The sequence below is a fragment of the Aeromonas sp. s4 genome (assembly GCF_040907855.1).
Lineage (GTDB): Bacteria > Pseudomonadota > Gammaproteobacteria > Enterobacterales > Aeromonadaceae > Aeromonas > Aeromonas caviae.
Window position 1 is genome coordinate 1 of the sequence record NZ_JBFOCP010000046.1, and the last position, 56,452, is coordinate 56,452.

The 56,452-nt window shown below is 61.1% G+C and carries 47 protein-coding genes, 1 tRNA gene and 4 pseudogenes (1 of these 52 cut by a window edge); 25 read left to right on the top strand and 27 right to left on the bottom strand.

Translation table 11 applies throughout. From position 1 onward, the window contains the following. Positions 1-57 precede the first annotated feature (57 nt). Positions 58-1,743, bottom strand: a complete 1,686-nt coding sequence (locus tag AB5Y89_RS15250; RefSeq protein ID WP_368224091.1) for an aspartate:alanine antiporter — start codon at positions 1,741-1,743, stop codon at positions 58-60. Between the two features lie 771 nt (positions 1,744-2,514). Beyond that, positions 2,515-2,590: transfer RNA gene (locus AB5Y89_RS15255), tRNA-Asn, on the bottom strand. A 132-nt stretch (positions 2,591-2,722) separates the two neighbouring features. Here AB5Y89_RS15255 and uvrB point away from each other — a divergent pair. The 3 genes from uvrB to AB5Y89_RS15270 all read left to right on the top strand — a co-directional run bounded on the left by uvrB (position 2,723) and on the right by AB5Y89_RS15270 (position 5,799). After that, a complete protein-coding gene (gene uvrB, locus AB5Y89_RS15260) occupies positions 2,723-4,735 on the top strand; it encodes an excinuclease ABC subunit UvrB (protein WP_010674911.1) in 2,013 nt (670 codons plus the stop codon). Beyond that, positions 4,732-4,989 (top strand): DUF1232 domain-containing protein, encoded by a 258-nt coding sequence (locus tag AB5Y89_RS15265; RefSeq protein ID WP_010674910.1) that lies wholly within the window; start codon positions 4,732-4,734, stop codon positions 4,987-4,989. The genes uvrB and AB5Y89_RS15265 overlap by 4 nt, the downstream gene beginning before the upstream one ends. A gap of 147 nt (positions 4,990-5,136) precedes the next feature. Continuing rightward, positions 5,137-5,799, top strand: a complete 663-nt coding sequence (locus tag AB5Y89_RS15270) for a DedA family protein (protein WP_010674909.1) — start codon at positions 5,137-5,139, stop codon at positions 5,797-5,799. Between the two features lie 245 nt (positions 5,800-6,044). Here AB5Y89_RS15270 and dsbB read toward each other — a convergent pair whose 3' ends face one another. Both dsbB and nhaB read right to left on the bottom strand, forming a co-directional pair. Then, a complete protein-coding gene (dsbB, locus tag AB5Y89_RS15275; protein ID WP_010674908.1) occupies positions 6,045-6,566 on the bottom strand; it encodes a disulfide bond formation protein DsbB in 522 nt (173 codons plus the stop codon). A gap of 86 nt (positions 6,567-6,652) precedes the next feature. After that, positions 6,653-8,227 (bottom strand): Na(+)/H(+) antiporter NhaB, encoded by a 1,575-nt coding sequence (gene nhaB / locus AB5Y89_RS15280; protein ID WP_045524552.1) that lies wholly within the window; start codon positions 8,225-8,227, stop codon positions 6,653-6,655. A gap of 333 nt (positions 8,228-8,560) precedes the next feature. Here nhaB and fadR point away from each other — a divergent pair, with 333 nt between their 5' ends. Next, a complete protein-coding gene (gene fadR, locus AB5Y89_RS15285; protein WP_010674906.1) occupies positions 8,561-9,274 on the top strand; it encodes a fatty acid metabolism transcriptional regulator FadR in 714 nt (237 codons plus the stop codon). Between the two features lie 59 nt (positions 9,275-9,333). On the opposite strand, the gene AB5Y89_RS15290 is transcribed toward fadR, so the two are convergent. The 4 genes from AB5Y89_RS15290 to AB5Y89_RS15305 form a co-directional block, all read right to left on the bottom strand. After that, positions 9,334-10,854 carry a SpoVR family protein gene (locus AB5Y89_RS15290; protein WP_039040868.1) on the bottom strand — a complete coding sequence of 507 codons (1,521 nt, stop codon included), beginning with the start codon at positions 10,852-10,854 and terminating at the stop codon, positions 9,334-9,336. Positions 10,855-10,864: 10 nt separating this feature from the next. Further along, a complete protein-coding gene (locus tag AB5Y89_RS15295; RefSeq protein ID WP_010674904.1) occupies positions 10,865-12,136 on the bottom strand; it encodes a YeaH/YhbH family protein in 1,272 nt (423 codons plus the stop codon). 24 nt (positions 12,137-12,160) lie between these two features. Beyond that, a complete protein-coding gene (locus AB5Y89_RS15300; RefSeq protein WP_010674903.1) occupies positions 12,161-14,083 on the bottom strand; it encodes a PrkA family serine protein kinase in 1,923 nt (640 codons plus the stop codon). A 573-nt stretch (positions 14,084-14,656) separates the two neighbouring features. After that, positions 14,657-16,579, bottom strand: a complete 1,923-nt coding sequence (locus AB5Y89_RS15305; RefSeq protein ID WP_336583056.1) for a RecQ family ATP-dependent DNA helicase — start codon at positions 16,577-16,579, stop codon at positions 14,657-14,659. A 332-nt stretch (positions 16,580-16,911) separates the two neighbouring features. Here AB5Y89_RS15305 and sstT point away from each other — a divergent pair, with 332 nt between their 5' ends. Beyond that, on the top strand, positions 16,912-18,162 hold the full coding sequence (sstT, locus tag AB5Y89_RS15310) for a serine/threonine transporter SstT (protein ID WP_139737961.1): 1,251 nt from the start codon (positions 16,912-16,914) through the stop codon (positions 18,160-18,162). 733 nt (positions 18,163-18,895) lie between these two features. Here sstT and AB5Y89_RS15315 read toward each other — a convergent pair. From AB5Y89_RS15315 to pabB, 3 genes are all read right to left on the bottom strand, one after another. Then, complete coding sequence (locus tag AB5Y89_RS15315; protein ID WP_029314600.1) at positions 18,896-20,194, bottom strand: serine/threonine transporter; 1,299 nt, start codon at positions 20,192-20,194, stop codon at positions 18,896-18,898. Positions 20,195-20,409: 215 nt separating this feature from the next. Next, positions 20,410-20,976: a CoA pyrophosphatase gene (locus tag AB5Y89_RS15320; protein WP_029314598.1), complete on the bottom strand. Its 567-nt coding sequence runs from the start codon at positions 20,974-20,976 to the stop codon at positions 20,410-20,412. Positions 20,977-21,019: 43 nt separating this feature from the next. Continuing rightward, positions 21,020-22,390 (bottom strand): aminodeoxychorismate synthase component I, encoded by a 1,371-nt coding sequence (pabB, locus tag AB5Y89_RS15325; protein ID WP_323934851.1) that lies wholly within the window; start codon positions 22,388-22,390, stop codon positions 21,020-21,022. Between the two features lie 210 nt (positions 22,391-22,600). Between pabB and AB5Y89_RS15330 the strand changes: the two genes are divergently transcribed. Next, positions 22,601-24,124 (top strand): fumarate hydratase, encoded by a 1,524-nt coding sequence (locus tag AB5Y89_RS15330; protein WP_010674897.1) that lies wholly within the window; start codon positions 22,601-22,603, stop codon positions 24,122-24,124. A gap of 257 nt (positions 24,125-24,381) precedes the next feature. Here AB5Y89_RS15330 and AB5Y89_RS15335 read toward each other — a convergent pair whose 3' ends face one another. Further along, complete coding sequence (locus AB5Y89_RS15335; protein ID WP_201888295.1) at positions 24,382-24,861, bottom strand: cell division inhibitor; 480 nt, start codon at positions 24,859-24,861, stop codon at positions 24,382-24,384. Positions 24,862-25,095: 234 nt separating this feature from the next. On the opposite strand from AB5Y89_RS15335, the gene AB5Y89_RS15340 reads away from it, so the two are divergent. Both AB5Y89_RS15340 and AB5Y89_RS15345 read left to right on the top strand, forming a co-directional pair. Further along, positions 25,096-25,293: a DUF4250 domain-containing protein gene (locus tag AB5Y89_RS15340; protein WP_368224093.1), complete on the top strand. Its 198-nt coding sequence runs from the start codon at positions 25,096-25,098 to the stop codon at positions 25,291-25,293. 393 nt (positions 25,294-25,686) lie between these two features. After that, positions 25,687-28,161, top strand: coding sequence for a glycogen/starch/alpha-glucan phosphorylase (locus AB5Y89_RS15345; RefSeq protein ID WP_039040874.1), 2,475 nt, complete (start codon positions 25,687-25,689; stop codon positions 28,159-28,161). Between the two features lie 64 nt (positions 28,162-28,225). Here AB5Y89_RS15345 and AB5Y89_RS15350 read toward each other — a convergent pair whose 3' ends face one another. From AB5Y89_RS15350 to trxC, 3 genes are all read right to left on the bottom strand, one after another. Continuing rightward, complete coding sequence (locus AB5Y89_RS15350; protein ID WP_151027674.1) at positions 28,226-28,792, bottom strand: cytochrome b/b6 domain-containing protein; 567 nt, start codon at positions 28,790-28,792, stop codon at positions 28,226-28,228. A gap of 203 nt (positions 28,793-28,995) precedes the next feature. Beyond that, positions 28,996-30,384, bottom strand: coding sequence for a DASS family sodium-coupled anion symporter (locus AB5Y89_RS15355; RefSeq protein ID WP_319911952.1), 1,389 nt, complete (start codon positions 30,382-30,384; stop codon positions 28,996-28,998). A gap of 154 nt (positions 30,385-30,538) precedes the next feature. Beyond that, complete coding sequence (trxC, locus tag AB5Y89_RS15360) at positions 30,539-30,979, bottom strand: thioredoxin TrxC (RefSeq protein WP_368224095.1); 441 nt, start codon at positions 30,977-30,979, stop codon at positions 30,539-30,541. A 153-nt stretch (positions 30,980-31,132) separates the two neighbouring features. Here trxC and AB5Y89_RS15365 point away from each other — a divergent pair, with 153 nt between their 5' ends. The 3 genes from AB5Y89_RS15365 to AB5Y89_RS15375 all read left to right on the top strand — a co-directional run bounded on the left by AB5Y89_RS15365 (position 31,133) and on the right by AB5Y89_RS15375 (position 37,668). Continuing rightward, positions 31,133-33,931: a response regulator gene (locus tag AB5Y89_RS15365; protein WP_368224097.1), complete on the top strand. Its 2,799-nt coding sequence runs from the start codon at positions 31,133-31,135 to the stop codon at positions 33,929-33,931. Between the two features lie 139 nt (positions 33,932-34,070). Continuing rightward, positions 34,071-35,807, top strand: a complete 1,737-nt coding sequence (locus tag AB5Y89_RS15370; protein ID WP_041211502.1) for an ABC transporter transmembrane domain-containing protein — start codon at positions 34,071-34,073, stop codon at positions 35,805-35,807. A gap of 109 nt (positions 35,808-35,916) precedes the next feature. After that, positions 35,917-37,668, top strand: a complete 1,752-nt coding sequence (locus AB5Y89_RS15375; protein ID WP_368224098.1) for an ABC transporter transmembrane domain-containing protein — start codon at positions 35,917-35,919, stop codon at positions 37,666-37,668. 54 nt (positions 37,669-37,722) lie between these two features. Here AB5Y89_RS15375 and AB5Y89_RS15380 read toward each other — a convergent pair whose 3' ends face one another. After that, positions 37,723-38,904, bottom strand: coding sequence for a hypothetical protein (locus AB5Y89_RS15380; RefSeq protein WP_201890043.1), 1,182 nt, complete (start codon positions 38,902-38,904; stop codon positions 37,723-37,725). Between the two features lie 429 nt (positions 38,905-39,333). Here AB5Y89_RS15380 and AB5Y89_RS15385 point away from each other — a divergent pair, with 429 nt between their 5' ends. Beyond that, positions 39,334-39,807 (top strand): DUF4442 domain-containing protein, encoded by a 474-nt coding sequence (locus AB5Y89_RS15385; protein ID WP_010674883.1) that lies wholly within the window; start codon positions 39,334-39,336, stop codon positions 39,805-39,807. A gap of 38 nt (positions 39,808-39,845) precedes the next feature. Here the strand turns inward: AB5Y89_RS15385 and AB5Y89_RS15390 are convergent. Beyond that, positions 39,846-39,920 (bottom strand): annotated as a pseudogene (locus tag AB5Y89_RS15390) (ribosome-associated protein); the annotation flags it as partial. Between AB5Y89_RS15390 and AB5Y89_RS15395 the strand changes: the two are divergent. Next, on the top strand, positions 39,889-40,050 hold the full coding sequence (locus AB5Y89_RS15395; RefSeq protein ID WP_368224100.1) for a hypothetical protein: 162 nt from the start codon (positions 39,889-39,891) through the stop codon (positions 40,048-40,050). The pseudogene AB5Y89_RS15390 and the gene AB5Y89_RS15395 sit on opposite strands and share 32 nt — an antisense overlap. Before the next feature lie 24 nt (positions 40,051-40,074). Here the strand turns inward: AB5Y89_RS15395 and ybcJ are convergent, their stop codons facing one another. The 4 genes from ybcJ to AB5Y89_RS15415 all read right to left on the bottom strand — a co-directional run bounded on the left by ybcJ (position 40,075) and on the right by AB5Y89_RS15415 (position 43,108). Next, entirely contained in the window at positions 40,075-40,308 is a 234-nt protein-coding gene (gene ybcJ, locus AB5Y89_RS15400; protein WP_010674882.1) for a ribosome-associated protein YbcJ, read from the bottom strand. Positions 40,309-40,473: 165 nt separating this feature from the next. Further along, positions 40,474-40,878 carry a MaoC family dehydratase gene (locus AB5Y89_RS15405; RefSeq protein WP_253584997.1) on the bottom strand — a complete coding sequence of 135 codons (405 nt, stop codon included), beginning with the start codon at positions 40,876-40,878 and terminating at the stop codon, positions 40,474-40,476. After that, positions 40,875-42,662: a class I poly(R)-hydroxyalkanoic acid synthase gene (locus tag AB5Y89_RS15410; protein WP_368224101.1), complete on the bottom strand. Its 1,788-nt coding sequence runs from the start codon at positions 42,660-42,662 to the stop codon at positions 40,875-40,877. The genes AB5Y89_RS15405 and AB5Y89_RS15410 overlap by 4 nt, the downstream gene beginning before the upstream one ends. A gap of 95 nt (positions 42,663-42,757) precedes the next feature. Beyond that, the gene (locus AB5Y89_RS15415) at positions 42,758-43,108 is read right to left on the bottom strand and encodes a phasin family protein (RefSeq protein ID WP_039040883.1); all 351 of its coding nucleotides are present in this window, start codon (positions 43,106-43,108) and stop codon (positions 42,758-42,760) included. A 303-nt stretch (positions 43,109-43,411) separates the two neighbouring features. Between AB5Y89_RS15415 and AB5Y89_RS15420 the strand changes: the two genes are divergently transcribed. From AB5Y89_RS15420 to pdxY, 3 genes are all read left to right on the top strand, one after another. Then, on the top strand, positions 43,412-43,975 hold the full coding sequence (locus AB5Y89_RS15420) for a hypothetical protein (protein WP_010674879.1): 564 nt from the start codon (positions 43,412-43,414) through the stop codon (positions 43,973-43,975). A gap of 77 nt (positions 43,976-44,052) precedes the next feature. After that, positions 44,053-44,808 carry a DUF429 domain-containing protein gene (locus tag AB5Y89_RS15425; protein WP_368224102.1) on the top strand — a complete coding sequence of 252 codons (756 nt, stop codon included), beginning with the start codon at positions 44,053-44,055 and terminating at the stop codon, positions 44,806-44,808. Positions 44,809-45,272: 464 nt separating this feature from the next. Beyond that, entirely contained in the window at positions 45,273-46,136 is an 864-nt protein-coding gene (pdxY, locus tag AB5Y89_RS15430) for a pyridoxal kinase PdxY (RefSeq protein ID WP_124244946.1), read from the top strand. 40 nt (positions 46,137-46,176) lie between these two features. Here the strand turns inward: pdxY and AB5Y89_RS15435 are convergent, their stop codons facing one another. The 4 genes from AB5Y89_RS15435 to AB5Y89_RS15450 form a co-directional block, all read right to left on the bottom strand. Beyond that, positions 46,177-46,485 carry an antibiotic biosynthesis monooxygenase gene (locus tag AB5Y89_RS15435; protein WP_124244947.1) on the bottom strand — a complete coding sequence of 103 codons (309 nt, stop codon included), beginning with the start codon at positions 46,483-46,485 and terminating at the stop codon, positions 46,177-46,179. Between the two features lie 104 nt (positions 46,486-46,589). Then, positions 46,590-47,096: a GNAT family N-acetyltransferase gene (locus tag AB5Y89_RS15440; protein ID WP_010674875.1), complete on the bottom strand. Its 507-nt coding sequence runs from the start codon at positions 47,094-47,096 to the stop codon at positions 46,590-46,592. Positions 47,097-47,197: 101 nt separating this feature from the next. Next, the gene (locus AB5Y89_RS15445) at positions 47,198-47,590 is read right to left on the bottom strand and encodes an NUDIX domain-containing protein (RefSeq protein WP_368224104.1); all 393 of its coding nucleotides are present in this window, start codon (positions 47,588-47,590) and stop codon (positions 47,198-47,200) included. 26 nt (positions 47,591-47,616) lie between these two features. Then, positions 47,617-48,168, bottom strand: a complete 552-nt coding sequence (locus tag AB5Y89_RS15450) for a class IV adenylate cyclase (protein WP_368224105.1) — start codon at positions 48,166-48,168, stop codon at positions 47,617-47,619. A 267-nt stretch (positions 48,169-48,435) separates the two neighbouring features. On the opposite strand from AB5Y89_RS15450, the gene AB5Y89_RS15455 reads away from it, so the two are divergent. The 3 genes and pseudogenes from AB5Y89_RS15455 (at position 48,436) to AB5Y89_RS15465 (ending at position 50,357) form a co-directional block, all read left to right on the top strand. Further along, entirely contained in the window at positions 48,436-49,281 is an 846-nt protein-coding gene (locus AB5Y89_RS15455; protein ID WP_319891556.1) for a DUF5718 family protein, read from the top strand. 117 nt (positions 49,282-49,398) lie between these two features. After that, positions 49,399-49,883, top strand: a pseudogene (locus AB5Y89_RS15460) (GNAT family N-acetyltransferase). Positions 49,884-49,919: 36 nt separating this feature from the next. Next, positions 49,920-50,357: an acetyltransferase gene (locus AB5Y89_RS15465; RefSeq protein WP_319891555.1), complete on the top strand. Its 438-nt coding sequence runs from the start codon at positions 49,920-49,922 to the stop codon at positions 50,355-50,357. Positions 50,358-50,427: 70 nt separating this feature from the next. On the opposite strand, the gene AB5Y89_RS15470 is transcribed toward AB5Y89_RS15465, so the two are convergent. Next, the gene (locus AB5Y89_RS15470; protein WP_104452968.1) at positions 50,428-51,816 is read right to left on the bottom strand and encodes a DEAD/DEAH box helicase; all 1,389 of its coding nucleotides are present in this window, start codon (positions 51,814-51,816) and stop codon (positions 50,428-50,430) included. Between the two features lie 196 nt (positions 51,817-52,012). Beyond that, a complete protein-coding gene (locus AB5Y89_RS15475) occupies positions 52,013-52,489 on the bottom strand; it encodes a glutathione peroxidase (RefSeq protein ID WP_039038588.1) in 477 nt (158 codons plus the stop codon). Positions 52,490-52,698: 209 nt separating this feature from the next. Here AB5Y89_RS15475 and AB5Y89_RS15480 point away from each other — a divergent pair, with 209 nt between their 5' ends. From AB5Y89_RS15480 to AB5Y89_RS15505, 6 genes and pseudogenes are all read left to right on the top strand, one after another. Then, on the top strand, positions 52,699-53,307 hold the full coding sequence (locus tag AB5Y89_RS15480; protein WP_041211488.1) for a 2OG-Fe(II) oxygenase: 609 nt from the start codon (positions 52,699-52,701) through the stop codon (positions 53,305-53,307). A 200-nt stretch (positions 53,308-53,507) separates the two neighbouring features. Continuing rightward, on the top strand, positions 53,508-54,497 hold the full coding sequence (locus tag AB5Y89_RS15485) for a D-alanine--D-alanine ligase (protein ID WP_041215087.1): 990 nt from the start codon (positions 53,508-53,510) through the stop codon (positions 54,495-54,497). Positions 54,498-54,687: 190 nt separating this feature from the next. Further along, entirely contained in the window at positions 54,688-55,437 is a 750-nt protein-coding gene (locus tag AB5Y89_RS15490) for a tRNA-uridine aminocarboxypropyltransferase (RefSeq protein WP_041211486.1), read from the top strand. A 2-nt stretch (positions 55,438-55,439) separates the two neighbouring features. After that, a pseudogene (locus AB5Y89_RS15495) lies at positions 55,440-55,553 on the top strand (DTW domain-containing protein); the annotation flags it as partial. Positions 55,554-55,555: 2 nt separating this feature from the next. Further along, positions 55,556-55,669 (top strand): annotated as a pseudogene (locus tag AB5Y89_RS15500) (DTW domain-containing protein); the annotation flags it as partial. 367 nt (positions 55,670-56,036) lie between these two features. Beyond that, a protein-coding gene (locus AB5Y89_RS15505) for a TSUP family transporter (RefSeq protein ID WP_010674863.1) crosses the window boundary here: on the top strand, positions 56,037-56,452 show its 5' portion. 364 nt of this gene lie beyond the right edge of the window; only the first 416 of its 780 coding nucleotides appear in the window; the start codon lies at positions 56,037-56,039; its stop codon lies off the right edge, out of view.

Below are 56,452 nucleotides of genomic sequence, written 5' to 3' on the forward strand. Positions count from 1 at the left end.
CATGAAAAAAGGAGCCTCGAGGCTCCCTTTTTTCATGGGCGGGCAGGTACTCTGCGGCTAGAACCAGAAGCCGATGATGAAGGAGCCCGCCAGGGTCAGCATGACGTTGGCCACCGCATAGGTGCCGGCGTAGCCGAGCGCCGGGATGGAGCTGTTGGCCGCCTCGTTCACCACGTCCATGGCCGGGGCGCAGGTACGGGCCCCGGTGATGGCGCCGAGCAGCAGGGCCGGGTTCATTTTCAGCACCCAGACACCGAACAGGTAGCCTACCAGCACTGGCAAGGTGGTCACCAGCATGCCGGAGAAGAGTACCACCATCCCCACTTCGCTCAGGTGATCGAGGATGCCGCCCCCGGCCTTGAGGCCGGTACTCACCATGAAGACGGCGAGTCCGAGATCCTTGGCAAGGCGCAGGGCGCCTGGTGGCACATAGCCCACCGTGGGGTGGTTGGCACGCAGGTAGCCCATCAGGATCCCCGCCAGCAGCAGGCCGACGGCATTGCCGAGGCCGAACTCTATCTGGCCGAACACCAGGGAGACGGAGCCGATGAGCAGGCCCAGCACGAAGAAGGTGGCGAAGGCCACCAGATCCGTGGTCTGGCTGTGGATGCTGATGAAGCCTATCTTGTTGGCCAGCAGCTTGACCCGCTGCTTCTCGCCGCTGATCTGCAGCACGTCGCCCTTTTGCAGCATGATGTTGCGATCGAACGGCATCTCTATCTGGGAGCGCACCACCCGGTTGAGGAAGCATCCCTTCTCGGTGAGGTTGAGCTCCACCAGATGGCGACCCACCACGGCATCATTTTTCACCACGATCTCTTCGGTGACGATCTGCAGGTCAAGGAGGTTGCGATCGAACACCTCCTTGCCGTTGCGGTAGTTGACGTCGAGCTTCTCGTGGCTCTCGGGATAGCCCACCAGGGCGATCTCGTCTCCTTCCTGAATGACGGCGTCACCATCGGGGCTGGCCAGAATGCCGTTGCGGCGAATGCGCTCCACATAGCAGCCTGTGTGGGGATAAATGCCGGTTTCGCGCAGGGTACGACCGCCGATCCAGGCGGCGAGCTCCGGGCCGACCCGATAGGCGCGGATGATGGGCAGATAGGTCTTGCGGCTCTCGCTGTCGGAGAGCCCCCGCTCGCGGGCGATCTTCTGGGCCTCGGTGTTGAGATCCAGCCTGGCCAGGGAAGGAAGGTAGCGCACCACCAGCATCAGGCCCACCAGGCCCACCAGATAGGTCAGGGCGTAGCCTATCCCCATGTTGTCGAGCACCGACTGCATGTCGGTCTGGTGGGGCAGGTTGAGCAATCCGTTTCGCAGGGCGTCCTGGGCCCCCACCAGGGCCGGCGTGGAGGTGAGAGAACCTGCCAGAATGCCGGCGGCCATGCCGGGCCCCAGATTGAAGAACTTGGCGAGCCCCACGGTCAGCAGCAGGGCCGACAGCAGGATCACCAGGGTCAGGGTGATGTAGTGGATGCCGTCGCGAAGGAAGACGCTGAAAAAGTGCGGCCCCGCTTCAATCCCCACGCAGAAGATGAACAGCATGAAGCCGACGTTTTCAGTGGAGGTGGAAAACTGGAATCCCATCTGGCCAAACAGCAGGGCGGTGAAGAGCACGCCTATGGTGTTGCCTATCTGGAAGTTGCCGATGCGTACCTTGCCCAGCAGCAGCCCGAAGGCCAGTACCACGAACAGCAGCAGGGAGTCGCTTTGATGTAGCAGTGTCACGAAATCTATGGTCATGCCCGGAAAAACCGAGGAAAAAAGTGGGGCCGATATTGTGCCGGATCCTGTATCAAGAAAGAAGCGCCAAAGCGGATTAACAGCCAGTTAAGTGCTGGTCTCTTCGGTGAAGATAGGGATGCGAGGGAGGGCTGGGGAAAACACCTCTATTTTACGCTGCAAGGCCCGCTGTCAATGAGTGAAATATGCTGTCGAGCAGAGAGGGGATGACGCTCCTGTGGACAATTTATTACCTGCTGCATGGGGAGCAAACGGGCATGTTTTTCAGCATTTTCCACTGAGGAAATTGAAGGGTTACAAAAGAGACTTATGACTCATCCGGCGAGGGCTGACCCGCAGGACGCGGCATAGCGAAAAAAAATCCCCCACAGGCAGCACCGCGAGTCGATTCATCCCATTTAGGGGGGAAGGGAAAAACAGCAGAAAATGGGGAAGAGCGGGGGCAGCCATCGCAAACCGGGGACAATGGCTGCCAGCCCAGATGAACCGTGGCTTTGGTCAAGTTACCCACAGAAACTGTGGATAACCCTGTTCATGAAACTTGGCGATCAGGCTGAAAGCCGCGCCAATACTGGGCTGTAAGGACTGTTCAAAAAATACCTGCAATAAATTGTTTCTATAAAAATCAAATAGTTATGCGCAGCAGAACAAAACGCTGCTGGTCAGTAACGGGAGATCAAAAGGGAGTCAGGCCGCAGGGAAGGGCTTGTGCATTAAAATTGGAAGAGGAAAGCACTAAAGTGGATAACTTGCACCGAGATGGTGAGGAATTGGCTCCCCCGACTGGACTTGAACCAGTGACATACGGATTAACAGTCCGCCGTTCTACCGACTGAACTACGGGGGAACATCAGGCAAGGAGGTGCATCATACAGAGGTCGTATTTCGGGGTCAATAGCCATCAGGGAGGGTGAGCGGATACCCAGCTCCTTCAACTCGGGGTACACTGCTCCCTTGCCGTTTTTTGCCGGGAGTCGTCATGAGCAAGTTATTCCAGTTGGCCAGCCAGTTTCAACCCGCCGGGGATCAGCCGAGGGCCATCGCCCAGCTGCTTGATGGCATCGAGTCGGGACTGGCCCATCAGACCCTGCTCGGGGTGACCGGTTCGGGCAAGACCTTTACCATGGCCAACGTCATCGCGACCCTCAATCGTCCCACCATGATCCTGGCCCCCAACAAGACCCTGGCGGCTCAGCTTTACGGGGAGATGAAGGAGTTCTTCCCCGACAACGCGGTGGAGTATTTCGTCTCTTATTACGACTACTACCAGCCCGAAGCCTATGTGCCGACCACGGACACCTTCATCGAGAAGGATGCCTCCATCAACGATCACATCGAGCAGATGCGGCTGTCAGCCACCAAGGCGCTGCTGGAGCGGCGTGACGTGGTGATCGTCGCCTCAGTGTCGGCCATCTATGGTCTGGGGGATCCCCAGGCCTACCTCAGCATGATGCTGCACCTCAAAGTGGGGGACGTGATCAATCAGCGGGATATCCTGCGCCGCCTCGCCGAACTGCAGTACACCCGCAACGACATGGCCTTCCAGCGCGGCACCTTCCGGGTGCGGGGGGAGGTGATCGACATCTACCCCGCCGAGTCTGACAAGCTGGCCCTGCGGGTGGAGCTGTTTGATGAAGAGGTAGAACGCCTCTCCCTGTTCGATCCCCTGACCGGTGCCATCGAGCAGACGGTGGTGCGCTACACCATCTACCCCAAGACCCACTACGCCACCCCGCGGGAGACCATCCTGGGGGCTATCGAGCACATCAAGGAGGAGCTCAAGGGGCGGCGCGAGCAGCTGATGAGCCTCAACAAGCTGGTGGAGGAGCAGCGCATCAGCCAGCGCACCCAGTTCGACATGGAGATGATGCAGGAGCTGGGCTACTGCTCCGGTATCGAGAACTACAGCCGCTACCTCTCCGGTCGCGCGCCGGGTGAGCCGCCGCCCACCCTGTTTGACTACCTGCCGGGGGACGGCCTGCTCATCATCGACGAATCCCACGTCACGGTGCCGCAGATCGGCGCCATGTTCAAAGGGGACAGATCCCGCAAGGAGACCCTGGTGGAGTACGGCTTCCGGCTTCCCTCGGCGCTGGACAACCGGCCCCTCAAGTTCGACGAGTTCGAGGCGCTGATGCCCCAGACGGTGTTCGTCTCGGCGACCCCGGGCCCCTACGAGCTGGAAAAGTCCGGCGGTGACGTGGTGCAGCAGGTGGTGCGTCCCACCGGCCTGCTCGATCCCGAGGTGGAAGTGCGGCCGGTCAGCACCCAGGTGGACGATCTGCTCTCCGAGATCCGCAAGCGGGTCGCCGTGGAGGAGCGGGTGCTGGTCACGACACTGACCAAGCGGATGGCGGAGGACTTGACCGAATACCTGGCAGATCACGAGGTACGGGTGCGCTATCTGCACTCGGACATTGATACCGTGGAGCGGGTGGAGATCATCCGCGACCTGCGCCTTGGCAAGTTCGATGTCCTGGTGGGCATCAACCTGCTGCGCGAAGGCCTCGACATGCCGGAAGTCTCCCTGGTGGCCATTCTGGATGCGGATAAAGAGGGCTTCCTGCGCTCCACCCGCTCCCTCATTCAGACCATCGGCCGGGCGGCACGTAACCTCAACGGCAAGGTGATCCTTTACGGCGATACCATCACCAACTCCATGAAGGTCGCGATTGAAGAGACCGAGCGGCGCCGCGCCCTGCAACACGCCCACAACCTGGAACACGGCATCGTGCCGAAGGGGCTCAACAAGGCTATCGGCGATGTGATGGACATGGGGGGCAGCCGCACGGCGGGCAAGGCCGGCAAGGGGAGTCGCAAGGCTGCCGAACCGCAAGGGGAGTACCATGCCCGCTCTGCCAGCGAGATCAGCAAGGAGATCAAGCGGATGGAAGAGCAGATGTTCCAGCATGCGCGGGATCTGGAGTTCGAACAGGCGGCGGCGCTGCGGGATCAGATCCAGCGGCTGCGCGGCGAGCTGATCGAGTCATGAGCGCCAGACGCTGGCTCATCTGGCGGCGTTTGCGCCGCCTCTATCAGGGCTTTCGCCACCCAGGCACACCCTGGTGGGCGAAGGGGCTGGTGATCCTTATCCTGCTCTATGGCATCAGCCCGGTGGACGTTGTCCCCGATGTGGTGCCTCTCCTTGGCTGGCTCGACGACGCGACCCTGTTGCTGCTCCTCTTGTGGGGCTGGGAGAAATGCCTGCCCGGCGAGGTGCTGGCCGCTCTGGACAAGGCCGAGTGAGCAGAAGCCTACGTTCAGGGAAAGGGGAAAAGAAGGGGGGATTGAATGACTCCCTTCATGGGGTTCGAAAAAGGGGACCATGGGGAGATTGTGAGCCAGGTCTCATTGGCGTAGACTCCACGCCGTTCACTTCATGGGTACCAAAAAATGGATCTGATCCTCTTTGCCATCGACTTTATTCTGCACGTTGACGTGCATCTGAAAGAGCTGTTCGAGAATTATGGCGTCTGGGTATACGCCATCCTGTTTCTCATCATCTTCTGTGAAACCGGGCTGGTGGTGACTCCCTTCCTGCCGGGGGACTCCCTGCTTTTTGCTGCAGGTGCCCTCACAGTGGGCAGCGTGCTGGACGTGCACACCCTGGCCGCCGTGCTGATCATCGCCGCGGTGCTCGGCAACGTGGTGAACTACACCATAGGCCACTTCTTCGGTGAGCAGCTGTTTCGCAACCCCGATTCCAAAATCTTTCGTCGGGACTATCTGGTCAAGACCCATGCTTTTTATGCCAAGCATGGCGGCAAGACCATCATCATCACCCGTTTCCTGCCCATAGTGCGGACCTTCGCCCCCTTCGTGGCGGGCATGGGGGCCATGACCTATCCCCGCTTCCTGGCGTTCAACCTGGTGGGGGGGCTCTTGTGGGTGCTCTCCTTCGTCTATGCCGGCCACTTCTTTGGCAATCTGCCGGTAGTGCGCCACAACTTTACCCTGCTCATCTTCGGCATCATCGCGGTCTCCTTGTTGCCCATGGTGATCGGCATGGTGAAGGCCAGGAGAAGTGCCAGCAAGGCTACCTCCGAAGGCGCGTGACATCGCCGTGCACGACATGAAAGAAGGGAGCCTATGGCTCCCTTCTTGTTGGTTGGCTGAGTGGCAGGTCGCCGCTGCGCCCTTTGACCCGCATGTGGCCTGTTACGATGATGCACACCCGCAGGCAGCCACTTCATTGGCAGAACAGGGAGAAGGGGAGCCGGCCCCCTGGGCATGGGGTCGTGAGGCGATAAGAGGAGATAAAAAGGGAGCCACGGGCTCCCTTCTTAGGGTCGAGTGAACGACTAGTTGCAGCAGCGCCCTTTTATCAGGTTGCCAGCAGCCACGATGACGAACACCAGCAGGTAGGCGGCAAAGATGACCACGAGCCACTGCGGCATGGAGAAACCGAGGAACTGCCAGCTGATCTCGCTGCAGTCGCCGTCCGGGTAGAACATCCAGGGAACCCATTTATCCAGTGGTGCCCAGGCAGGGAAGTCAACAAACCCTTCGCATACGTTGAAGGGGGAGGGGTTCATCTGGTAATCCACGTGCTTGAGCGCCAGTTTCAGGCCCCAGAAGGCGCTGTAACCCCACAGGAGCATGGCACTCCAGCGCAGGTACCAGCGCTCTGGCGCGACCATGCCGAGGAGCCCGGCGGTGAGCACGCCGAGGAGGGCGATACGTTCATAGATGCACATCACGCAAGGGTGCAAACCCAGCACGTGCTGGAAGAAGAGGGCGCAGAGTTCCAGCGCGAAAGCGGAGGCTGCCAGCAATCCCCAGGCCAGGCGATGACTGGCAATGCGGCGAAGATACTCGATCATCTGATTGATCTCTCAGAGAAAAATAGTGGCTGAATTAGAGCAGAGCCCCATCTGAAAAGAAAGGGGCCGAACAGCCCCTTTCATGATCAGTGTGTGGACGGGGTGGGCAGTGGCAGTGCCCCATGATCCAGCAACCACCCTGCCTGATAGAACCATTCGGTTACAGGACCGAGGAGCAGTTCCACGGAGAAAAAGCCGACAAGCCCCAGCACCAGGGTATAGGGCAGCGCCATCCAGACCATGCGGCCATAAGAGAGGCGCAGCAGGGGAGCGAGGGCCGAGGTGAGCATGAACAGGAATGCGGCCTGGCCATTGGGGGTGGCGACCGATGGCAGGTTGGTGCCGGTATTGATGGCCACGGCCAGCAGATCAAAATGCTCCCGGCTGATGGCGCCGTTGATCAGGGCGGTCTTCACCTCGTTGATGTAGACGGTGCCGACGAAGACGTTGTCACTGACCATGGAGAGCAGACCGTTTGCCAGGTAGAAGAGGGCAAGCTGATCCTCCGGCTTGGCCGCCAGTACCCACTGGATCACCGGCTTGAACAGCTGTTGATCGATGATGACCGCCACCACGCTGAAAAAGACGGTGAGCAGGGCGGTGAACGGCAAAGCCTCCTGGAATGCCTTGCCAAGCGCGTGTTCTTCGGTCACGCCGGTGAACGCCGTCGCGAGCACGATGACCGTCAGGCCGATTAGCCCAACAGCAGCCAGATGGAGGGCAAGACCCGTGATAAGCCAGGTGGCAATCAGCGCCTGGACGATCAGCTTGGCCTTGTCCTGCGGGGTACGTTGTGCGTCTTCGTCGCGCTCGTAGGATTCCATGATGTGACGCACGGGCTCGGGCAAGCGGGCGCCATAACCGAACCAGCGGAATTTTTCGACCAGGATGCAGGTCAGCAGGCCGCAGATGAAGACCGGGATGGTGACTGGCGCCATGCGAATGGCGAATTCACCGAAGTGCCACCCCGCCTGTTCACCGATGATGAGGTTCTGGGGTTCGCCGACCAGGGTGCAGACGCCCCCCAGGGCGGTACCGATGGCGGCGTGCATCATCAGGCTGCGCAGGAAGGCACGAAATTCGTTCAGATGCTGGCGGGAGAGCTCGTCAATCTCTTCGTCATCATGATGCAGATTGCCGGACTCATCCCGAGAGGCCACCTTGTGGTAGATGGCGTAGAAGCCGGTTGCGACGCTGATGACCACGGCGATCACGGTCAGGGCATCAAGGAACGCGGAGAGGAACGCAGACACCAGACAGAAGGCGAGAGAAAGCAACGTCTTGGAGTGAATGCGCACCAGCATCTTGGTAAAGACGTACAGTAGCAACTGCTTCATGAAGTAGATGCCGGCCACCATGAAGACCAGCAGCAGGAGTACTTCGATATTGGCCACCAGCTCATGCTTTATCTGGTTGGCGGAGGTCATGCCGATGAGCACGGCTTCGATGGCCAGGAGTCCGCCCGGTTGCAGCGGATAGCACTTGAGGGCCATGGCCAGGGTGAAAATAAACTCGACAACCAGCAGCCAGCCGGCCAGGAAGGGATCAACGTAGAAAATGATCGGGTTGATCAGCAGGAATAGAACGATGGCAATTTTGTACCATCGCGGAGCATTGCCCAAAAAGTTCTTTGTAAACGCGCGCCCTAGGCTGATTGGCATAATGATGGTTCTCTGTTCTGTTGTTGATATCTGCGTCTATGCAGTCGAGCCCGACCCGAGCCGAACATCCGGATATTCACCTGTATCAGATTGATTGCACATGATTTTAATCAAGGGAGCGATAACTATAAATAAGCTCGCTGAACTTGCCCAGCGAGCAAACGCTTATATTCCCATCATTTGGTGTTGGTTGACTCCCCACTTGTTGGCGCATACATATTTTTAACAAAAAGATCGGGGTAATGTGAGCAGAGGACCGACCTTCTGCTTGCCAGCATGACCGGCTTTGCTATTATTCGGGGGCCTTTTTACGCACTACAACAGAGTCATTACATGGTCATTAAAGCGCAAAGCCCTGCCGGGTTTGCCGAGGAATACATCATCGAGTCCATCTGGAACAATCGCTTTCCTCCTGGATCCATTCTGCCGGCGGAGCGCGAGCTGTCCGAATTGATCGGCGTGACTCGCACTACCTTGCGTGAAGTGTTGCAGCGCCTTGCCCGTGATGGCTGGCTCACCATCCAGCATGGCAAACCGACCAAGGTCAACAATTTCTGGGAAACCTCCGGTCTCAACATTCTGGAGACCCTGGCGCGTCTCGATCAGGACAAGGTGCCGGATCTGGTGGCACAGTTGCTCTCCGCCCGGACCAATATCTGCACAATCTTCATCCGTGGCGCCATTCGCAACAACCCGGAACAGGCCGCCGAGATCTTGCGGGGTGCCGATGATGTGGAGAACACGGCTGAGGCCTATGCGGACTTTGACTACCGTTTGCATCACCAGCTTTCATTTGCCTCGGGCAACCCCATCTATGCCTTGATCCTCAACGGTTTCAAGGGCTTGTACAGCCGGGTTGGCCGCTACTACTTCTCGGACAAGCAGGCGCGGGAAACCGCAGATGCCTACTACAAGACGCTGCGCAAGCTGGCCGAAACCAAGGATCACGAAGCCGTGTTCATGACGGTACGCCAGTACGGTATCGAGTCTGGCAAGCTTTGGACCCGTCTGCGTCAGGACATGCCAAGCAACCTGTGTGACAATTGATTGCCCTGATCCAAGAAAAACGCGCCTGATGGCGCGTTTTTTTATGCCCGGCACTGACGTCAGGTCATGCTCTTGCGGTCCGGACAACGGCCGATGATATCTGCGGATAGCTCGCCATTGTCCTGCTCCAGCACCACATCGAAGCCCCACAGCTGATGCAGATGTTTGAGCACCTCGTGGCGTGACTCGCCAAGGGGGATGCGGTTGTGGGGAACATAGCGCAGGGTCAGGGAGCGATCGCCTTTCACTGCCACGTTGTAGACCTGAATGTTGGGCTCCAGGTTGCTCAGATTGTATTGAGCGGACAGTGTGCTACGCACCAGCCGGTAGCCCTCTTCATTGTGAATGGCGGACACTTTGAGGTAGTTCTTCAAATCGTCGTCATCGATGGCAAAGAGCTTCATGTCGCGCATCACCTTGGGACTGAGGAACTGGCTGATGAAGCTTTCGTCCTTGAAGTTCTGCATGGCGAAATGCAATGTCTCGACCCAGTTGGTGCCAGCGTAATCGGGGAACCAGTATCTGTCCTCCTCGGTCGGGTGCTCGCAGATGCGACGCAGGTCGGTGAACATGGCAAAGCCAAGGGCGTAGGGGTTGATCCCCGAGTAATACCGGCTGTTGTAGGGGGGCTGATAGACGACGTTGGTGTGGCTGTGCAGCACCTCCAGCATGAAGCGATCGCTGATTTTTCCCTCGTCATAGAGGTGGTTGAGAATGGTGTAGTGCCAGAAGGTGGCCCAGCCCTCGTTCATCACCTGCGTCTGCTTCTGCGGGTAGAAGTACTGACTGATCTTGCGCACGATACGTACCACCTCGCGCTGCCAGGGCTCGAGCAGAGGGGCATTCTTTTCGATGAAATAGAGGATGTTCTCCTGAGGCTCGGCAGGATAGCGCCTGTCTTCCACCCCGGCAATCTTGTGCTGCTTGGGCAGGGTACGCCACAGCTCATTGACCTGGGTTTGCAGATAATCTTCCCGCGCCTTCTGGCGTCGCTTCTCCTCGGCCAGAGAAATCTTCTGGGGCCGCTTGTAACGATCCACCCCGAAGTTCATCAGGGCATGGCAGGAGTCGAGCAGTTTCTCCACCGCATCGATGCCGTGTTTTTCCTCGCACTCGGTGATGTAGTTCTTGGCAAACAACAGGTAGTCGATGATGGAGGAGGCATCGGTCCAGGCCTTGAACAGATAGTTGTTCTTGAAGAAGGAGTTGTGACCATAGCAGGCGTGGGCCATGACCAGCGCCTGCATCGGCATGGTGTTCTCTTCCATCAGATAGGCGATGCAGGGGTCCGAGTTGATGACGATCTCGTAGGCCAGTCCCATTTGGCCGCGCTTGTAGTTGCGTTCGGTGTGGATAAAGCGCTTGCCGAATGACCAGTGTTGATAACCGATGGGCATGCCCACGCTGGAGTAGGCATCCATCATCTGCTCTGCAGTGATCACCTCGATCTGGTTGGGATAGGTGTCGAGCCGATAGAATTTGGCGACCCGGGCTATCTCCTGGTGATAAAGCTCCAGCAGATCGAAGTTCCAGTCAGGACCATCGTCCAGCGGCGCTATCTTTCTTGCGGTTTCTACCATATGTGATCCCTCAAGCCGCTTGCTTCTTGAACAATTCCCGGAACACCGGATAAATGTCCTCGACCTTGCGAATGTGCTCCATGGCGAAGTGGGCGTATTGCTCTGCCACCGCCTCATATTCGTGCCACAGGGTCTGGTGGGCACGGGTGGTGATCTCGATGTAGGAGTAGTAACGCACCCGCGGCATGATGTCGCGCATCAGGATCTCCCTGCACTGGGGTGAGTCATCGGCCCAGTTGTCACCATCAGAGGCCTGCGCCGCATAGATGTTCCACTGGTTGGCGGGATAACGTTCGTTGATGATGTCGTTCATCATCTTGAGCGCACTGGAGACGATGGTGCCGCCGGTCTCCTGGGAGTAGAAGAACTCGTGCTCGTCCACCTCCTTGGCCTGGGTGTGGTGGCGGATGTAGACCACCTCGACATTCTTGTAAGTCCGGCTCAGGAATAGATAAAGCAGGATATAGAAACGCTTGGCCATCTCCTTGGTAGCCTGATCCATGGAACCGGAGACGTCCATCAGGCAGAACATCACCGCCTGGCTCGAGGGGACGGGCCGTTTGACAAAGTTGTTGAATTTGAGGTCGAAGGTGTCGATAAAGGGGACCGCATCGATCCGTCGTTTCAGCTCCCTGATCTCTTTTTCAAGTTGCGCCATTTCGGCGAAATGGTCGTTGGGCTCGCAAGCCAGCTGGGCCAGGCGCTCCTCCAGTTCACGCAACTGACGTTTCTTGCCTGCCTGCAGCGCCATGCGCCGCGCCAGCGAATTTTGCAGGGAGCGCACCACGTTGATGTTGGCAGGCACCCCGTTGGAGGTGTAGCCGGCCCGATAGGTCTTCATCTCCATCAGCTGGTTGAGCTGGGTCTTTTGCAGCCGCGGCAGCTCCAGATCCTCGAACAGCAAGTCCAGGTACTCGTCCTTGGAGATCTGGAAGACGAAATCATCGACTCCCTCTCCTTGATCCGAAGCCTGGCCCTCGCCACTCCCTTGGCCGCCGCCACCCCCTTTGGGCCGGTCAATCTTGTCACCAGATACGAACTGGTCGTTGCCTGGATGCACCATCTCCCGTTTGCCGCCATGACCCTGATGAAAATGGGGTTCCCCGATGTCCTTGGTCGGGATGCTGATGCTCTCACCCTTGTCCACGTCCTGAATGCTGCGCTTGGAGACAGCATCCGAGACCGCTTGTTTTATCTGCTTCTTGTAGCGGCGGATGAAGCGCTGCCGATTGACAGCGCTTTTGTTTTTGCCGTTGAGCCTGCGGTCGATAAAATGCGCCATAACTCCCCCTTGAACACGGCAGGGTCAGGATGACTTGCGTACCCTGAGATACCACTCGGAGAGCAGCCGCACCTGTTTACGTGTGTAGCCTTTCTCCATCATCCGTTCGACAAAGTTATCGTGCTTCTTCTGCTCCTCAGCCGAGGTTTTGCTGTTGAAGGAGATAACCGGCAGCAGCTCTTCCGTGTTGGAGAACATCTTCTTCTCGATCACGGTGCGCAGCTTCTCGTAACTGGTCCAGTTGGGGTTACGGCCTGCATTGTTGGCCCGGGCACGCAGCACGAAGTTGACGATTTCGTTGCGGAAATCTTTCGGGTTGCTGATCCCGGCAGGTTTTTCAATTTTCTCCAGCTCGCTGTTGAGAGACGCTCTGTCAAACAGCTGGCCGGTTTCTGGGTCACGATACTCCTGATCCTGGATCCAGAAGTCGGCGTAGGTGACGTAGCGATCGAAGATGTTCTGACCGTACTCTGAATACGACTCGAGGTAGGCGGTCTGGATCTCCTTGCCGATGAACTCGACGTAGCGCGGAGTCAGGTAGCCCTTGATGAACTCCAGATAGCGATCGTGCAGCTCTTGCGGGAACTGCTCGCGCTCTATCTGCTGCTCCAGCACATAGAAGAGGTGCACCGGGTTGGCGGCCACTTCCGCGTGGTCGAAGTTGAAGACGCGGGAGAGGATCTTGAACGCGAAACGGGTGGAAAGGCCGTTCATGCCCTCGTCAACCCCCGCATAGTCGCGGTACTCCTGATAGCTTTTCGCCTTGGGATCCGTGTCTTTGAGACTCTCGCCGTCATAGACTCGCATCTTGGAATAGAGGCTGGAGTTTTCCGGCTCCTTGAGCCGCGACAGCACCGAGAACTGGCCCAGCAGCTCCAGAGTACCTGGCGCGCATTTGGCCTCGGTCAGCTCGCTGTTGAACAGCAGTTTTTCGTAGATCTTCACCTCTTCCGACACCCGCAGGCAGTAGGGCACCTTGACGATGTAAACCCGGTCGAGGAAGGCCTCGTTGTTCTTGTTGTTGCGGAACTGCTGCCACTCGGATTCGTTGGAGTGGGCCAGCAGGATGCCGTCGAAGGGGAGGGCGGAGAGTCCCTCGGTACCGTTGTAGTTCCCCTCTTGTGTCGCCGTCAGCAGCGGGTGCAGCACCTTGATGGGGGCCTTGAACATCTCGACGAACTCCATCATCCCCTGGTTTGCCTTGCATAGCGCACCGGAGTAGGAGTAAGCATCGGCATCATCCTGGGCGAAGTGTTCCAGCATGCGGATATCGACCTTGCCGACCAGGGAGGAGATGTCCTGGTTGTTGTCATCCCCCGGTTCGGTTTTGGCGATGGCGATCTGATCGAGGATGGAGGGGTTCACCTTCTCCACCTTGAATTTGGTGATGTCGCCACCAAACTCGTGAAGGCGCTTGGCGACCCAGGGAGACATGATGGGGCGCAGATAACGGCGAGGGATGCCGTACTCCTTCTCGAGGATTTCGCCATCTTCGTCGATGTCAAACAGGCAGAAGGGGTGATCGTTCACCGGTGAGCCCTTGATGCGATAGATGGGCACTTTTTGCATCAGGGATTTGAGTTTCTCTGCCAGCGAGGATTTACCGCCGCCAACCGGTCCGAGCAGATAGAGGATCTGTTTCTTCTCTTCCAGGCCCTGAGCGGAATGTTTGAGATAGGAGACAATCTGTTCGATGGCCTCTTCCATGCCATAGAAGTCTTTGAAAGCGGGATAACGCGCGACGACGCGATTGGAAAAGAGACGGCTGAGACGTGGATTGGTCGAGGTGTCGATCATTTCCGGCTCGCCGATGGCGGTCAGCAGACGTTCGGCGGCAGAGGCGTAGCAGGATTTGTCCTGTTTGCACATATCCAGAAACTCCTGGATGCTGTACTCCTCCTCTCTGGCCTTCTCATACCGCTGTTGATAGTGCTCGAAGATGCCCATAACTTAGCCCTCGTTATAGTCGCTTGCCCTGAAAAAGAGTGGATCACTACTTTTGTTCTGTTTACCTCTTAAGCCTAGTCAACAGCCCCCAGTAATCCATCGCCATCATTGGTTTAAGTTTGTGCGGGAGCTTCCCGATCCTCGTGCGGGAAGAAGCAGTAAGTGACATACCTATGTTACTGACTGTTAAATTATTTTTGCCACGACAGTGATGCAAATGTCAAAGACATAAAAAATAAATCTTTGTGTGCCAGAGGGAGAAAATGGTGACGCTCTGTTTTGTCAGGGGGCGGTGCCAGCAAGGGCAAGGGCGGTAGGGAATAGAGGGTGAAAAGACATGTCGCTTACGTCAACGTAATGCTATTTGTTTGGTGTTTTTGCTCTAATTTTTACATTGACGCTACATTCTGGCTGCTCTAGATTGAGCCCTGTGTCGAGCAGTCATCGCTTTAGCAAGAGAGTGGGTGATTGTGCAGATACTAAGCTCTGTTTAAGCACGTTTCCGTTGGCTTGACCCTCGCATCCGCGAGGGTCTTATTTTTTCAGCGCCTGAACGGCGCCAAACCTGCAAGCTCAGGATTCGGCGGGATAGAGGGCTGACACCACCGCCAGCACCTCGGCGAAGGGATGGTCCGCCAACTGGCCAAAACCGGCCAGATCCCTGGCCTTGAGACGGGTCGTCAGCGGGGTGGCGATGCCACACAGGAAGCGGGTCAGGATCCTGGGATGGCGCCGATGGCAGAGGGCGATCAGCGGATCGCACCAGGCGCGCAAACCGTGCTCGTTGGGCAAGCCCGGTGATGGCAACGGCGGCAACACGGCGATCTCTCCCCGGCAGACGGAACAGTGCCCGCACCGCTCGGGGGCCGCGTCGTCGGCAAAATAGCGGGCAAGCTCATGGCTGAGGCAGGTGGTCGAGGTGAAAAAGGCCAGCAGCGCCTGAAGGCGGGCCAGCTCGCTCTGCTCTTTCTTTTCAAACAATCCATGCAGCTCTTCGGCCAGGGTCGCGGTATCGATTTGCTGGCTCAGCACCCGATAAACTTCGGTCATCTGCTTGCTTTCAAGCTCGATCCAACCCTGCTGCTGCAGGTAGTCCAGCGCCGCCGCGGCGCGCTGGCGTTCCCCCTGATATCCCTGCCACAGCGCTTCGAAGTCCATGGTGCACCAGGTGCGCGCCTGGGGGGCGCAGGCAAAGACCTGATCCAGGAACAGGCGGCGTTCGGAATTGAAACGAGCGAGGATCGCCTGTTTTTCCAGCACGAACCTGAAGCGGTACTCGGCAAAGTAGCTGTAGGCCGGTGCAATGACCCCTGCCATCTCCAGATAGACCAGCAGGGTCTTGAGGGGCAGTTGGCGAATGTTGGTCTCGTTGGAGAGGCGCAGCAGGCTGAATTCCCACTCGGCGCCGCTCTGGCGCACGATATCGAGCAAGTGCGCGATGGCGTCCCTGTCCGGCGTATCCCCATAGACGAAGTTTTCCAGTACCGGCAACTGGGCGCGGCTCGCCAGCACGGTGCAGCGGGAGGGAAGCCCGTCACGTCCGGCGCGGCCTATCTCCTGGCTGTAGTTCTCGATGGACTTGGGCAGGTCGTAGTGAATGACCCGGCGAATGTCGGCCTTGTCGATGCCCATGCCAAAGGCGATGGTGGCCACGATGCAGTCGAGTCTGCCAGCCATGAAGTCGTGCTGGATCTGGCTGCGCAGGGCGGGATCGAGCCCCGCATGGTAGGCGCATGCCCGGATGCCGCTGGCCTGTAGCTGCGCGGCGCACTGCTCTGCGCTGTGTTGCAGAGTCACGTAGACGATGGTGGGGGCGGACGGATCCCGGTGCAGCTCCTCGCGCAGCCAGGTATCGCGGGCAGTGCCGGCCAGCGGGAGGACGGCCAGATCCAGATTGGGTCTGTAGAAACCGGTGACCACCAGATCGTCCCGGTCGATGGCAAATTTTGCCTGCATGTCCGCCATGACGGCCGGGGTGGCGGTGGCGGTCAGCAACAGCACCTGGGGAATGGCCAGTTCACGGCGATGATCCGGCAGCTTGAGGTAGTCGGGGCGAAAGTTGTGGCCCCACTCCGAGATGCAGTGGGCCTCGTCCACCACCAGCAGTGACAGGGGGATGTGGGCGATGAAGCGGCGAAAGCGCTCATTTTTGAGGCGCTCCACCGAAATCATCAGGATCTTGAGCTGGCCATCGCTGGCCTGCTGCATCACGCGCCGGCTCTCTTCCGCTGTCTGGCTGGAGTCCAGAGTGGCGGCGGCGATCCCCTTGCTGCGCAAAAAGGCGAGCTGATCGTGCATCAGGGCCAGCAGGGGAGAGATGACCAGGGTCAGGTGGGGCAGTGCGAGGGCGGGCAATTGATAACAGAGGGATTTCCCCGCGCCAGTCGGGAAGATGGCTGCGGCGCTCTTGCCAGCCAGCAGACGACTGATCACCGCTTCCTGCCCGGGCCGCAAGCGATCAAAGCCGAAGTGTCGGGTCAATAAAGAGGTGATCATGGCAAAGCTCCCTGAAAAAGGGCGTCATCATATCACTTCTGGCCCAGTGGTGGCCGATGATCGGACTGGTTTGGTGACATTTTGACCGTGGTTGATATTGTGTTATCACATTGTTGTAGATTTTTTGTGAGGTAACCCTGATATTTTTCAGTGATTATGTGGAAAAAAACCATGGCAGATGGGATATTCCTGTCCGCAACCCCACGCGAACGGGACAGATCCACCAGAAGAGCTGCCCACGGCGTCACCGTCAACGGACCGGTGCCAATGCGCGGGGCTGGTTGCCAACAGGACTAATGATTCACGCACCATGAGTGCACAGGGACTACTTGATGACACAACAACACCCCCTCATTCGACTGGTCAACAGCACCAGTCTGGTTAGCCAGATCCTGGTCGGTCTGGTATTCGGTATCCTTCTTGCGATGTTCATGCCCGAGTGGGCCAAGGCGGCGGGTCTGCTCGGCAGCCTGTTCGTCGGCGCCCTGAAGGCCGTGGCGCCGCTGCTGGTCTTCGTGCTGGTGATGTCGGCGATCATCGGCCACAAGCAGGGCCAGAAGACCAACATGAAACCGATCCTGCTGCTCTATGTGCTGGGTACCTTCCTGGCGGCTGCCGTGGCAGTGGTGGCGAGCTTCCTCTTCCCCTCCAACCTGCATCTGGTGGCAGGCGCTACCGAGATCACGCCGCCGGGGGGCATCACGGAAGTGTTGCAGACCCTGCTGTTCAACGTGGTGACCAACCCGGTGAAAGCACTGCTGGAAGCCAACTATATCGGCATCCTGGCCTGGGCCATCGGCCTTGGTATCGCCATGCGTCACGCCAATGAGAGCACCAAATCACTGATTTCCGATGTGTCCCACGGGGTTTCCGCCATCGTCAAGGCCGTGATCCGTTGCGCTCCGCTCGGCATCCTGGGCCTGGTTGCCTCCACCCTGGCTGAAACCGGCTTCGATGCGCTGTTTGGCTATGCCCAGCTGCTGGTGGTACTGATCGGCTGCATGCTGTTCATCGCCTTCGTGGTCAATCCGCTCATCGTCTTCTGGAAGATCAAGCGCAACCCCTATCCCCTGGTGCTGACCTGCCTGAAAGAGAGCGGTGTGACCGCCTTCTTCACCCGTAGCTCCGCCGCCAACATTCCGGTCAACATGGCCCTGGCCGAGAGGCTGCGCCTGCCGGAAGACACCTATGCGGTCTCCATCCCGCTGGGGGCCACCATCAACATGGCCGGCGCCGCCATCACCATTACCGTGCTCACCATGGCGGCGGTGCATACCCTGGGGATGGAAGTGGACATGGCGACCGCCATTCTGCTCTCCGTCGTCGCCACCATCAGTGCCTGTGGCGCTTCCGGTGTGGCGGGCGGCTCCCTGCTGCTGATCCCGCTGGCGTGCAGCCTGTTCGGTATCAGCAACGATATCGCCATGCAGGTGGTGGCCGTTGGCTTCATCATCGGGGTGTTGCAGGATTCCGCCGAGACGGCCCTCAACAGCTCCACCGACGTGCTGTTCACTGCGGCCGCCTGCATGGCCGAGGATGAGAGCCTGCTGGATGCCGCCCCGGTCCCCAGCCGCGAAGCCTGATCCCCTCAGACGTTCCGCTCTGCACAGGCGCCCTCTTCGGAGGGCGCTTTTTATTTGCGCGGGCGTCAGGCGCCCTGCACCTTCTCGCCGTGTCATGGCATTGACAGTGCTCGGATCCCCCTGTGTGATTTCCCGGGAGGGGCCCGTTGGCCGCCTTCGTGTTCTCGCCACCGCCAACACGCCATTCCCTGTACCAACGTGCCCTGCGCTGCATTCGGCCGGGCATATCGGGCTGTTTGTGCTGTCAGCATGGCGGCTTGTGGCATCCCCTCTGGTGACCGAAGGGGTCATCTGTTCTTCGGTCGCTGCACGAGAATCCCGGTCAAGGCCCTCTCGGCGGTTTGCCTGCGCCCTGTGGCCGGTATTTTCCTTGAATGCCTTGAAGAAAGGCTCCATTGGGTGGGGACCTGGGCTCTCTGGGCTAAACCCCGAAGATCGGGCGTTCCTGGTAAGGACAAGGGCTCTGGTGTTCTGTCTGGCAAGGCAGATGGCGTGCGGCAGATGACGGGATAACGCAGCACGCCTTGGTCGTGTGCCATGGGGAAAGGAATATGAGCGGCAAGCTGTCACCAAGGAGAAAGAGAGTGGGTGAAAGGGCTGTCTCTGATCTGAGGACTCTGATCATCTGAGCTCAGTGCCTGATGATCATAACGAACACAGCCCGGCAGAGGAGATCTGCCGGGCTGTGGGAGGCGCCGGGCCAGATGCTGGTCCGACGGTATCGCAGGAAGGCTTAGCCGACCAGTTGATAAAGGATGGCGGAGATGGCGATAAGGCCCATGGTCGCCACGAAGACGTTGCTGATCTGGCCCTGGTATTTCGCCATGGCCGGAACGCGCTTGATGGCGTACATGGGCATGAGGAACAGGATGGTGGCGATGATGGGGCCACCCAGGGATTCGATCATCCCGAGGATGGAGGGGTTGATCACAGCAACGCCCCACAGGGTCAGGATGAAGAAGGCGATGATGAACAGCTCCACTTTCTTGTGGTTCGGTGCCTTGCCGGAGCTGCGCATGTTCTGGACGATCATCCCTTTCAGACCTTCACGGGCACCCAGATAGTGGCCGAAGAAGGAGGAGACGATGGCCACGAAGGCAACCAGCGGACCGAAGTAGGAGATGATGGGGCTCGCATGCTGGTTGGCCAGGTAGGAGAGCACGGCGATGTTCTGGGACTTGGCTTCTGCCAGCTGGGCCGGCGTCAGGCTCATCACGCAGGAGAAGACGAAGAACATCACGAAGCCCAGCAGAATGATGGCGGTGCGTTTGAGGATGGCGTCGGACTTGGCGACGGCATGCTCACCGTGATCACGGCGCTGAGCCAGGGCGAAGCTGGAGATGGCCGGGCTGTGGTTGAAGGAGAAGACCAGCACCGGGATGGTCAGCCACAGGGTGGTGGCGAAATCCTTGGTGCTCGGCATTTCATTCAGGGCCGCACCGGTCCAGTCCGGGATCAGGTACAGGGAGATGCCCGCCAGAATGGCGATGAGCGGATAGACCAGGAACTCGGTCACTTTCAGCATCAGCTTCTCGCCAGCCAGCATCACGGACATCATGGCCATGATGAGCACGATGGAGAGGATCCAGCGCGGGGGCGGCGTCATCTGCAACTGGTTGACCAGGAAGCTTTCCACCGTGTTGGTGATGCCCACGCCGTAGATCAGCACGATGGGGTAGATGGCGAAGAAGTAGAGCAGGGTGATCAATTTACCGGCACCCACGCCGAAGTGCTCTTCCACCACCTGGGTGATGTCGGCATTGGGTTGCTTGGAGGAAAGCACGAAGCGCGCCAGACCACGGTGGGCCAGGTAGGTCATGGGGCCGACCAGCAGCGCCATCACCACCAGCGGCCAGAAGCCACCCATACCGGCGTTGATGGGCAGGAACAGGATGCCTGCACCGACGGCGGTACCGAACAGGCTGATCACCCAGGTGGTGTCTTGTTTACTCCAACCGCGAGATTGGACCGAGCTGATTCCTTGCTCCTGTGCGGCTGCAACATCCTGTGCGCCAGTGACAGTATTGGACATGTGTCTCACCCCGAATGTGTGGTTTTAATTAGTCGGCGCAAGAATACTTTCTTTTTAATCAAAAATGTTGATCAAATTCACCTTTGTGCGGCTGAAACCCGTACTTTCTTGTAGAAATGTGATCAAAAGAATAAAAAATCAAAATTTATTTATCAAATGCAGTGTTATTTGAATGTTAACTGGATAATTTCTCACCTCATTATGTTGTCAAAATGTTATGTTGAGATGTGCTGGGCAAGCTGGCGGATCATGCTGGCAGTGGCTCCCCAGATGAAAGATTGCTCCCAAGGGATCCAATAGATGGTGTGACGACCGTCCGCTCTTGGCAGGCTCAGGGCTATGTGCTGCCCCGGATCCAGCACGTGGGCGAGGGGGACTTCGAAGGCCTGGGCCACCTCGTCCTGGCTCAGGGTCAGCCCGTAGCCTGGGTCGAGCATGGCGAGGACCGGCAGCACATCGTAGCGTGAGACGGTATTGAGAGGGGTGAGGCTGCCGATGATCCGGATCTGGGAGGGGGGAATGCCAAGCTCCTCCTCGGTTTCCCTGAGCGCGGTGTGAATGAGGTCCCGGTCTTCCGGGTCCTGGCGCCCGCCGGGAAAGCTGATCTGCCCCGGGTGGTGGCGCAGGGCGGCGCTGCGGCGCGTCAGCAGCAGGTGCAGGCCCTCGGGGCGCTCCACCAGGGGGATCAACACGGCGGCAGGTTTGAGCCCGGCCAGTGCCAGGCGATGGGCGGGGGCGGGGCGCTGCAGCAAAAAGCGGGTCAGCAGCTCGGCACTCGTCATCTCCATGGGTCTCCTTGTGTCGGCCCCGCAGGGCCGGATGGGGTCAAAGGGCATCGAGCAGTGGCAGGATGCGGGCCACCTTGTCGTAGGTCTCCTGATATTCGGCGTCGGGATCGGAGTCGGCGATGATGCCGCCCCCCGCCCAGCAGTGCAGCTGACCGGCTTCGGCGATCAGGGTACGGATGCAGATGCTGGTATCCATCCTTCCGTGCTGACTCAGATAACCGATGCTGCCGCAGTAGGCATTGCGCCGCACCGGCTCCAGCTCCTCGATGATCTCCATCGCCCGGATCTTAGGAGCCCCTGTGATGGAGCCGCCGGGGAAGCAGGCCCGCAGCAGATCCACTTCTTGCCAGCGCGCATCCAGTTCTCCGTGAATGGTGGAAACCAGATGATGCACCGCCGGGAAGGATTCCACGGCAAAGAGGTGCGGGACCGTGACCGACCCCGGCCGGCTCACCCGGCCGATGTCGTTGCGCAGCAGATCGACGATCATCAGGTTCTCCGATCTGTCCTTGTCGGCGCTGGCGAGCGACTCGGCCACCCTGGCATCCTGGGCGGGATCAGGGTGGCGAGGCCGGGTGCCCTTGATGGGCTTGGTCTCGATATGGCGCTTGTCGAGCAGCAGGAAACGCTCCGGGGAGAGGCTCAGAATGGCGCTGTGCGGCAGGCGGACAAAGGCGGAGAACGGCGCCTTGTTGGCGGCGCTCAGGGCGAGATAGGCGGACCATTCATCCCCCTGATAAGGGGCGCTGAAGCGCTGGGTCAGGTTGATCTGGTAACAATCCCCCGCCGCCAGATAGGCCTGGATACGGGCAAACTTGTCTCCGTATTCGGCCCGCGTCATGTTGCTCTGCCAGGGGCCGGTCAGGCGAAGGGGGAGGGTGGTTCGTTCGCGCTGCGCCATCAGCCAGTCGAGCCTGCGGGCGAGGCCGGCTTCATCACCCCAGTGGGCCAGTTGCCAGTGTCCCGTCGCGACATTTCGCAGCAGCGCCCAGTCGTAGATCCCGACCGCCATGTCGGGCACCTGGATGTCCTGTTGCGCCACTGCGGGCAGACGCTCGAATCGTCGGCCCAGATCGTAGCCAAAGAGTCCCAGGGCCCCCCCGATAAACGGCAATCCCGAGTCATCCTCAACGCGCTCCCCAAGCAGGGCTTGCTGGGTCTTGGCGAGCAGGGCGAGGGGATCGCCGTCATGATGGTGCTGGTGGTTATCCTGGGTGAGGCAGGTGCTGGTACCCCGGGTTTCCAGGGTGGCAAGCGGATCGGCGCTGATGATGTCAAAACCGTTGTCAGCCCCCAGGGGGCCGGCGGATTCCAGCAGGATGGCCCAGGGTTGGTGTTGCAGGCTGGCGAACCAGGTGTGGAGCGAGGCCTGCGGGTCGAAATGGTGGATATGCAGTCTTGGTTTCATTTTTTGTTACATAGGCAACAGTTTGCGCCCGGCTCCCTAGCCGGTTCGGGTGGTCAAGCGTATCATGGCCGCCGGCATTTTTAAGAAAAACACCGTTATAAAAACACGCCGCAGTCTGCCGGCTCCAGGTGCATTTGCCACCTGCCGAAGGCCCGGCTCATATGGAAGCCCTTGCTCGCGCAAGCGATAACAAGGACCAGTGAGGATGATATGAGCATCATTAGAAAACAGGACTTTATCGATTCCATTGCTGACGCCCTGCAGTACATCTCCTTCTACCACCCCCTCGATTTCGTGCAGGCCGCCAAGGCCGCCTATGACCGCGAGATCAACCCGGCCGCCAAGGATGCCCTGGCCCAGATCTTGATCAACTCCCGCATGTCTGCCGAAGGTCATCGCCCGCTCTGTCAGGACACCGGTATCGTCACCTGCTTCGTCAAGATCGGCATGCAGGTACAGTGGGACAGCGACATGACGGTCCAGGAGATGGTGGATGAGGGCACCCGCCGCGCCTATACCAATCCGGACAACCCGCTGCGCGCCTCCGTGCTGGCGGATCCGGCCGGCAGCCGCAAGAACACCAAAGACAATGCCCCCGCTGTCGTGCACATCGACATGATCCCGGGCAACAAGGTGGAAGTGAGTATCGCGGCCAAGGGGGGCGGCTCCGAAAACAAATCGAAAATGGTGATGCTCAACCCCTCCGACGACATCGTGGAGTGGGTGCTCAAGACGGTGCCGACCATGGGGGCTGGCTGGTGCCCGCCCGGCATGCTCGGCATCGGCATCGGCGGCACCGCCGAGAAGGCGGCGGTGCTCGCCAAGGAAGCTCTGATGGAGCACATCGACATCCAGGAGCTGATTGCCCGTGGTCCCGAGACCACCGAAGAGAAGCTGAGGGTCGAGCTCTATGACAAGGTCAACAAGCTCGGGATCGGTGCCCAGGGGCTGGGCGGCCTGACCACGGTGCTGGATGTGAAGGTGAAATCCGCACCGACCCACGCCGCCTCCAAGCCCGTGGTGATGATCCCCAACTGCGCCGCCACCCGTCACGTGCATTTCGAACTCGATGGCTCCGGCCCGGCGGAGCTGACACCCCCCAGGCTGGAAGACTGGCCGGAGATCACCCGTGAGTCCGGTGGCAATGTGCGCCGGGTCAACGTGGATGGTATCACCAAGGCAGAGCTTGCCAGCTGGAAGAGCGGCGATACCGTGCTGCTCTCCGGCAAGATCCTGACCGGCCGCGACGCCGCCCACAAGCGCATCGCCGACATGCTGAAAAAAGGTGAAGGACTGCCGGAAGGGGTCGATTTCACCAACCGCTTCATCTATTACGTGGGCCCGGTCGATGCGGTACGTGACGAGGTGGTCGGCCCGGCTGGTCCCACCACGTCCACCCGGATGGACAAATTCACCGACATGATGCTGGGAGAAACCGGCCTTATCGGCATGATCGGCAAGTCCGAGCGCGGCCCCAAGACGGTCGAGAGCATCAAGCAGCACCAGGCTGTCTACCTGATGGCGGTGGGTGGCGCCGCTTACCTGGTGGCGAAAGCCATCAAGAAAGCGCGCGTGGTGGCCTTTGCCGATCTGGGGATGGAGGCCATCTATGAGTTCGAGGTGGAAGACATGCCGGTCACCGTGGCGGTCGACTCCCAGGGCAACAACATCCACGAGACCGGCCCGGCCTACTGGTCCGCCAAGATTGCCGAGCTGGAGACCAAGCTGGCTTGATCAATCGGGCTTCGGTGCAAACGCAGAGCGATTAGCCCCGTACAGCAGCATGTTGAAAGGCGACCCTCGGGTCGCCTTTTTTGCGGGCCCCGTTTGACGGTCTTGGCCTGAGCAAATTTACTGCTGCTGTGCTGCTGTGCTGCTGTGCTGCTGTGCTGCTGTGCTGCTTTGTCTTTGTCGCCATGACATCCCGGGTCGGAAGCCTGGATAACCCGGTGGGCAATGCCGGCGCATTGGCTGTCACGCCGAAGGGGCGATCAGTGGTTCAGGTAGACATCCTGGCCGCCGTAGCTCAGTGCCCCACCCAGAGGGGTTGAGGGCTCGAAGAAGCGGGTCAGGACACCGGCACGCTGGCCCAGGGTGCTCAATGTGCTCCGGTCCAGGGCGACCTGTTCGGGCAGCCAGGTCAGCACGGCGGCACAGTGACCATTGATCAGGCTCTGCTCCAGCAGGCGCTGCCAATTCTTGATCTTGGGGGCGTGCACGACAAGCACCCTGGCAGGATTGATCCCTCTGGCCTGCAATTGCGCGGCGGCGGGCAGACCTGGCGGGGCGACGAGCAGGATCCAGCCACTGTCGGACTGACTCAGTTGCCCCAGGGCATCCAGCAGCGGTGCTTCCTGATGGAGAGGGCCGCGCCGCTGCTCTTGTCCCATCTTGCTCTGATGGCGAGTGGGCCAGGTGGTGATCAGACCGGCAGAGGAGGAGGGGGGGCAAAGATTCAGGGGCTGGCTCATATGTCGTTCCTGTATGAATAACCATGCTGTATGCGCATACAGTAGTTCTGTTCGCAAGGAGTGACAAGTCATTTGTGGCTAAAAGTGTGAGCCGATTAACAGGAGATGATTTTAACTCCATGATTAAAAAGAATATTTATATCTTTCTTATGCAGGGTGTTTTTTAACCTGTAGACAAACTTCGGGTCGGCGCTCATGGTTATACAGTCCTGTATGGGGAGAGGAGGGAGTGAGATGGACGTCAGTACCTTACAACGACTGGATGCCAACATTCTGCTCGGGATCATCAACGAGAAGCTGCGGCTGGAGTGTGATGGCCTTGAAGAGCTGCTGGCTTACTACGACATGACAGAAGATCAGCTGGCTACCCGTCTGCAACAGATCGGGTATCACTACGACCCCATGAGCAATCAGTTCAAGGCGCATAGTTAATTGAAATCAAAGGGTGCTCCGATTGGGGCATCCTTTTTATTACCTGACGAGGAGGTGTGAATTGAAAACGCTTTCAATTTCTCCCGTGTTGACGGTTATTTTCACGTATTTTCAGTCACAGGCAATCATTGAAAACCTATTCATGAAACTATCTTTTTTGTTTTCTTGTATCACTATGATTTAAAACGAAATTTATATTTCATTCAGGCGGACTAAAGGAAAGGGTTTTCATGGTGAAACTGTCATTTTTATGCGTTAAAGTGTGACTCACGTTAACTTTTAAACCCTTGGCTTTAGCTAGTATGCCCCCGCCGGAGCATATTCTGAGATAACAACAGCGCCGGTCCCCCCGATGGGATGACATTTTTTATTTGTAACGAAGGAAAATGGTTTATGGCTACCAAGAAGAAGACAGACCAGGATCTCCAACTGGATAAAGATCAGCTCAAGGCGAGTATCGTGCGTCACCTGCGTTCTACCTTGGGTACAAGCGAACAGAAAGCCTCTCCGGATGCCTGGTGGAAAGCGACCGCTGCCGCCGTCAATGAACAGGTGTACGAGCGCCTGACCCGTACTCAGCAGACTCACTTCAAGAAAGATACTCGTGCGATTCACTATCTCTCTGCTGAATTTTTGATGGGGCGTTTGACCTCCAACAACCTGCACAACCTCTCCCTCTACAAAGTCTGTGAAGAGGCGCTGGGTGAACTCGGTCTGGAACTGACCGATCTTTGCGAACAAGAGCCTGACATGGCCCTTGGCAACGGCGGCCTGGGTCGTCTGGCTGCCTGCTTCATCGATTCCCTGGCGACCCTGAACTACCCGGCGGTGGGCTATGGCATTCACTACGAGCACGGCCTGTTCCGTCAGGAAATTCAGGATGGCCGTCAGATCGAGCGTCCGGACTCCTGGCGCGAATATGGCAACCCCTGGGAGATCTGCCGCCCGGAATCGGTGCAGGAGATCCCGCTTTACGGCTACGTGGAGACCGTCTTTGGTGACAAGGGTGGCCTGAAGAAGGTGTGGCACGCCGGTCGCAAGATCAAAGGGGTACCCTGGGACATTCCGGTGGTCGGCTTCGGTGGTCACACCGTCAACATCCTGCGTCTGTGGGAATCCCGCGCCTCCGAGTTCTTCGACTGGGACGTGTTCAACGCCGGTGGTTATATCGACTCCCAGGCCGAAAAGGCCCAGGCCGAGACCATCTCCAAGGTGCTCTACCCGAACGATGAGACCGACGCCGGCAAGGAGCTGCGCCTTATCCAGCAGTACTTCTTCTGCGCCTGCTCCATCAAGGACATCATGCGTCGCTACAAGCGGGTGCATGGCAGTGACTTCAGCAACTTTGCCGCGCAAATCGCCATCCAGCTCAACGATACCCACCCCACCGTGGCCATCCCCGAGCTGATGCGCGTGCTGGTGGACGAAGAGGGGCTGAACTGGGATACCGCCTGGGGCATCTGCTATCAGGTCTTCTCCTACACCAACCACACCCTGCTGCCGGAAGCGCTGGAGAAGTGGTCCGTCAGCCTGTTCGAGAAGGTACTGCCGCGCCATCTCGAGATCATTTACGAAATCAACGCCCGTTTCCTGAACGAGCTGGTGGAGCCCAAGTGGCCGGGCAACGATGCCATCAAGGCCAAGCTTTCCATCATCGAAGAGGGTGACGTGCGCAAGGTGCGCATGGGCAACCTGTGCGTCATCGGCTCCTCCAAGGTGAACGGTGTGGCCGAGATCCACTCCAAGCTGGTGAAGGAAGATCTCTTCCCCGAGTATGCCGAGCTGTGGCCCGAGAAGATGTGCAACGTCACCAACGGCGTGACTCCCCGTCGCTGGCTGCTGGCCTGCAACCCGGAACTGGCCGAACTCTACAACGAGGTGGTGGGCAAGGAGTGGCCGCTGCAACTGGACAAGCTGCGCAGCGTGGTGAAGTTTGCCGACGACAAGGCGTTCCAGCAGCAGTTCATGACCATCAAGCGCCACAACAAGGAGAAGCTGGTCAAGGTCATCAAGGCGGAAACCGGCATCGACGTGAGCGCGGAGGCGATCTTCGACGTCCAGATCAAGCGTCTGCACGAGTACAAGCGCCAGCAGCTGAACCTCATCCACATCATGGCGCTCTACCGTCGCCTGCTGGCGAACCCGGACTATGACATGCATCCGCGGGTGTTCATCTTCGGCTCCAAGGCGGCGCCCGGCTACAAGCTGGCCAAGGACATCATCTACGCCATCAACAAGCTGGCGGAGCGGGTCAACAACGACGCCCGTATCCAGGGCAAGCTGAAAGTGGTGTTCATGCCGAACTACCGCGTGAGCCTTGCCGAGAAGCTGATCCCGGCGGCGGATGTCTCCGAGCAGATCTCCACCGCAGGTTACGAAGCATCCGGTACCGGCAACATGAAGATGGCGCTGAACGGTGCCATCACCATCGGGACGCTGGATGGAGCCAACATCGAGATCGCCGAAGAGGCGGGTGCCGAAAACTGCGCCATCTTCGGTCTGAATGTGGACGAGGTGAAGTCCCTGAAGGCGCGCGGCTACAACCCGTATGACTTCTACTACGCCAACTCCGAACTGAAAGCCGTGCTGGACTGGTTTGATACCGACTACTTCACGCCGGGTCGCCCGGGGGAACTCTCCTCTATCAAGCGTTCCCTGCTGGAAGGGGGAGACCCTTACCTGACCCTGGCGGATTTCGAGTCCTACTCCGAGGCGCACAAGCTGATCGACGCCTGGTACCGGGATCCGGCCCTGTGGGCGAAGAAGGCCATCATCAACTCGGCCACCATGGGCAAGTTCAACTCCGACCGCTCCATCCAGGATTACGTAGACCGGATCTGGAAACTGACGAGCTGCAGCGTCGGCTGATGTCTGCTCCTGTGAAAAACCCCGCGATGCGGGGTTTTTTTTCATCTGTCGGGTTGAGAGAGGCTCAGGGCCTGTCGACCACCCGGGTGTCCGCCGGCACCCGTTTCTTGCCGGTGATCATCGCCCTGACGAGATCGCCCCGTACCAGACGATCCAGGGCGATGACGGCCAGTACATGGACGAAGATGGCCACCTGCAGCCCCTTGGCAAAGAACTCGTGGATCTCTTCCATGCGATGGGTGCCGGAGAGAGGCCCGTATTCGGTCATGATCCCGCTGGCGGCGGTGCCGACAAGGCAGGTCAACAGCAGCAGTATCATCAAGGACCCCAAAGGATTGTGACCGGCGTAGTAGGGGTGGCGCCCCTTGATCGTCTCCTTGAGATAGGTGATGACGCCGGCCGGTGTCGGCAGCCACTGGGCGAAGCGGGCATGATAGGAGCCGATGAATCCCCATACGATGCGCAGTGCCAGCAGTCCGGCCAGCGCATATCCCGCATAGCGGTGGTTGCGCGCCCCCTCTTCAAGGATGAAGAGATTCAGCACGCACAACAGCACAGTGGCCCAGTGAAATCCCCTGACCACCGGATCCCATACCTTGATTTCACGGTTGTTCTGCATCGTCTTTCCCATGAGGTGATCCCCTTGTCGTGATGTCCATGATCATCGCCATCGTCAGCCATGGCTGCGTGATGGCCGTTGTCAGCATCATGGAGGCGATTTCTTAAGTGCGAGTTAACGTCGTCGTGATGTCGCGGGTAGGGGAGAACGGTTGTTTCGGGGCGAGAAAAAGCCCCGGCGATGCGGGGCTTGGAGGGGCATTAGGGGGGCGAACCTCAGTGGAGGATATCCCCCATGAAATAGGCAAGCATGGTCAGGATAACGGTGAACACCAGGTTCAGTACCAGACCGGCCCGCATCATCTCCCGCTGCTGGATATGGCCGCTGGCGAAGACGATGGCGTTGGGGGGCGTGGCCACCGGCAGCATGAAGGCACAGGAGGCGCCGACGGCGATCAGCACCGAGACCACGATGGGGGAGACCCCCAGTGCCTCGGCCACCCCGGCGAACAGCGGCACCAGCAGCGCGGCAGTGGCAGTGTTGGAGACCAGCTCGGTGAGGAACACCACGAAGGCGGCCAGGCAGAGCAGGATCACGAAGATGGGCATGGAGGAGAGGCCGCTGGAGAGGTGCTCCGCCAGGAAGGCGTTGGCCCCGGTCTGCTTGAGGATGGCGCTCAAGGTGAGACCACCCCCGAACAGCAGCAGCACGCCCCAGTCGGTGTTCTGGTTGATGTCATCCCAGCTGGCGACCCGGCTGACGGCGATGGCCAGGATGGCGCCCATGGCGATCAGGGTATCGAACTGGGGAATGCCGCCCAGCGCCTTGGCAAGAGGCTGGGATCCAATCCACAGCAGCACAGTGGTCAGGAAGATGGCCAGGGTCACCTTGCGCTGGCCTGTCCACTCGATGGTGACCTGCTCGGTGTTGACCTGGTGGGAGAGATTGGGACGGGTCACCCAGTAGAGCAGGCCGATGCCCACCGGCATGAAGATGATCACCACGGGGATGCCGAACTCCAGCCAGTCGGTGAAGCCCAAGCCCATCTGGGCGGCGGCGATGGCATTGGGGGGGCTGCCCACCAGGGTGCCGATGCCACCGATGCTGGCGCTATAGGCGACGCCAAGCAGCACGAAGACCAGAGTGCGGCGCTCCTTGTGAACGTCCAGCCCCTTCAGCATGCCGAGGGCCAGCGGCATCATCATGGCCGCGGTGGCGGTGTTGCTGATCCACATGGAGAGGGCGGCCGTGATGGTGAAGAGCACGATGGAAGCCCAGCCCAGGTGTCCCTTGGCGAGCTGCATCACCTTGCCGGCGATCTGGGTGTCGAGTCCCTGCTTGGAGAGGGCTGCCGCGAGGGCAAAGCCGCCAAAGAAGAGGAACAGGACGGGGTTGGCAAAGTCGGTCAGCGACTTGCTCATGTCGAACACCCCGAGCAGGGTGGCGAGCACCGGGATGGAGATGGCGGTGATGGTGATGTTCACCGCCTCGGTCAGCCAGAGGATGGCGATGAAGATCAGGATGGCCAGCCCCTTGTTGACCATGGGGTCAAACGGGAGCCATGCCAGCATGGCGCAGAGCAGGAGCAGATCCAGGATGACGATCCCGGACTTGATGTCCAGCCAGCGTGAGGGGGGAGTCGGAGGTACAGCCGATGTGTGCATAACGTTCTCTCGGTTAATTTATGGTTGTTGTTGTGATGCCGAGGTTACATATATCCCCCTGTTTGAAACAGGGGGATATGGTCAAATCATGTGGCGACTCACAGAGTCAAGTGAAAATGGATCTTCAATCAAACAGAAATGAAACATTTTATTTTCATTTGACGGGGGAGGTGAAGGAGAGCAGCCACTCCTTGAACAGGCTCTTGGGCAGGGCGCCGCTGCGCTGTGCCAGGGTCTCCCCCCGCTGGAAGACCATCAGGGTAGGAATGCTGCGAATGCCATAGCGACCTGCGATGGCGGCCTCCTGCTCGGTATCGAGTTTCACGAAGCGAAGGCGGGGCTCAAGCTCCCGGGCGACCTCCTGAAAGACGGGGGCAAACTGCAGGCAGGGGCCACACCAGCTTGCCCAAAAGTCCACCACCACCGGGATGTCGGACTGGATCAGGGCATCGAAGCTGGCCTGACGCCCCGCCACCGGGGTTTGTTCGAAGAGGGCGTGACGGCAGCGGCCACACTTCGCGTTTGAGTCTGCTTTTTCGACAGGCAGGCGGTTGCGGGTAAAGCATTGGCTACAATAGGTGGTGACAAGTGACATAATTGCTTCCTTATTTCATGGCCCGGCAACATCTTTATTGCAATCAGAGCGCCGACTAACGGTAACATAGCACTCAGTGGTTTTTCACAGTTGGCCTCCGGCCGTGACCTGATGTCACCGGATGGCCGACCATGACATGAGAATCGAGACGGGATGAAGAGTGTTGCACGGGGCAATCGTGTTGTCTTTGGCCTTATCATCGTATCGCTGGTGGGCTTTTCTGCCTATTGCTGGCAGTTGCTCAGCCAGCAGCAGCGTGCCTTCGATTTGAGCGTGGCGGCTGAGATGGTGCTCAATCGGGTCAATACCGATACCGTCTATCTGCTGGGGCGCGAGAAGGCCAGCGATGGCAGCGTACAGCAACGTCTGAGCCTGCTTTCCAGTCACCTGGACAGGTTCGTCAGGCTGGTGCACGAGGATCCGGAGTCGGTGGACGACCCCGGCTCCCAGGCGTTGCAGCGGGACATCGACGGTTATCTGCTGGATCTCGCCAGGCTCTACACTATGGAGATGACCATCGAGTATCTGGCTCCCCGCTTCCAGGGCCAGCTCAAGGCGTTGCAAGGCACCCTGCCGGTCGGTGAGGCGCAGTACCGCGACCTGACCGAACTCATGCGCCTGCACCACTACCTCCGACGTAGCTGGGATCAGAACGAGCAGCGGCAACTGTTGCAACTCCAGCAGCACCTGCTTGACCGCTATGGCGAGCAGCCGAGGGTCGCGGCCCTCGTCCGGCTGGGCCAGGAGTTCAATCAGCAGGTGATGGAGTACCATCGCCTGCGCAATCAGGTGGTGGAGATGAAGGGGCTGAGCTCACTGCCCGCCTGGAAGCAGAGCAAGCTGGAGCGGGCCTCCTCCCTCAAGAGCCGCTTCTACCTGATGGTGCTGGGGGGGGCGCTGCTCTGCTTCTCGCTGGTGGCCGCGACCCTGTGGCGTCGCAACCAGAAGCTGAGCGAGCTCTCACGCCATGCCGCGCTGCTGGCCCAGGCCAAGAGCGACTTCCTGGCCAACATGAGCCACGAGATCCGCACCCCCATGAATGCCATCATCGGCTTCAGCGCCCTGGCACTGCAAACCAGCCTGGATCCCCAGCAGCGGGACTATCTCAACAAGATCAAATCCTCGTCGGACACCTTGCTGCTGCTCATCAACGACATCCTGGATCTCACCAAGGTGGAGTCCGGCAAGCTGACCCTGGAGGAGATCGACTTCGATCTCAGCGAGCAGCTCGACTCCCTCGCCGCCATGTTCGCGGATCTGGCGGAGCGCAAGCACATCGAGGTCATCATCAACAAGTCTCCCGCCGTGCCCGACTTTCTGCGCGGGGATCCGCTGCGCCTCGGTCAGGTGCTGGTCAACCTGGTGAACAATGCCATCAAGTTCACCGAGCGGGGCGAGGTGGAGGTGGCCATTACGCTCACCAGCCAGCATCCCATGCGGGTCTGTTTCAGCGTGCGGGATACCGGCATCGGCATCGCCCCGGAGAAGCAGGCCCAGCTGTTCCAGCCCTTTACCCAGCTGGAGGCGGGCAATACCCGCAAATATGGCGGCTCCGGGCTTGGCCTCAACATCTCCCAGCGCCTGGTGGGGCTGATGAGCGGGGAGATCACCGTGCAGAGCAAGCCCGGGGTGGGCTCCACCTTCCTGTTCGAGATCCCCATCTCCCAGGCGGTGTACGGGGTCTCGGGGCGCCGGGTCTTCTTCGATCACCAGCCCCTGATCCTGATGATGGATGACAACGAGCTGGTGCTGGAACTGGCCAAGGACATCCTGGGGCGGGCGGGGGCGTCCGTCATCACGGTCAACAGCCTCTCCCGCGCCCGTCAGGTGCTGCGGGAAGAGGGGCATCACATCCGCCTCGCCATCCTCGACTGGCGCATGGGTCAGGAGGATGGCCTGGACTTGGCCCTCGAGATGTACCAGCACAGCCAGTGGCGGCGCCTGCCTGTCCTGATGACCAGCGCCTGGTCCAGGGAGGGGCTGCATGGGCGGATGGAGAGCATGGGACTGACCCATTTCCTGGCCAAGCCCATGACCGAAAACGCCTTGCTGGCCAAGGTGGACGAACTGCTCAACGGCAGCTCCCATGACAGCAAGGTCCGCCAGGCGGAGGCCCAGGGGGATCAGCAGCAGTTCCGGGAGCTGCTGCGCGGTACCCGGGTGCTGCTGGCCGAGGACAACCGGGTCAACCAGCAGCTCATTCTGGAGTACCTGCGCCGGGTGGAGGCCAAGGTCACCGTGGTGGACAACGGCCGCGAGGCGGTGGAGCAGGTGGCGGAGCAGCCGTTCGACGTCATCCTGATGGATCTGCAGATGCCGGTGCTGGACGGGCTGGATGCCACCCGCCAGATCCGCAAGATGGTAGACAAGCACGATGTGCCCATCATCGCCCTCACCGCCAGCGCCATGCCGGGGGACAGGGAGCGCTGCCTTGGCGTCGGCATGAACGGCTATGTCACCAAGCCGGTGAGCAAGCTCGATCTCTACAACAACCTGCTGCAATGGGTGAAGAGCAGCGGCGGGGAGCCCAAGGTGCCCATCGAGGTCAAGCCGCCGGCCCTCATGGGCGTGCTGGATCTGGAGGATGCCCTGCGCCGGCTGGAGCATGACAGGGAGGCGCTGCAGATCCTCTTCAAGCTGTTCCTCTCCGAGCACAAGGACGATCTGTGGGACATCCGCACCGCCCTGCGTCGCCAGCAGCCCGAAGTGGCGTGCCGCTTGCTGCATACCCTGAAGGGGGTCTCGGCCAACATCTCCGCTTCCCGCCTGCAACTGCTGGCCGGGGAACTGGAGTGGCGGCTGCGGCTGCAGGAGGAGCTGAGCGAAGGGGAGCTCAACCAGTTGCAGCAGGTCTTTACCCAGACCCGGGAGGAGGTCTCCCACTTCCTGCTCACCGGGGAGCAGCAGGAGTCGGTCGCCTTCCCGTTTTCGCCCCCCGACAAGCGGCTCTGAGGGAGGGCAAGATAGCAATCGTTCTCAAGTCACCCGCTTCAGGCTATGATGACCCACTCGTTCGCCCCCGCCAGGGGGCGATTGTATTGAGCTTCTCTTCACGATCACGCGGCAGCGCGCCGCGACCAAGGACTTCTCTGTGAGCGTATTTTTGCGGCTTGGCTGGTTTTTCAAGGATCAGTGGCGGCGTTATCTGGTGGCCATCTCCCTGCTGATGCTGGTGGCCCTGTTGACCGTGATCCCCCCCAAGGTGGTGGGCTGGGTGGTGGATGGCATCGCCAAGGGTGACCTGGACAGCGGCACCCTGACCGGCTATCTGGCGGGGCTTTTTGGCCTGGGACTGCTTATCTACCTGCTGCGCTATGTGTGGCGGGTCATGCTGTTCGGTGCCTCCTACCGGCTCGCCTACGTGCTGCGCAACCGGCTGTTCAGCCACTTCACCCGCATGAGCCCGGATTTCTACCAGCGCCACCGCACCGGTGATCTGATGGCCCACGCCACCAACGACATCCAGGCGGTGGAGATGACCGCAGGGGAAGGGGTGCTGACCCTGGTGGACTCCTTCATCGTCGGCATCCTGGTGCTCTCCATCATGTGCAGCCAGTACTCCTGGCAGCTGACCCTGCTCTCCCTGCTGCCCCTGCCGGTGATGGCTTTCTTCATGAACCGCTTCGGGACCCAGATCTACAAGGAGTTCAAGGCGGCGCAGGGGGCCTTCTCCCGCCTCAACAACAAGACCCAGGAGGCTCTCTCCGGGGTGCGGGTGCTCAAATCCTACGCGGTCGAATCCCTGGAGGACGAGGGCTTTGCCGAGCTGACCCGTCAGGCGGGGGAGCGCAACATGGCGGTGGCCCGCATCGACGCTAAGTTCGACCCCGTGATTTACCTGTGCATCGGCTGCTCCTATTTTCTGGCGGTCGCAGGGGGCAGCGCCCTGGTGCTGCAAGACAAGCTGACTCTGGGGGAGCTCACCAGCTTCACCATGTACCTCGGCCAGCTCATCTGGCCCATGTTCGCCATCGCCTGGCTGTTCAACATCATCGAGCGGGGCAGCGCCGCCTACTCGCGCATCGAAAGCCTGCTGGGGGAGCGCAGCGACATCGAGGAGCCGGCCCATCCCGTGGCGCTGGCCTCGGCCTTTCCCCTGCGGGTGCAGGGGCTGGGCTACCGGCTGGAGCAGCGCACCCTGTTGCAGGGGGTGGATGTCACCCTGCAGGCTGGCGCCATGCTGGGGATAGTGGGACGCACCGGGGCAGGCAAGAGCTCCCTGCTCAAGCTGCTGATGCGCCTGGCCAACCCCACGGCCGGGGAGATCCGCATGGGGGAGGTGCCCATCTCGCAACTGTCGCTGGGTGAGCTGCGCAGCCAGTTTGCCTATGTGCCCCAGGAGCCGTTTCTGTTCTCCACCACCATCGCGGCCAACATCGCCCTGGGCCGCCCCGAGGCGAGCCGGGAGGAGATTGAGCGGGTGGCGCGCATCGCCTGCGTTCACGACGACATCAGTCGCTTCCCCAAAGGGTATGAAACCGAGGTGGGAGAGAAGGGGGTGACCCTCTCCGGCGGTCAGAAGCAGCGTCTGGCCATCGCCCGCGCCCTGCTGCTGGATGCCCCTATCCTGGTGCTGGATGACGCCCTCTCGGCGGTGGATGCCCACACCGAGCAGCAGATCCTGCTGGCCCTCAAGGTCCACAAGCGCACCCTGGTGCTGGTGAGCCACCGCATGACGGCGGTGGAGCAGGCGGACGAGATCCTGGTGCTGGAGCAGGGAGCGATCAGCGAGCGGGGCCGTCACGAGACCCTGATGGCCAGGAACGGCTGGTACGCGGACATGGTCCGCTACCAGCGCCTGGAGCAGGACGTGGAGGAGAGCCTGTGAACAGGATGACAAGGCCCCAGGTACCCCTTACCCCTCTCCCGACTCCCGCGAGCGGAGAGGGGAGCAAAGAGAGTCAATTCCCGTGGAACGTTGCGCTGGAGGCAAGTCTGTGAATCCAACCATCAAACGGCTGCTCGCCTACTGCGTCAGCTACCCCCGCTGGCTGGTGCAGGCGGGCATCTGCCTGCTGCTCGCCACCGGCGCCGAGGTGGCGGGCCCCTTGCTCATCAAGCTCTTCATCGATGACTACCTGGCGCCGCGCCGGCTGGAGTGGGGCATCATCGCCGCCCTTGCCGCCGGTTATCTGGGGTTGCAGGTGTTGTCAGCGGCCGGCTTCTATCTGCAATCCCTGCGCTTCAACCGCATCGCCCAGGCGGTGGTGCAGCGTCTGCGCGAGCAGGTGTTCGCCACCGCCATCCGCCTGCCTGCCCACTATTTCGACAAGCACCGCTCGGGCTCCCTCATCTCCCGCATTACCAACGACACCGAGGCGATCATGAACCTCTATGTCCAGGTGATAGGGCTCCTGGTGCAAAAAGTGGTGCTCCTGTGCGGCATCCTGCTCTCCATGGCGCTGCTGGATCTGCGCCTGATGCTGGTGTGCGCCACCCTGCTGCCGGCGGTGGGAGCCGTGATGTGGCTCTATCAGAAACTGAGCGTGCCCGTGGTGCGGGCGACCCGATCCTTGCTCTCCGACATCAACAGCCGTCTCAACGAGTCGTTGCAGGGGATGCCGGTGATCCAGGCCATGGTGCAGGAGCGCCACTTCGCCAACGCCTTTGCGGGGGTGAACCAGCAGCACTGGCAGGCGCGGATCAAGAGCCTCAAGATCAACGGCATCCTGCTGCGCCCCCTCATCGATCTCTTCTACATGATGGTGCTCATCGGTCTGCTGGCCCTGTTCGCCCACGAGGGGCTGAGCACGGCGGGGGCCATCCAGGTGGGGGTGCTTTACGCCTTCATCAGCTATCTGGGGCGGATGATCGAGCCCCTCATCGAGATGACCAACCAGCTCAACCAGTTGCAGCAGGCCATGGTGGCGGGGGAGCGGGTGTTCGCCCTGCTCGATGAAACCCGCGAGAGCACCGACGGGGAGGTGCGCCCCCTGGAGGGACGGGTACGCTTCGATGGGGTGGGCTTCTCCTACGACGGGGAGCAGCAGGTGCTGCAAGATGTGAGCTTTGCCACCCGGCCGGGCCAGATGCTGGCGCTGGTGGGCCACACTGGCAGCGGCAAGTCCACCATCATCAGCCTGCTGATGGGTTTCTACCCCCTGGATCGGGGGAGCATCCACTTCGATGATCACCCCATGAACGGCCTGGCCCTCTCGGCGGTGCGCCGCAGCATCGGCCTGGTGCAGCAGGATCCTTTCATCTTCGTCGGCACCCTGGCCGAGAACCTGCGCCTTGGGCGTGACGGCATCGAGGATGGGCGGCTCTGGCAGGCCCTGGAGGAGGTGCAGCTGGCCGATTTCGTGCGCCGCCTGCCCGATGGCCTGGCCACCCTGATGGAGGAGGGGGGCAAGAACCTCTCCGCCGGCCAGCGCCAGCTGCTCTCCTTTGCCCGCGCCCTGGTGGGGGATCCGCGCATCCTCATCCTGGACGAGGCGACCGCGAGCGTGGACTCCCAGACCGAGCTCGCCCTCTCCCAGGCGCTCTCGGTGGCGCGCCGTGGCCGCACCACCATCGCCATCGCCCACCGTCTCTCCACCATTGTGGATGCCGATGAAATCCTGCTGCTCTCCCGCGGGTGGGTGAGCGAGCGCGGCACCCACGGCGAGCTGATGGCGCTGGGGGGGCATTATGCCCAGCTGTTCGAGATGCAGAGCCAGGGGGCCTGGCTTGAAGAGAAACGGGCCTGAGGCCCACCTAAAAAAACAGCCGGCATCTGCCGGCTGTTTTTTTGACTGGCAGGGTTACACCGTGGCCTTGCTGCGGCTGACCTGTTTGGGCTCCAGGGGCGGGAAGTCATCGTTGAAGAAGGTATCCGCTTCTTCAATTTGTGCCTTGCGCTGCTTCTGGATGAAGTTGTCGAAGTCGCGCTTGATCTCGGGGTCCTTGAGGGCCTCGTAGTCGAACACGTTGGCGGCATAGAGGTAGTTGAAGTAGATGTCGACGAACTCGGCGCTGGCACAGGCGGAGGTGAACTTGCTGTTCTGGCGGTCGAAGTTGACGCGGTACTGCTTGATCTTCGGCACATAGACCAGCTCGTTGCCCACCTTGAACACTTCCACCGTGACCCCCACCGTGATGGTCTTGTAGAAGTCCTTGTTGTTCTCCACCCCGAAGCGGATGGCATCCCCCTGCTTTTGCAGGAACTTGTTGAAGCTGGCCAGCGCCGTGGTGCCCTGGCTCACCACCACGTCCATGATGAAGTTGATGAAGTCGGTGGCGATGCTGAGCCCCTTGATGTGGCGGCTGTAGCTCTGCTGATCGATCTTGCTCGGCCCCATCAGGGGGATCTTGGAGAGGGCCCTGGCCCAGAGATCCGCATCCGTCTTGTACTGCTCGCCATAGGCTTCGGCGTAACGGTTGATGTAGGCGGTGACCACGGAGGTGATGGCGATGAGGTAGGCCTTCTGCTCCGCCAGCTTGGCCATGACGGCGGGATCGTCCAGCAGCTCGTTGGCCACGATGAACTCCACCAGGCCGTCCTTGTCGGCATAGGGATCAGTGCCCACCGCCCGGACGGTGTCAGGCAGATTGACGTCGTTGAAGAAGGCCTCGGCCTCGGCGAACTGATCATGGTTGCTCAGGCGGTTGGCCGGTGCCTCGCGCACCAGCTGGCAGAGCACCAGCTCGGCCTCGTAGTCCGATTCGCGCCACAGGGGGGCCTGCAACTGGTTGCCGAAGGTCTTCTTGTAGGCGAGGTTGAAGTCAAACAGCACCGAACTGCAGCCGCAATCCATGGCGAAGTCGACGGTGTAGCTCAGCGGCCCGGTGGGCAGGGGCTTGCTCATCTTCCCCTTGGCGCTGAGGTTGGCATAGCACTTGAGGTACTCCCGGCCAAACAGCTCGTAGGCACGGTTGTTGTTGAAGTTGAGCTGGAAAGTACCGGCGCTCTCGCCCCCGTTGAACAACTGTTGCACGTGACTCATCTCTCTATCCTTATGGTGAGATTGGTAGACGGGTTGACCCGGTGCCGAGTGGCTACTTCCGGGCCAGCAACAGCCTAGCGAGGGAGAGGGGGTTTGGTTACTGCGAATAATCCCAGTGGCGGGGGCGGGATCCTGGGTTAGCCCCCTGACGGGGAGTATTTCTCGTTGTGTTTCATTCGGATATGGCTGTCATGGTCCCGTCATCCGGGGCGGGACCTTGAAAAAAATCGGAAAAAGGGGAAAGAGAGGGGCTACCCGGGGTCAGGAAAGGTCGGTTTTATCATTTGCCAGGCAAATAGAACCTGGCCATTGCATGAATTTTGCAAATACCCTTTGGGGGCCCGCTCACAGGGATGGCACGGGAGGCTTGTCTATCGGGAAGCAGGCTGGCAACATTTGCGTCACATTCACTCATCGGATCAGTTTGCAATGGACCTGCAACGCCTCAAAGCCAACCTCGCCCTGCGTCTGTTCGCCTGGCGCTACATTCCCGTCATTGGTTTTTGTGCCCCCGTCATCGAGCAGATGGACGCCAGGGCGCTGCGCATCCGCATTCCGCTGGGCTGGCGCACCCGCAACCACCTGGGCAGCATGTATTTCGGGGCGCTCGCCACCGGTGCCGACCTGGTGGGAGGGCTCCTGGTCATGGAGAAGGGGCGGGCGCGGCGCAAGAAGGTGCATTTTGCCTTCAAGGATGTGCAGGGGGAGTTTTTGAAGCGCCCGGAGGGGGACGTGCAGTTTGATTGCGCGGCGGGGGAGCTTATCGACGCCATGATCGACGAGTCCCTGGCGAGCGGCCAGCGCATCAACCGTCCCATCCAGGTGGTAGCCACCTGCCCATCGCGCAACGGCGACGAGGCCATGGCCCGCTTCGTGCTGACCCTCTCCATCAAGGCCAGCTGAAGGCCAGAGGGCGCTTGGCGCCCTTGTTCAAGCCGGGATCAGAGGATCTCGGGGCTGACGCCTTCTTTCACGACTACCTTCATGCCGTTGAAGTTGACCACCGGCTCGGCCACTGTGCTGGGTAGCGCTTGCGTGGCAGGGCGTCAGGATCAGGGGATCTCGGGACTGCTCCCTTCCTTCACCACGGCCTTCATGCTTCATGCCGTTGAAGTTGACCGCCCGCTCGGCCACTGTGCTGGGTAGCGCTTGCGTGGCAGGGCGTCAGGATCAGAGGATCTCGGGGCTGACGCCTTCCTTCACCACGACCTTCATGCCGTTGAAGTTGACCACCTGCTCGGCGACTATCTTGCAGCGTTTGCGGGTCTCGACCTGACCGTCCACTTCCACCAGGCCCTCGGCGACCAGCGCCTTGGCGGCACCGCCACAATCGGCCCAACCCTGATGCTTGATCAGGTCACACAAGGCAACGAAGGGGTGACCTTCGAGCAGAAACGTCTCCATGGGAAATCCTCTAGCTGGATGAATGGCTGAAACAGCGGGGGCTCATTCTAGGCAGTTAGGCGGGGCAGGGAAAGGGCCCGGGCCGAATTGCCCCGAAAAAGGGGCGAGCACAGGCAAAAAAACCAGCCCGACCGGGCTGGTTGTGTCTCTGGGGGCCACTGGCGCTCAAGGGAGTTTCACCACCGCTTCCCCCGTCACGGCGAGGGCGCCGCCCTGGGTGAAGATGCGGGTGGCCAGGGTGGCGATGGGCTTGTCGCTTCGAAGGGCAATCACCTCCACCTCCGCCGTCACCTCGTCCCCCACGAACACCGGGAGCGTGAAGGAGAGGCTCTGGCCCAGGTAGATGCTCCCTTTCCCGGGCAGTTGCTGCCCGAGCAGCCCGGAGAAGAGGCTCGCCAGCAGCATGCCGTGGACGATGGGGCGCTCGAACACCGTCGTGGCGGCGAAGTCCGGGTCCAGGTGCAGGGGATTGAAATCCTCCGAGAGGCCGGCGAAGGCCGCCACCTCGGCCGGGCCGAAGCGCTTGGTCAGGCGAGCCTTCTGGCCCACGGCAAGGGTTTGTGTACTCATGCGGGTTCCTCTTCTTGCATCCTGACGCCGGCAAACACCGGATTGAGCCGTACCTTGACGTAGCTGCCGGGGGCCACCTCCAACCCCTCGACAGGCTGCCGGGCGGGGACGGGCTCTGCCTCGTCACGGTCTTTGATAAAGCGCATCATCTCGGGCCACCAGGAGCCGCTCTGGTGGGTCGCCCCCGCCAGCCACTGCGCCGGGCTGTCCGCCTCGGCCTCGCTCTGCCAGAAGCCGTATTTGTTGGCATCCGGCGGATTGATGATGCCGGCGATGTGCCCGGATTCGGCCAGAATGAAGCGCCGCTCGCCCCCGAACAGCGCCATGCCCTGCCAGGTTCCCTGCCAGAGGGCGATGTGATCATCCACGGCGGACACCAGCAGCACCGGGGTCTTCACCTTGGCGAGATCGATGCGGGTGTGGCGGATCTTGAGCTCCCCCTTCACCAGCTGGTTTTCCAGGTAGAGTCGGCGCAGCAGGCTGTTGTGGGTCTTGCCCGCCACGTTGGTGCTGTCGCTGTTCCAGTGCAGCAGATCGAACGCCACCGGGCTCTGGCCCTTGAGGTAGCTGTCGATGTAGTAGTTCCAGTAGAGGCTATTCTCCCGCAGCAGACTGAAGGAGACCGCCAGCTGGCGCCCGTCCATGATGCCCCTGGCCTCGTTCTGCGCCTCCAGCGCCGCGATGATGGGCTCGTGGATGAATATGCCAAGCTCCCCGGGCTGGGAGAAGTCCAGCAGGGTGGTGAACAGGGTGGCGCTACGCACCCGCTGCTTCTGGCGCCGCGCTGCCAGCCAGCCCATGGCGAGTGACAATGTGGTGCCACCGATGCAGTAGCCGATGCCGTGCACCTCCCGCTCGCCGGTGGCCGCCTCCACGGCGTCCAGGGCGGCGATGACCCCGTCCACCACGTAGTCGTCGAGATCGACCTGCCCCTGTGCCACCCCCGGGTTGCGCCAGGAGATCATGAAGACCGTCTGCCCCTGGGCGACCAGCCAGGCCACCAGGGAGTTCTGGGGGCGCATGTCCATGATGTAGTACTTGTTGATGAAGGGGGGCACGACCAGCACCGGGGTCTTGCCCACCGTCGCCGTGGTCGGGCTGTACTGGATGAGCTCAAAGAGCTCGGTGCGCAGCACTACCCGGCCCGGGGTGGTCGCCAGATCCCGGCCGAGCTCGAAGGCGGACTCGTCGGTCAGGCGGATGTTGAGGTGATCGGCGCTGCGCTCCAGATCTTCGGCCAGGAGCGCGAGGCCGCGCACCAGATTCTGGCCGTCGGACTCCAGGGTGAGCTTGAGCAGCTCCGGGTTGGTGGCCAGGAAGTTGCTGGGAGCCATGGCGTTGACGTACTGGCGGGTGAAAAAGCGCAGTCGCTCCCGGCTCTTCTCGGGCACGCCCTCCAGGGCATCCACCGCCGCCAGCAGGTGTCTTGCGGTCAGCAGATAGGATTGCTTGAGGTAGTCATAGAGGGGTTGCTCGCTCCAGGCCTCGGCCTTGAAGCGGCGATCGCTGCGATCCGGGGTGATCACCGGCTCGCTCGGCTGGCCTGCACTCTTGAGCAGGGTGTGCTGCATCAGCTTGAGCTGATCCTGCCACCAGTTCATCTGGGACTGGATCAGCTGCCAGGGCTGCTGGCTGCCCTGCTCCAGCACCTGGCCCAGATCGTCCAGACTGGTCTGCAGCAGGGCCTGGGCCGTGCGCTCGGTCTGGGCTCTGGCCATGGCCAGCAGCTTGTCGTTGTAGTGGGCCAGGGCCTCGAACAGCGGGCCGTAAGATGATTGGCTCATGTGTTCTCCTTCACCCACGCCCGGGGCGGGCACTTGCCCGTTCTGTCGAGTCGTGGGGAGATGTGGCTGCCCGCAAGACGGGCAGCCAGGGGTTATCAGGCCTTGCCCGTGCTCTTCTTGATGCCATCTGCGGTCAGGGCATCCAGCTCTTCCTTGAACTGCTGGCCGAGGGCGCTGAGCTTCTGGATGTCATCCAGCATCTGGCGGGAGAGCTGGCTGGCGCTCTCCAGCTGCACGGTGCCGAGGGCCGCCAGGCTCTGGGCATCCTGCACCTTGCCGACGGCCTGCAACTGGTTGAGCCCCAGTTCGGCGTAGGCATTGGCGGACGCCAGTTGCAACCGGGTCAGCTGTTCGATGTTGCTGGCCAGCAGCTGGTTGTAGCGGGTGAGGGGGGCGGCAAAGCCTTGCATCTGCTCGGTAAAGCTCTTGATCACGTCCATATTCATCATGGGTCTCCGGTTCGGCAGAACACTGTTTTTGCGGGTCAATCGACCCTTCTTGCGGGTACAGCACGTCATCCCTGTGTTACGTGTTGTTTGCTCTGTTCAAACACACGTTTGAGCATTCTGCAACCAATCCACCTTTGGTGTAAATGACATAAATGTTAGTTTCTGTTTGAATTTTCCAATCCGCCGAGAGAGCCATCCCCGGATTCAGACGAGAGGTGACGCAGGGAAAGGGCCGGGACCTCGTCCCTCGGGGCCTGCGCTGGTACCCTTGAGCCACACCCTCTTCACAAGGAATCTCCGATGAAACCGTTCGCCCTGCTGCTCGGCTGTGGTGCCCTGACCCTCGCCGGTGTCGCTCAGGCCAGCACGCCGGTCCAGATCTCCCTGCCCGGTGTCAACCTGCCCTCGTCCAATCAGGTGGAAGGGGCACGGGCTTCCTTCCTCTACGGCCGCACCGGCCAGGTGAAGGGGATCGATCTGCCGGTGTTCGCCCTCTCCGATGTGGATCAGTTCACCGGTCTGCAGCTTGGTGTGTTCTTTGGCGCGAGCCGGGTGCGCCACCAGTTTGGCGGGGTCGCCATCAACGCCGTTAACTGGCACGAAGGGCAGGATACCGGCCTCAATCTGGGCTTCGTCAACCTGACCAACAATGTGAAGGGGCTCAACTGGGGGGCGGTCAACATCGCCCAGGGCAATGCCCTGGCCAACGTCGGCTTCGTCAACTATGCCGAACGCACCACTTTCCAGCTGGGATTCGTCAATGCCACCAAGCACCTGGACGGCTTGCAGATTGGCCTGGCCAACTACGCCGAGAACGGTATCTTCCCCATTCTGCCCCTGATCAACTTCAAGAAATCCTTCTAGGGACCAACTTGCCCTTGCTTTAGGAGGGGCAGCCATTACCCTGTGCTCCATCAAGGCTGCACAGAGGTAACAGGGGCATGACAACGGAACACATGGACGCCATCGGCATCGGCTGGGATGTGAGGGGCTGGCAGGGCAATGCCCAGGCGGTGGCGGTGGTGGGTTGGCAGGCCCGGGAGTCGCGTCTGCACTGGCTCGGGATCTCCCCCCTGTTTCGCCTGAGCTCCCGGGTCGCGCCGGATCTGGATGCCCTGCTGCGCCCGGCCCTGCAAGACGAGGTGGCGCTGATGCAGGTGCTGGCCTGCCCGCGCCTTGCTCTCGGCATCGATGCGCCCCTGGCCTTTCCCCGCGCCCTCGCCGATCTGCTGGCGGGGCGGAGGAGCGGCTTTCCCGTGCCCCAGCGGGAGATTGACAACCCTTACGCCTACCGGGATTGCGAGCGCTGGCTCCATCAGCACTATGGCAAGAAGCCCCTCTCCGCCACCTTCGACAGGCTCGGCAACAACGCCACCCTGGCTCTCTCCATGCTGCCGCGTCTCGGGGATCTGCAACTGGTGCCAAAACAGGCGAGGGCTGCCGGGCGCGCGGTGCTGGAGGTCTATCCCGCCCTGGCCAAAATGGGGGGCAAAGCCTCTGCTGTGCGGCCCGAGCTGCAACCCCACCTGCCGGCGTCCCTCATCCCTGGAACGGATCCCTATGATGCCGCGCTCTGCGCCCTGATGGCCCTGCAATATGCGGCCGAAGGGGCCGTCACCTCGCTGCCTGCTCTGGTGGACCTGCCGGAGGAGATGGCACCGGACGAAGGCTGGGTCTACCACTTCGCCCGGGATTGAGACGCCCAAGGGCACAGCGCTCCCTCTGATGACTGCTGGCGACTTGCTGTCGCCACTTCGTATGGCTTGCCGTTGCCACGGTGTCAGGCAAGGGCAGGCCGCGTTCGTCCTTGTGATCTTCCGACGTCCCCTTGACCCTTGCCCTTGTTGCCTTATTTTGCGACTGCCGACTGCCGACTGGTGCTTTTCCATCGGACCTCATCCTTGATCCCGACTGTTTATGGTTGGTTGAAAAATCACCTTGTATGCCATCAGACAAGAGGCGTCCAGGTACATTTATCACCCCGCAGCAGCGGGGGAGATGGCTCCAGGGTTGTGCAGGAACAGGGTAGCGGCGGTCAAATATGCGGCAGGTTAGGCCTGCAGAAGCATAAATAGGGAGTCATGGCGTTAATTGCTGGAAGAGCCGTCTCTTCATCCGATATATTGCCTCTTTTCCTCAGGCTTCTTGTGCGGTGGTTTCGATGAAACGCATTCTCTCTATCCAGTCCCACGTGGTGTTTGGCTGTGCCGGCAACAGCGCCGCCGTGTTCCCCATGCGCCGTCTCGGCATGGAGGTGTGGCCCATCAATACGGTACAGTTCTCCAACCACACCCAGTACGAGGCGGGTTGGCAGGGAATGGCGATGCCGGCGGGCCACATTGCCGCCTTGTGCCAGGGGCTTTGCAATATCGAGGTGCTGGCGCGCTGCGATGCGGTGCTGAGCGGCTATCTGGGCTCGGCGGAGCAGGGGGACGAGATCCTGGCGGTAGTGGCGGCGGTGAAGCGAGCCAATCCGGCGGCCCTCTATTTCTGCGATCCCGTGATGGGGCATCCGGAGAAGGGGTGCATCGTCGCCCCTGGCGTCACCCGCTTTCTCACCGAGCAGGCCCTGCCGGTGGCGGACATCATGGCCCCCAATCTGCTGGAGCTGGAGACCCTGTGCGATGTCCATCTGACAACCCTGGCCCAGACCCGGGTCGCCGCACGCCAGTTGCTGGAGAAGGGGGTGAAGATGGTGCTGGTCAAGCACCTGGGTCGCGCCGCCAGCGTCCCCGGCCGCTTCGAGATGCTGCTTGCCACCCCCGAGGGAGACTATCTGATCGCCCGTCCCCTTTACGATTTCGCGCGCCAACCGGTGGGCGTGGGGGATCTCATCAGCGCCCTGATGCTGGCCAACCTGCAGGCGGGATATGATGGGGTGAGCGCCTTCGAGCGCACCAACGCCGCGGTGGATGCGGTGCTGCGACAGACCTGGGAGGCGAATGCCTACGAGCTGCAGCTCATCACGGCCCAGAGCGCCTTTGCCGATCCGCAGATTGCCCACAGGGCCGAGCGACTGGCCTGACGCCATTGATCAGCCCGTGACGGGACGAGCTGATCAAGGTTCAGCTTGCGGTACTGATCGGTGTTGCATCCTGAAAATGTTCGACCCTGGGGAAGGGGTCGTAGAAGTGGTGCAGCAGGGCCTTCCACTCCTGGTACCGGGGGGAGCCCCTGAACCCCCGGGTGTGATCTTCCAGCCGCGCCCACTGTACCAGCAGCAGGTAGTGATGGGGATCGTCCAGGGCACGCTGCAACTGGTGGCCCAGATAGCCGGGCATGGCACTGATGATGTGCTGGGCCCGGGCGAAGGCCTGCTCGAAGTCAGTGGCCTTGCCGGGAATGATCTGCAGATGGGCGACTTCCAATATCATGATGGCTCCTTGCCGATGAGTCTGATTGAACCAAAAACCTATGTACGCCGAGCCTTGGAGGGGGCAAGACCGGCACGCTGTCCGGTCTTGCCAGGCCGTCTGCCTCAGAGCTGCTTGTAGAAGAACTGGGTGGCGGCGAGGGTGCCGTCCCCATTGCGGGCGAAGTCCGGGATCTGGCCGGCCTCCTGATAGCCGAGCTGGCGATAGAGGCTGGAGGCCACGTCGCCGACCCGAGTATCCAGCACCAGCAAGGTACGCCTGGCGTCCCGGGCCCCTTGCTCCATGGCGTTCATCAGGGCGCGGCCCACCCCCTTGCCACGGGCCTGGCTGTGGACCATCAGCTTTTCCACTTCGGCCCTGTGGCCCCCGTTGGCCTTGGTGCACAGGGAGAGCTGCAGGGCGCCCACCAGATGGTGCTGATCAAACGCCACCCAGAGCTTGCGCACTCCATCCGCCAGCTCCCCCTCGATGCCTTGCCAGTACGCCAGCCCCTGCTCTTCCTGCAGGGGAGGCAGAAAGCCCACCGAGGCACCGCTGGCCACGCAATCTTGCAGCAGGGCGATCAGCGCCGGTTTGATGCCTCTGGTGCTCTCGACCTCAAGGATCTCCATTGAATGTCCTCATCTTCTCTCTTGGCCCACGTGGGGGATTAACGTCTCTGGCGCGGACTTTCCTGCCGGTGCCATCGTCATCCGGTCAGGTGCGCCGTCTCTTAATGGATCAGTCCCTGCGCTGCCAGCCACTGGAACAGCAGGCGGGAGACGGGGGAGACTTCGGCCAGGTGGCGGCTGTCCAGCCAGCGCAGCTCGGCGATCTCCGCCGAGGCGACGGGCGTGCCGTCGGCGTCCCCCGTGTAGCAACGCAGATTGACATTCACCCCTTGTGGCTTGCCGTCCGCCTGGGCGCTGAACTCGCAGGCGAACGCCAGGGTGTCGGGTTTCAGGATGACCGCGAGCTCTTCCTCGATTTCACGAACGAGGGCCGCCTCGTCGTTCTCGCCCGGCTCGCGCTTGCCCCCCGGAATGTAGTAGATGTCCTTGCCGTGGGAGCGGGCGCACAGCAGTTGTCCCTCCTTGAAGGTCAGCCAGGCGAGTTTGTCGATCATGGGCAGATTCCTCTTGTTGCCGCTTGTCAAAGGGGGGCTCGCTGCTCGCACAGGGTGCGATAGGAGCGGGTTTCCCGCATCTCGGGCGCCAGTCCCAGCCGGCTAGCCAGCGCCAGCAACTGCGCGCGGTAGGCGGGCAGGGCGGTCTCGTCGTCAGTCATGATGGCGAGCTCGGCAAAATCACCGACGCCTGCCAGGTGATCCACCGTGACGTGGAAGGCCCCCAGAAAATAGATGCTGCGCCGCTTGTCGATGGTCAGCACCGGCTGGTAGCCCAGGGTGCGCACCATGCTGGCCGCCTTGTCCGCATCGGTGATGTTGACCGCCTCGCAGCGATCGGGTCCGGGTCCTTTGACTATCCAGAGCCGGATGCCGCTGGGGGCCATGGTGCGGATGATCAGGCTCTTCTCTGCCCGGGCCAGGGCGCCATCTGCCGTGTCGAAGTAGCAGTCCTGCTCATGATTGTCCGCCACCATCACCTCGGGGCCGAGGGCCGTGAGGGTATGTACAAAGGCGGCGCTGTCCGTCAGGCGGTATTTGAACTCCACCTCGAAGCGCCCCTGAAAGTGGGTGGTCATGGCCTTGCGACGGCTCCCGAACGGCAAATGAATAGGGCAGCCTAGCAAAAGTGCCGGGCTCTCCCAAGCATCGGGATCACAGCTTCGCATCGACTGCCGACTTTATGACCAGATGGTGAGGGAAAATCCGCCCTGGTGCACAGCTTGTGGCCCGGTGGCTGGGCGCCGTACGGGGGCTGTGCTCTAATAAGCTCCCTCTTTGGCGGTATTTCCGCCCTGAACAACGACAACGAGGCGGCGGCCCCGGCCGCGCCAGTGGAGCCACAGATGCAGATCACCTCACAGACCCCCTTTATCGGACTGGGCGTGGCGGGCAACTTCGCCGGTCACCTGGAGCAGGCAGGGGAGGCGGCGGACTTCGTCGCCGTCAAGGTTGACGACAAGGTCGCCCCCAAGGCGCTGTTCCCCTTCTATGTGCCGAACCATCCCGGCCAGCTCGGGGTCTTTCCCCTGAGCGGCGAGGCCATCTTCCTGCCGGAGGCGGCGGTGAGCGGGGACGAGAAGGTGCAGATTGAACCCGAGGTGGCACTGTGGTGCGAGCTGGAGTACGCGGGGGAGCAGGTGGTGGCCATCCATCCCAAGGCGTTTGGCGCCTACAACGACTGCTCCATCCGTCGCCCCAATGCCAAAAAGATCAGCGAGAAGAAGAACTGGGGTGAAGAGAGCAAGGGGCTGGCCGCGAACCTGCTGCCCCTGACCCACTTTGCCGCAGGATGCGAGCTCGATGACTACCGCATCGCCTGCTATCTGGAGCGGGACGGGGAGCTGCACCCCTACGGGATCGACAGCGCGGCGGTGGATTACAGTTACTTCCACGATCAGTTGCTGGCGTGGGCCATCGACAAGTTCAACCATCAGCAGGACGAAGGCCCGGCCGAGCATATCCAGGGGCTGCTGGCCCAGGCGGGGCGCCCGGCCCATGCGCTCATCAGCATTGGCGCCACCCGCTACACCCCCTTTGGCGAGACCCACTTCCTCGCTCCCGGTGACACCGCCTGCGTGGTGGTCTACCCCGCCAGTCGCTACAGCGAGCGCGACATTCGCGAAGCCATCGCGACCCGCCGCGTTGGCGCCGATGTCTCTGTCCTGCTCCAGGCGGTCAAGACCCGTTGATCGCGATGCCTTCCCAACCTGGGGAGGCATCTTCTTTCTCTACTATGCCTGCGCACACTCCATGCTGGCGTCATGCATGATCAGCCGAAAGAGGAGTGGCAGATCAGGTGGGTTGCCATGGTGGTGATCAGAGAGTGCAGGGAGCAGGATCTGGCGGCTTGCTCAGCCTTTACGCCGAGCTCAGACCACGGGATCCCGTGATGCCGCTTTCCATGGCGAGGGAGACGCTCGCGAGCCTGCTGGCCAGGCCCGAGGTGCGGATCATCGTGGCGAAGGTGGGCGGTGAGCTCGCCGCCACCTGCCAGCTCGGGGTGATCCCGACCCTGAGCAACGGCGGCAGGCCCTTTGGCATTATAGAGCACGTGGTAACGGCCTCTGCGTTCCGACGCCAGGGGCTGAGCCAGAAGGTGCTTGAACTGGCGCTCTCCCTGGCCTGGGGGCTGGATGGCTACAAGGTGATGCTGCTCTCGGGGGAAGGGCGCGATGAAGCCCATCGCCTCTATGAGAAGCTGGGCTTCAAGGCGGGCATCGAGAAGGGGTTTGTCATCAAGCAGGCAGAGGCCCAGGGCTGCACCTTGACGAGGTTCGGCCCCAAGGCTTAGCATCGGCGCTTTTGCCATAAATTGAGCCAACAATTCATGAAGATAGAACAAGCACAAACCGGGGATTACCCGGCCCTGATCGCTCTCTGGGAGGCCTCGGTACGCGCTACCCATCACTTCCTGCAAGAGGAGGATATCGCGACCCTCAAGCCCCTTATCCTCGAACACTATTTCGATGCCGTGCGCCTCTATTGCGCCAGGCAGGATGGCGTGATCGTCGGTTTTATCGGGGTGGCTGAGGGCAACATCGAGATGCTGTTCATCGCCCCCGAGGCGAGAGGGAGCGGGGTCGGCCGCCAGCTGGTGGCGCACGCCATCCATTGCCTGGGGGCGACCCGGGTGGACGTCAACGAGCAGAATGCCCAGGCTGTCGGCTTCTATCAGCACCTGGGCTTCGAGGTGACGGGGCGCTCCCCCCTGGATGGCCAGGGCAAGCCCTATCCCCTGCTGCACATGGCCTTGGCCGCCGGTTAAGGGCGCCAGAGCATAAAAAAACCGCCCGGGACGTGGGCGGTTTTTTGTGTCAGGTCGGCAGCTATCTGCCTCACTCCTCGCTGGAGTTGTCCTGATAGTCGCCCCGCTGGGCCTTGGGCAGACGGCGCATAGGGGCGAAACCGATGTCCTCGCCTACCACTTCCCGCTTGCGGGACTTGTTTTGCGCAGGCTGGGCAGGCTTCTTGGCGCCATCCCCTTTGCCTTTCCCGGCGGCGGGCTTGCCCTTGGCGTTGGCATGGCCACGGGCGCGGGGCGGGTTTTGCACCGGCTTGCTGCCCGGCAGGGTCTGGCGGCTCGGCTTGCCGCTCGGCTCGTATCCTTCCAGGATTTCCACGGTCAGGGATTGGCCGATCAGCGCCTCGATCTCCTTGAGCTGACCCAGCTCGTCCTGGCTCACCAGAGAGATGGCCTCGCCGCCACGGCCGGCGCGGCCGGTGCGGCCAATGCGGTGGATGTAATCCTCCGCCATCTGGGGCAGCTCGAAGTTGATCACGTGGGGCAGCTGATCGATGTCCAGGCCGCGAGCGGCGATGTCGGTGGCAACCAGCACCCGCACCTTGCCTTCACGAAAATCCGCCAGCGCCCGGTTGCGGGCCCCCTGGCTCTTGTCACCGTGGATGGCGACCGTATCCAGGCCATCTTTCTGCATTTGCTGGGCGAGCCTGTCGGCAATCTGCTTGGTGCGCACGAACACTAGCACCCGCTGCCAGTTGCCACGGCCAATCATGTGGGAGAGCATCTCCCGGCGGCGCTCCCGATCGACCTGGATGATGCGCTGGCTTACCTGCTCTGCGGCGGTGTTGCTGGGATCCACCTCGATGAGGGTGGGATCCTTGAGCAGATCGTCCGCCAGCGCCTTGATGTCATTGGAGAAGGTGGCAGAGAACAGCAGGGTCTGACGCTCCTCCGGCAGGGCCTTCATGATGCGGCGAATGTCGGTGATGAACCCCATGTCGAGCATTCTGTCCGCTTCATCCAGCACCAGCACCTCGAGGGCGCTCAGGGTCAGGGCGCCCTGGGTCAGCAGATCCAGCAGGCGGCCCGGGGTGGCCACCAGGATGTCGACCCCGAGCTTGATGGCGTCCAGGTTCGGCTTGATGCTGACGCCGCCATAGGCGATCAGGGTACGAAATGGCAGGTGGTGGGCATATTTGATGATGCTCTCGCCCACCTGGGCGGCCAGCTCCCGGGTCGGGGTCAGCACCAGGGCTCTCACCTGGCGACGACCGCCACGGCCGTGGTTGGCCAGCAGTCGATGAAGCATGGGCAGGGTGAAACCGGCCGTCTTGCCCGTGCCTGTCTGGGCGCCGCCCAGCACGTCCTGCCCGGCCAGGATGGCGGGAATGGCTTGCTGCTGGATGGGGGTGGGTTGTTCGTAACCCAGCTCCTTGACGGCCCGCAGGATGTGCGGTGACAGACCCAGTTCATTGAATGACATGTTCGAGGGACACTCCGAGCCTTGGGCTCAACGGGTGACGGCAGCCTTGGTCCGTCACGACATGGAAAATAGGGTGGGTCGCCATCGAGGCTGGGCCTGAGCCCGGCAAAGCGACCGCACAAGAGAACAGTGGGCGCGTAATATAGCAGATGCGAGGCGTACGCGCAGCAGCCGTGTCGCGAGCGGCGCACGCCCGTCAGAGCAGTCCCTCGATGGCCTGCACCAGATCCTCCGGTCTGGTCTGGGGGGCGAAGCGGTCCACCACCCGGCCTTCACGGTCAATCAGGAACTTGGTGAAGTTCCACTTGATGGCCTCGCTGCCAAGGAGTCCGGGCTTTTGTTCCTTGAGCCAGCGATAGAGGGGGTGGGCCCCGGCGCCGTTGACCTCGCACTTGGCCATCAGGGGGAAGCTGACCGGGTAGTCGAGAGAGCAGAAGCGGGCGATCTCCTCGGCATCGCCCGGCTCCTGATGGCCAAACTGATCGCAGGGAAAGCCCAGGATCTCGAAGCCTTGGGGGCCGAACTGGCGATAGAGGGCCTCAAGCCCGGTGTATTGGGGGGTAAAACCGCAGCGGCTTGCCACGTTGACCACCAGCACGACACGGCCCTGCAGATCGGCGGTGGACCAGGCCGTGCCATCGAGTCGTTGCAGGGGGATGAGGGGCAGGGGCATGGTTTCTCCTGATGCAAGAGGGGCGACAAGGCGCCCGGGGGACAATCCTTGCACGTTAACGGGCCGAGGGCCGGGGAGCAAGGGGGAGGGCGTCTGTGCCCCCCCAGACTCCTATTGATGGCGGGACTTCTCAAGAGAAGCAATCCGGTTTGTGCCGATGGTCCGAAGTCGCTACAAAGCGCACTCTCTCCCCTCGCTGCGAGCCTATCTTGGACTATCAAGCCGTCATGGATGCCATCTACACCCGGGGTTGGGTGATAGTGGATGATTTTTTAACCGCCGCCGAGGTGGATGCCCTCAAGGCCTGCCTGCCGGACGAGTGGCGACCGGCGGGGATCGGGCGCGAGACCCTGCATCAGGACAACCGTGATATCCGTCGGGATCAGATCCACTGGCTCGACGCCTCCCTCGGCGCGCCGGTGGCCGACTATCTGGCCCGGATGGAGTCCCTGCGTCTGGCCGCCAATCGCAGCCTGATGCTGGGGCTGTTCGACTACGAGGCGCACTTTGCCCGCTACCGTCAGGGAGACTTCTACGCCACCCATCGCGACGCCTTCGCCGGACGATCCAACCGCCGGCTCACCTCGGTGTTCTACCTGAACAACGACTGGCAGCCAGAGGCGGGGGGAATATTGCGGGTCTATGACGACAGCGAGCAGTTTCTGATGGATGTCTCCCCCCGGGGCGGGCGGTTGGTACTCTTCCTGTCTGAAGAGTTTCCCCACGAGGTGCTGCCCGCAAGCCGGGAGCGCTACAGCATTGCCGGCTGGTTTCGGGTCAACGGCAATGGCGCCGGGCGGGTCGATCCCCCCCGCTGAGCGCTTTTCATCCTGTTTCTGACACAGGAAGAGACTTTTATCTGCCCGGGCAGGGGGAGGTGCGCCCCATCGGCTGACAAGGCTTCCCCTCCCTTGCTACACTGCCCGCACTTATGTTCGTTTCTGGCTTCGTCCGGTTTTCATGCGGTTGGGTTTGCCATGGTGATGACGAAGCCGCTTCTCCCAAGGGATCACATCTAATGAAGAACATGCATGTCTTGCTGCTGTGCGGCGGTGGCGGCTCCGAGCACGAAGTCTCGCTGCGCAGCGCCAATTTCCTCGAAAAACAGCTCGGGCTCCTGCCCGGTATCGAAGTGACCCGGGTCGAGATGTTTGCCGACCGCTGGCTCAGCGCCGACGGTCGCGAGTGCAAGCTGGGGCTGGACAAGCTGCTCTCGTTCGACAGCGTGGCCCGTCCGGTGGACTACGTGGTGCCCTGCATCCACGGCTATCCCGGTGAGACCGGCGATCTGCAATCCTTCCTCGAGCTGGCCGGCCTGCCTTATCTGGGTTGTGACGCCGAGGCGAGCAAGGTGTGCTTCAACAAGATCACCACCAAGCTGTGGCTCACCGCCATCGGCATCCCCAATACCCCCTACCTGTTCCTGACCGAGCAGGGCGAGGCGAGCCTGACCGAGGCAAAAGCGGCGCTGGCCAAGTGGGGCAAGGTCTTCATCAAGGCGGCCTCCCAGGGCTCTTCCGTGGGTTGCTACTCCGCCAGCAACGAGGCAGACCTGGTGAAGGGCATTGCCGATGCCTTCGGTTACTCCGAGCAGGTATTGATCGAAAAAGCGGTCAAGCCCCGCGAGCTGGAAGTGGCGGTCTACCAGTATGGTGACGAGCTGGTGGCCACCTATCCGGGGGAGATCTGCGTACCCCAGGACAAGTTCTACACCTATGAAGAGAAGTACAGCAGCGCCAGTCACACCGAGACCGCGCTCAAGGCCGAGGGGCTGACTCAGGCCCAGGCCGATGCCATCCACGAGTACGCGCTCAAGGCGTTCCGTCAGCTCAAGCTGACCCATCTGTCGCGCATCGACTTCTTCCTGACCGAAGAAGGGGAGATTTTGCTCAACGAGATCAACACCTTCCCGGGCATGACCTCCATCTCCATGTTCCCGAAACTGCTGGAGCACCACGGCCACAGCTTCGCGCACTATCTGGAGCAGATCCTGCGAAAGGCGGTCTGACATCGCCAGACCCGGTTGCAACGGATGGTGAGTAGGGGCCTCAGGGCCCTTTTTTCATGGGGGCGAGGCGGGCAGAACGCGGGGAGGGAAGGGGGCAGGGCGCCGCCTGGCAAGCCTTGCCGCCAGGAGGGCGCGCCGTTACAATCAGCCCCCTTTTGTCCCGCCACAGGCACCGTCAGAGCCGCGTTCCATGAAGCCCATCCCCGATCACGCCGTCAACCGCCTGCGCATCTGGCGCAAGAGCGTCTCGACCCGACCCTTTCTTGCCCGTGGCGGCAGCGTGCCACGCTGCGATGCCTGCCAGCTGCGCCACGACTGGTGTGCCTGCGACTGGCGCCCGGCGCTCAAGGCCGAGGCCGGGTTCTGCCTCATGATGTATGACAGCGAGCCCATGAAGCCCTCCAACACCGGGCGCCTCATCGCCGACGTGCTGCCGGACTCCACCTGGGCCTTTCTCTGGTCGCGTACCGAACCCCATCCCGAGCTGCTGGCCCTGCTGGCGGATCCTGCCTGGCAGCCCTACGTGGTCTTTCCCGCCTGCGAAAAAGCGCCCGACCGCCTGACCGGCGAGGTGGTACTGGCCCCGGGCAAGAAGCCGCTGTTCATCCTGCTGGACGGCACCTGGCCCGAGGCGCGCAAGATGTTCAACAAGAGTCCCTATCTGGACGGCTTCCCGGTGCTCGCCATCAAGCCGGATGCGCTCTCTACCTACGGCATGCGGGTTGCCCACAGCGACGAGCACCTGTGCACCGCCGAGGTGGCCGCCTGCGTGTTGGAAGTGGCCGGGGAGCTGCGGGCGGGACAGGCGCTGCAGCTCTGGTTCAATCTCTTTAGCAGCCGCTACATGGCTGGCCGGGTAAGCCGTGCACCCGGCGAGGATGAAGCGCCCCTGCTGGAGGGGCTGGAGGCCATCAAGGGCCAGAGCCGCGCTCTGGATTAATCCTCATCAGCAGCCGCTACATGGCTGGCCGGGTGAGCCGTGCGCCCGGTGCGGATGAAGCGCCCCTGCTGGAGGGGCTGGAGGCCATCAAAGCCCAGAGCCGCGCTCTGGATTAATCCTCATCAGCAGCCGTTACATGGCTGGCCGGGTGAGCCGTGCGCCCGGTGCGGATGAAGCGCCCCTGTTGCAGGGGGTGGATGCCATCAAGGGCCAGAGACGCGCTCTGGATTAATCCTCATCAGCAGCCGCTACATGGCTGGCCGGGTAAGCCGTGCGCCCGGTGAGGATGAAGCAGCCCCTGCTGGAGGGGCTGGAGGCCATCAAGGGCCAGAGCCGCGCTCTGGATTAATCCTCATCAGCAGCCGCTAGATGGCTGGCCGGGTAAGCCGTGCGCCCGGTGAGGATGAAGCGCCCCTGTTGCAGGAGGTGGCGGTTATCAAAGCACAGGCCTTCTCGCACGCTGATTGATGAAAATAAGGAATCAGTTGACTGCCATTGTTTCGTTGGCTTCATGAGCCCGCCCTCGCTAGGATAGCGACCTGTTGACTCCTTCAGGCTCCTGGCCATGCCGGGCGCCGCCAATCACACGAGGTCTATGGATGGAACTGGAACTGCTCACCCTGGTCGCCCTGTTCGGGGTGGCCCTCATCGCCGGCTTTATCGACGCCATCGCCGGGGGCGGGGGGCTCTTGACGGTGCCGGCCCTGCTGGCCACCGGCATGCCGCCAGCCCTGGTGCTTGGCACCAACAAGTTGCAGAGCAGTTTCGGTTCTTTCTCCGCCACCTGGTTTTATGCCCGCAAGGGGCTCCTTGAGTGGGCAATCATCTGGCCGGCGGTCATCTGCACCTTCATCGGGGCGGCCATCGGCACCCTGGCGGTGCAGACCATCGATGCCGCCATCTTGGAGCGGCTGCTCCCCTTCCTGCTGATGGCGTTTGCCTGCTACTTCTACTTCTCCCCCAGGGTGAGCGATGCGGAGAGCCAGCGCCGCCTCACCCCCATGGCGTTCGCCCT

Bases quoted from the DNA above. Each gene is read 5' to 3' on its own strand.
- dsbB (WP_010674908.1), bottom strand. From the start codon at position 6,566: ATGATCGAGTATCTTCGCCGCATTGCCAGTCATCGCCTGGCCTGGGGA.
- AB5Y89_RS15265 (WP_010674910.1), top strand. From the start codon at position 4,732: ATGAGCGCCAGACGCTGGCTCATCTGGCGGCGTTTGCGCCGCCTCTAT.
- AB5Y89_RS15385 (WP_010674883.1), top strand. From the start codon at position 39,334: ATGGACCTGCAACGCCTCAAAGCCAACCTCGCCCTGCGTCTGTTCGCC.
- AB5Y89_RS15295 (WP_010674904.1), bottom strand. From the start codon at position 12,136: ATGGCGCATTTTATCGACCGCAGGCTCAACGGCAAAAACAAAAGCGCT.
- AB5Y89_RS15365 (WP_368224097.1), top strand. From the start codon at position 31,133: ATGAAGAGTGTTGCACGGGGCAATCGTGTTGTCTTTGGCCTTATCATC.
- AB5Y89_RS15485 (WP_041215087.1), top strand. From the start codon at position 53,508: ATGAAGAACATGCATGTCTTGCTGCTGTGCGGCGGTGGCGGCTCCGAG.
- AB5Y89_RS15490 (WP_041211486.1), top strand. From the start codon at position 54,688: ATGAAGCCCATCCCCGATCACGCCGTCAACCGCCTGCGCATCTGGCGC.
- AB5Y89_RS15420 (WP_010674879.1), top strand. From the start codon at position 43,412: ATGAAACCGTTCGCCCTGCTGCTCGGCTGTGGTGCCCTGACCCTCGCC.
- AB5Y89_RS15270 (WP_010674909.1), top strand. From the start codon at position 5,137: ATGGATCTGATCCTCTTTGCCATCGACTTTATTCTGCACGTTGACGTG.
- fadR (WP_010674906.1), top strand. From the start codon at position 8,561: ATGGTCATTAAAGCGCAAAGCCCTGCCGGGTTTGCCGAGGAATACATC.
- AB5Y89_RS15305 (WP_336583056.1), bottom strand. From the start codon at position 16,579: ATGATCACCTCTTTATTGACCCGACACTTCGGCTTTGATCGCTTGCGG.
- sstT (WP_139737961.1), top strand. From the start codon at position 16,912: ATGACACAACAACACCCCCTCATTCGACTGGTCAACAGCACCAGTCTG.
- AB5Y89_RS15345 (WP_039040874.1), top strand. From the start codon at position 25,687: ATGGCTACCAAGAAGAAGACAGACCAGGATCTCCAACTGGATAAAGAT.
- AB5Y89_RS15330 (WP_010674897.1), top strand. From the start codon at position 22,601: ATGAGCATCATTAGAAAACAGGACTTTATCGATTCCATTGCTGACGCC.
- AB5Y89_RS15455 (WP_319891556.1), top strand. From the start codon at position 48,436: ATGCAGATCACCTCACAGACCCCCTTTATCGGACTGGGCGTGGCGGGC.
- AB5Y89_RS15445 (WP_368224104.1), bottom strand. From the start codon at position 47,590: ATGATCGACAAACTCGCCTGGCTGACCTTCAAGGAGGGACAACTGCTG.
- pabB (WP_323934851.1), bottom strand. From the start codon at position 22,390: ATGAAACCAAGACTGCATATCCACCATTTCGACCCGCAGGCCTCGCTC.
- AB5Y89_RS15320 (WP_029314598.1), bottom strand. From the start codon at position 20,976: ATGACGAGTGCCGAGCTGCTGACCCGCTTTTTGCTGCAGCGCCCCGCC.
- uvrB (WP_010674911.1), top strand. From the start codon at position 2,723: ATGAGCAAGTTATTCCAGTTGGCCAGCCAGTTTCAACCCGCCGGGGAT.
- pdxY (WP_124244946.1), top strand. From the start codon at position 45,273: ATGAAACGCATTCTCTCTATCCAGTCCCACGTGGTGTTTGGCTGTGCC.
- AB5Y89_RS15395 (WP_368224100.1), top strand. From the start codon at position 39,889: ATGCCGTTGAAGTTGACCACCGGCTCGGCCACTGTGCTGGGTAGCGCT.
- AB5Y89_RS15335 (WP_201888295.1), bottom strand. From the start codon at position 24,861: ATGAGCCAGCCCCTGAATCTTTGCCCCCCCTCCTCCTCTGCCGGTCTG.
- ybcJ (WP_010674882.1), bottom strand. From the start codon at position 40,308: ATGGAGACGTTTCTGCTCGAAGGTCACCCCTTCGTTGCCTTGTGTGAC.
- AB5Y89_RS15250 (WP_368224091.1), bottom strand. From the start codon at position 1,743: ATGACCATAGATTTCGTGACACTGCTACATCAAAGCGACTCCCTGCTG.
- AB5Y89_RS15405 (WP_253584997.1), bottom strand. From the start codon at position 40,878: ATGAGTACACAAACCCTTGCCGTGGGCCAGAAGGCTCGCCTGACCAAG.
- AB5Y89_RS15450 (WP_368224105.1), bottom strand. From the start codon at position 48,168: ATGACCACCCACTTTCAGGGGCGCTTCGAGGTGGAGTTCAAATACCGC.
- AB5Y89_RS15415 (WP_039040883.1), bottom strand. From the start codon at position 43,108: ATGAATATGGACGTGATCAAGAGCTTTACCGAGCAGATGCAAGGCTTT.
- AB5Y89_RS15290 (WP_039040868.1), bottom strand. From the start codon at position 10,854: ATGGTAGAAACCGCAAGAAAGATAGCGCCGCTGGACGATGGTCCTGAC.
- AB5Y89_RS15425 (WP_368224102.1), top strand. From the start codon at position 44,053: ATGACAACGGAACACATGGACGCCATCGGCATCGGCTGGGATGTGAGG.
- AB5Y89_RS15355 (WP_319911952.1), bottom strand. From the start codon at position 30,384: ATGCACACATCGGCTGTACCTCCGACTCCCCCCTCACGCTGGCTGGAC.
- AB5Y89_RS15315 (WP_029314600.1), bottom strand. From the start codon at position 20,194: ATGTCCAATACTGTCACTGGCGCACAGGATGTTGCAGCCGCACAGGAG.
- AB5Y89_RS15465 (WP_319891555.1), top strand. From the start codon at position 49,920: ATGAAGATAGAACAAGCACAAACCGGGGATTACCCGGCCCTGATCGCT.
- nhaB (WP_045524552.1), bottom strand. From the start codon at position 8,227: ATGCCAATCAGCCTAGGGCGCGCGTTTACAAAGAACTTTTTGGGCAAT.
- AB5Y89_RS15350 (WP_151027674.1), bottom strand. From the start codon at position 28,792: ATGGGAAAGACGATGCAGAACAACCGTGAAATCAAGGTATGGGATCCG.
- AB5Y89_RS15435 (WP_124244947.1), bottom strand. From the start codon at position 46,485: ATGATATTGGAAGTCGCCCATCTGCAGATCATTCCCGGCAAGGCCACT.
- AB5Y89_RS15470 (WP_104452968.1), bottom strand. From the start codon at position 51,816: ATGTCATTCAATGAACTGGGTCTGTCACCGCACATCCTGCGGGCCGTC.
- AB5Y89_RS15475 (WP_039038588.1), bottom strand. From the start codon at position 52,489: ATGCCCCTGCCCCTCATCCCCCTGCAACGACTCGATGGCACGGCCTGG.
- AB5Y89_RS15380 (WP_201890043.1), bottom strand. From the start codon at position 38,904: ATGAGTCACGTGCAACAGTTGTTCAACGGGGGCGAGAGCGCCGGTACT.
- trxC (WP_368224095.1), bottom strand. From the start codon at position 30,979: ATGTCACTTGTCACCACCTATTGTAGCCAATGCTTTACCCGCAACCGC.
- AB5Y89_RS15300 (WP_010674903.1), bottom strand. From the start codon at position 14,083: ATGGGCATCTTCGAGCACTATCAACAGCGGTATGAGAAGGCCAGAGAG.
- AB5Y89_RS15440 (WP_010674875.1), bottom strand. From the start codon at position 47,096: ATGGAGATCCTTGAGGTCGAGAGCACCAGAGGCATCAAACCGGCGCTG.
- AB5Y89_RS15410 (WP_368224101.1), bottom strand. From the start codon at position 42,662: ATGAGCCAATCATCTTACGGCCCGCTGTTCGAGGCCCTGGCCCACTAC.
- AB5Y89_RS15340 (WP_368224093.1), top strand. From the start codon at position 25,096: ATGGACGTCAGTACCTTACAACGACTGGATGCCAACATTCTGCTCGGG.